Below are 54,876 nucleotides of genomic sequence, written 5' to 3'. Positions count from 1 at the left end.
GGCGGCCGCTCGGCGCAGGACCTGGCGCCGGCCATTCGCTGGTTCGGCATCCAGCGCCTCGCCGGCCTGCCGCTCACCGCCTGGATCGCCATCGCCTGTTTCGTCGTCTTCTCGCTGATCATGGCCAAGACGCCGTTCGGCCGACACCTGGTGATGATCGGCGGCAACGAGACGGCAACCTTCCGCGCCGGCATCCGGGTCAACCGCAACCTAGTCATCGCCTTCGTGCTCGCCGGCGCCATAGCCGGCCTAGCCGGCTGGCTGCTGGCGATCCGCACCTCGGGCGCCACCGCCAATCTCGGCGTCGGCCTGCTGTTCAACGCCTTTGCCGCGGTCGTCATCGGTGGCGTCAGCCTGAAGGGCGGCGTCGGCACCCTGCCCGGCGTCTATGCCGGCGTGCTTCTGCTCTCGGCCATCAACACGGCGATCAATTTGATGGGGCTGCCCGCCAACTTCACCCAGGTCATCCACGGCCTGCTGGTGCTGGCGGCCGTGCTGCTCGACGCCTTCAAGCAAACCATTCGCCAAAGACTCGCATGACAGGACGATTCGCATGACAGGAAGGCGGGCATGACCGGACGACTGAAAGACAAGGTGGCGCTGATCATCGGCAGCGCGCGCGGCATCGGCAAGGGCATCGCGCAGCGTTTCGCCGAGGAAGGCGCAAGGCTGGTGCTCGCCGATACCGAGGCGGCGGCCGGCCAAGCGACCGCCAGCGAACTCGGCGTGCCCTTCATCCGCACCGATATCTCGCGGATGAGCGACGCCGAGGCCGCGGTGGCTCTGGCGCTGAAGCAGCACGGCCGCCTCGACATCATCGTGCAGAATGCCGGCATCTATCCCTGGCAATTGATCGAGAACACGAGCGCCGACGACTGGGACCGCGTCATGGCCGTCAATCTGCGCGGCACCTTCAATGCCAGCCGCGCCGCACTGGTGCCGATGAAGGCGCAGCATTTTGGCCGCATGCTCTACACCTCCTCCATAACAGGTCCGCATGTGACCAGCCCCGGCCACGGCCACTATTCGGCCAGCAAGGCCGGCATCAACGGCTTCATCCGGGCGGCGGCGCTGGAATTCTCCGGCTATGGCATCACCGTCAACGGCGTCGAGCCCGGCAACATCCTGACCGAAGCCATCCAGCAGCATCGCGGCGCCGCCTACATCAAGAACATGGAGGATTCCATCCCGCTCGGCAGGCTCGGCAGCCCGCGCGACGTCGCCAACGCCTTCCTGTTCCTCGCCTCGGATGACGCCAGCTACATCACCGGCACGACCATCGTCGTCGATGGCGGGCAGTTGCTGCCCGAGGGTAATGATTTTCGGATGGTGCCGCCGTGACCCCTCAGGTGCGAAATCACGCCGACGAGGCGTCAAGAAGCTCGCACCGGTGGCCCGCAACCCCCTGATCGATGAAAAACCCGCCGGGGGCGACCCGTGGCGGGTTTTTGGAGTGGCTACATCCCGGAGGAATCGACCGCTTGTAGGTGTATTGTGAACTGCCTGATCGTATTAGCCTATGGTGCGATCGCGGAAGACAACGGTGCCGCACGCTGCTGTGTGTGAACAGGAGGCCGATATGAGAATTAGGACAACGACCCATAACCATCCCGGCGAAGCTGGCGTCATCCTGCTTGACCAGCCTGTCCAAAACCTGATCGTGGCGACTGATATTCGCGACGGCACCACGACGCTGTTCGGGACGGCGACTCTGCAAGTGAACTATGCCGGCTCGTACGATATCCGGGTCGAACTCACGCCAGCGGAACTCACGCAGGTCTACCAGATATTGGTCAAAAACCTGCTTGAGGAAATTCAGGACCTGAAGAGCGCTCAAAATCCTTGACGCTGGCGACCGACCCTCCAGCGGACATACATGCCGGTCAATCTCGTTGCAGTCCGTGCTGCTGACATCGACGCAGTGGTGAAGGGACTATGTGACCGGAATGGTGGGCGATGACGGGCTCGAACCGCCGACATCTTCGGTGTAAACGAAGCGCTCTACCAACTGAGCTAATCGCCCGCTCCGGGCCGGACCTTTAAGCGGTCGGGACCGGCTTCGCAAGGCCAAATGAAAAGGCGACGCCCTGTTCGCGGGCCGGATTTGCCAACAAAACGCCGGCTGTCAAAAAACCTTCTCCAGTTTGCTGTTATGATCGTTTGGTGCGCTTGACACCCGGTGGCGAACCCCTTATCCAGCGCCCCAATGACGAACACGGCTGACACGTGCTCGTCAATGCGCGGGTGTAGCTCAGTTGGTTAGAGTGCCGGCCTGTCACGCCGGAGGTCGCGGGTTCGAGCCCCGTCACTCGCGCCATTTCTCTCAAGGGTTTCAAACTCTTGGCACAAGGGAAATGCCGACATGAATTGTCAAGGTCCACTTTCAGAAATGAAGTGTCGAGGCGCGGTCAGTGATCGCCCCCGCGCCGATCGTACACCGCCGACGGTCTTCACAGCCGGCTTCAAAAAACCAAACATGCATACGCGACGGTGTGGCAAACGGGAGGCCACTCCAATATGCTGAAAAGCAGCTCTTGAAACCGTAGAGCCGTGTTTGGTCTTGCGGATCCCGCTTGCGGATTTGCACACAAAGCGCTCCATTCATTTCGCAGTCAGCGGAGCTGCACAGATATGCTGCCGAAACGGCATGGAGGACTTACAGTGTCAATCGCACGAAACATTCCTGTACGCACGATATTCACGCTCCTTTACCTGGGTGCCGTAACGATGGTCGCCACCGCCCTTTTCCCAGCGACCGCGTCGGCCGACCGGCTGCAGCAGTGCGCGCGCGAGGGCGGCATCTGCCGTCTGCCGTACCCCGCCGAGGTGGTGTACGGCGCCCGGGGCCGCACGACCTCGCGCTACATCGAGCGAAACGCAGTGCCCTGTTCAAATCGCGTTTTTGGCGACCCAGCACCGGGCAGGCCGAAGTCGTGTTTCATCGTCATGCGCGACCGGGACCAGTCGGATGACGATTACGACGCGCCGCGCCGCGAGAGCTGGGCAGTCTGTGCCGATGAAGGTGAGTTCTGCGACTTCGATGGCCGCAAAGTGGTCAGGTACGGAGCGCGCGGCCGATTCACGCAGGACGTGTTCCGCAACGGTGTCCAATGCGACAACGATGCATTCGGCGATCCCGCGCCTGATCGGAGAAAGCGCTGCTACATCAAGCAGTAACTGGTCAGACGATCGCTCACGGGACATCCAAGGCGCATCGCGTTGAAGCGGGTTCATGCGACGCGCTTTGGGTCCTTAGTTTCTATGCATGCCGTTCTACCAAAACCGAGGTCCCAAAACCGAGGTCATTGTTGGGCGGCATGCATCAGGGCTGGAACAGCCTGATGGTTCGGTTGGCTCGCGAATCTCAACTATCTCAACCCTTCGCCAGCAGCGCCTCGACCTCCTGCAGCGTCGGCATCGATGGCGCCGTGCCTGGACGCGTAACGGAAATGCCGGCGACGGCGCAGGCGAAGCGCACAGCCTCCAGTGGCTCCACGCCTCGCGACAGGGCCGCGGCGAAGCCGCCATTGAAGGCGTCCCCTGCTCCCGTGGTTTCGACCACCTGGCCTGCGCTGATGACGGGAACATGCTCCGAGCGATCTTTCGCGTGCAGCAGCGCGCCCTTGTCGCCGAGCGTGACGATGACCGTGCCGACGCCCTTTTCGAGCAGTCTGTCCGCGGCGGCCCGCGCTTCGTCGACCGAGGAGACCTTCATGCCGGTCAATTCCTCCGTCTCGGTCTCGTTGGGCGTGAGATAGTCGCAGAGCGTGTAGATGCGGTCGGGAAGCTTGGCCGCCGGAGCCGGGTTGAGGATGGTCGTCACCCCTGCCCCGCGCGCGATCTCCAATGCCCGCATCGCCGCATCGATCGGCTGTTCGAGCTGGGTGACGAAGACGCCGGCGGCGCGGATCAGGTCCGCGCTGGCCTCGATGTCCGCCGGCGAGATCAGCATGGCGGCGCCCGGGCTGACGATAATGGCGTTGTTGCCGCTTCCCTCCTCGACGAAGATGTAGGCGGCGCCCGTATAGCTGTCCGGCGTGTCGATGACGGCGCTTTTCACACCTGCCTGCGCCCAGGTCTGCTTCGCCATGTCAGCGAAAGGATCAACGCCAAGGCGGCTCAGAAACGTGACGTCGGCGCCGAGCTTACCGGCGGCCACCGCCTGGTTGGACCCCTTGCCACCAGGTCCGAGCTTGAACGAATTGCCGAGAATCGTCTCACCCATGCGCGGCTGGCGATCGGCGCGATAGGCGGTGTCGGCAACGAAGACCCCCAATATGACCACAGGCTTCATGACGACCGGCTTGCCCGAGGCCATGCCGCTACTCCGCGTCCGGCGGCACGACGCCCTTGCGGAAGGCAAAGCAGCCATAGAAGCGGCGCTCGCCCGTCTGGATGACGCAATAAGCCTGCTTGGCACGCTCATAGAAGGCATAGCGCTCGACGGAGATCATCGGCCAGGCCTTGCCCTCGGCTTTGTCGATCTCCTTTTGCACTTCCGTCTGCACCGGCGGGATCTCGTCGGGCTTGCCGACGATTTCCATGCGCGCGGCCGAGTCCTCGACGAACGTATCGAGCGGGTAAAGCGACAGCACCGCCTTGACCACCTCTGCGGCCGGCGCGTCGATGCGCAGGGGCTTGCCATGCACGGTCTGCTTCGCCACCGAAGCGGCCGGAAAATTGGTGTCGGCGATGATCAGGTCATCGCCATGTCCCATCGCCCGCAATGCCTGGAGCACGTCGGCATTGAGCAACGGATGGATCCCTTTGAGCATGATGGTCCTCGTGAAGTCCGTTTGAGATCAGAGACGCCGAGATTTAGAGACGCTTGCCTGTCTCGGCGTCGAACAGGTGGATATGGTCGAGCCTTGGCCGCAGCTTGAGCGTGTCGCCGGGTTTGAAGTCGTGGCGCTCGCGAAACAGCGCCACCATCTCGCCATCGCCGAAGCGCAGGAAAACCAGCGTCTCCGAGCCGGTCGGCTCGACCACCGAAATCTTCGCCGGCACGCCATCGGGATGGATTTCGAGATGTTCCGGTCGTACGCCGTAAACGACGGCCCGACCGTCCTGTACGGCATTGTTGGGGGCGATCGGGAACAGCGTTCCGGCTATGTCGACGCCGCCCTTGCGCACCACACCCTTGAGCAGGTTCATCGAAGGCGAGCCGATGAAGCCGGCAACGAAGAGGTTCGCCGGCCGGTCGAACAATTCCAGCGGCGCGCCGACCTGCTCGATGCGGCCGTCGCGCATGACGACGATCTTGTCGGCCATGGTCATGGCCTCGATCTGGTCGTGAGTGACGTAGATGGTGGTGGTCTTCAGCCGCTGGTGCAGTTCCTTGATCTCAGTGCGCATCTGCACGCGCAGCTTGGCGTCGAGGTTCGAGAGCGGCTCGTCGAACAGGAACACCTGCGGATTTCGCACGATGGCGCGGCCCATGGCCACGCGCTGGCGCTGCCCGCCCGAGAGCTGCCGTGGGTAGCGTTTCAGATAAGGGTTGAGGTCGAGGATGTCGGCGGCGCGCTTGACCCGCTCGGCGACCACGGCCGGGTCGGTCTTCCGCAGCTTCAAGGCAAAGGCCATGTTCTGCTCCACCGTCTTGTGCGGATAGAGCGCGTAGTTCTGGAACACCATGGCGATGTCGCGCTTGGCCGGCGGCAAATGATTAACGACGCGGTCGCCGATGGCGATCGTACCGCCCGAGACGGTCTCCAGCCCGGCCACCATCCTGAGCAGCGTCGACTTGCCGCAACCCGAAGGGCCGACCAGCACCACGAATTGGCCATCGGCGATATCGACGCTGACTTCGTGCAGAACCTTGACGGTTCCGAAGGCCTTGGCCACTTTGCTGATTGCGACTTGAGCCATATCTCCCCCATCGGCTCCACCGGCCGTAGGCGCAGAAGCTAACCAACGCGACCTGCCAGGGCAAGTCGGTCCCTTATAGATAAAAACCCGATCTCGTTGACACGCCATCGCGTTGCGAGAATAGTGATGGTCGCCAATTCCGAATGCCGGACCTTTGACCCGGAAGACGGAGCTCCAGGCGGACACTGGGTGGGGTCTCAGGTCCCTGTTTTATCGAGGAGAACCGTCGACGTTCCGGCGTCCGAGAGAAGTTGGCATTTCAATCACGGCTGTTGTTCTGGGAGGAATGGTACATGAGAGTCGATCTTTACGAAAAACTGACCCGTGCCGGCGCTACAAGGCGCGACATATTGAAGGGCGCGGCCAGCATGGCCGCGATCGCGGCGGCATCCGGCGTGGGGCTCGGCGCCCTGACACGCCCTGCTTCCGCGGCAAGCGAGCTGCGCAAGCAAATCCTGCAGATTCCCGGCGTTGGCAAAGGCCAGCCGACCGATGCCGACTTCCAGAAGGTCGGCGAGCTCTGCCTCGAAGCGACCAAGGCCAATGTCAAGGAAGGTGAGTTCGCCGGCGTCGAGCTGACCTTCATGGGCCTCAACAACCAGAACCTGCACAATGTGCTGTTCCGCGGCTTCCTGAAGCCGTGGGAGGCCTATACCGGCGCCAAGATCAGCTGGATCGACCTGGCGCAGGCCGACTACAATGCCCGCCTGCAGCAGTCGATCGCCACCGGCACCGTCGACTTCGACATCATCGAGATGGGCGCGCCGTTCGAAGGCGATGTCTGTGGCAAGGGCCTGACGTCCGAGATGCCCGATTGGGTCAAGACGCAGATCGATTTCGACGACCTCGTCAACTATCTGAAGCCGCCTGTCGGCACCTGGAGCGGCAAGCAGTACCGCGTGACCGTCGACGGCGACGCCCACAACTTCAACTACCGCACCGACGTGTTCGCCGATGCCGATCTGGCCAAGGCCTGGAAGGATGGCGGCGGCGAAAGCGAATGGGGCGTGCCGAAGACCTGGCAGCAGGTGCAGGCCGTGACCAAGTTCCTCAAGGGCAAGAAGCTCAAGGACCAGGACGTCTACGGCTATCTCGACGCGCCAAAGCCGTGGGGCGGCTTCGGCTTCTACTTCCTCGGCAGCCGCGCCACCGCCTATGCCAAGCACCCCGACGACAAGGCCTGGCTGTTCGACGCCGACACCATGAAGCCGCGCGTCAACAACCCGGCCTGGGTGCGCGCCATCCAGGACGTCATCGACGCGCTGCCGTCCGAACCCGCCGACCAGATCAACGCCGATCCCAACACCACCGCCTTCCAGCAGTTCCTGGCGGGTACCGGGTCGATGGTCACCTGGTGGGGCGACGTCGGCTCCAACGTCAAGACCAACGATTCCTCGGTCATCGGCGACGTCACCGGCTTCTCGATCCTGCCGGGCTCGGACGACGTCTACAATTCGAAGACCGGCAAGTGGGACAAGCTCGCCAGCGGGCCGAACTACGCGCCGAACTGCGCCTATCTCGGCTGGGGCGTCTATGTCATGGCCCGGGTCGATGCCGACGAGAAGAAGAAGAAGGCGGCATGGTCCGCGGCCGCCCATCTCGGCGGCAAGGACCTGTCGATCTGGACGGCCATGTACCCGTCGGGCTTCCAGCCTTACCGCAACTCGCATTTCGACATTCCCGAGTGGGTGGCGGCCGGCTATGACGAGGCCTTCATCACCTCGTATCTCAAGTCGGAGGGCGACAGCTACAACCACCCGAATGCGGCGATCGAGCCGCGTATCCCCGGCATCTTCCAGTACTATTCCGCCGCCGAGGATATTTTGGCCAACACCTTCGCCGGCAAGATGAAGGCGCAGGAAGGCGCGGACGCCATTGCAGCAGCCTGGGAGAAGCTGACCGACCAGATCGGCCGCGACAACCAGATCAAGCTCTACAAGGCCTCGCTCGGCATGTAGGCTAGCCTATGAACCGTGGTCCGGCGGCAACGCCGGATCACTTTAGACCGGGCTCCGGCTCATCCAGGGGCCTTCCAAACGGGCGAGATTTGTGACTGACCAGACTTCGACCGCAAACCAGTGGCCGGCAGATGCCGGCGCTTACGATCTGATTTCCCCGGCCCGCAAACGGCTTGGCTGGGCGCTGATGGCTGCGGCGACGCTCGGCCTGCTGGCGATCATCGTGATCGAGATCCTGTACAAGACCGAGGCCGACACCGTCGGTTTCGAGACCTGGCGCCCGGTCGTCTATGCCTATGTGCTGTGGGGCGTGGCGCTCGGCGTCGGCCAGGTGCTGACGCGCGGCGAGGACGGCCAACGCGCGCTGTTCCTGCTGCCGGCGCTGCTGTTCACCATCGCCATGGTGATCTTCCCGACGCTGTTCGGTTTCTACATCGCGCTGACGGACTGGAACCTGAGTTCGTTCTCGGGCCGCAAGTTCAACGGGCTCGACAATTTCTGGCAGATGCTGGGCGATCCCTACTACCGCAACGCGCTGTTCAACATGGTGCTCTACGTGTTGGCGGTGCTGGTCGAATATGTCATCGCGTTTGGGCTGGCCCTTCTGCTCAACGCACAGATCCGGGCGCGAAAATTCTTCCGCGTCGTCTTCCTGATGCCGCTGATGCTGTCGCCGGTCGCCGTGTCCTGGATGATCGGCAAATCGCTGATGGAGTACCGGTTCGGCCCGGCGGCGACGCTGGCGCGCCATCTCGGTTGGGAAAATCCCGCCTTCTTTTCCGACCCGATCATTGCGCGCATCTCGATCATGCTGCTCGATGCCTGGACTTTCATTCCGTTCATGATGATCATGCTGCTGGCCGGCCTGCAGGCCATGTCGCGCGAGGTGCTGGAGGCGGCCCGCGTCGATGGCGCCAATGCCTGGCAGACCTTCTGGCAGGTCACCTTCCCGCTGATGCTGCCGGTTTCGGTGACCGCGGTCATCCTGCGCATCATCTTCAAGCTGAAGCTTGCCGACATCATCATCACCGTGACGTCCGGAGGCCCGGGCGGCGCGACCGATTCCGTCTCCAGCTTCATCTACCGCGAATACCGCGACCGCTCGAATGTCGGCTACGGCACCATGCTGGCGATGGCCTATCTCGTCATCATCGTCGTATTCGTGACCTGGCTGTTGAAGATCGCCAACCGCTTCGTGCGCAACGTGAACTAGAGCGGCCGGATCATGAGCGTTCAGACAACCGAATACACCGTTTCCGAAATCCGCTCTCCGGCGAGCTTCATCACCAGCCGTGTCTTCATCTACGGCGCGCTTGTCTTCTGGGCCTTCATCTGCCTGTTCCCGATCTACTGGACGATAACGACCTCGTTCAAATCGGCGGTCGACGTCACGCAAGGGCATCTGATCCCCTTCGTCGATTTCTGGCCGGACTGGAAGGGCTGGCGATCGCTCGGCCTGTCGCCGGATTCGATCTTCCAGACCTCCACCGTGCGCGACGAGTTCTTCAAGCGCTTCATGAACTCGGTCATCACCTCGGTCGGCGCGTCCAGCCTCGCCATCGTCATCGGCAGCCTCGCCGCCTACGGCCTGACGCGCTACCGCTACAAATTCGCCTGGTTCAAGAACGAGGACATCTCCTTCTTTTTCCTGTCGCAGCTGATCCTGCCGCCGGTGGTGCTCGCCCTGCCCTTCCTGGTGCTCTACCGGGAAGTCGGCATGCTCGACACCCGCATCGGGCTGATCCTGCTCTACACGCTGATGGTGCTGCCGATCGTCATCTGGATCATGCGCGACCAGTTCAATTCCATCCCCGTCGAGCTCGAGGAAGCAGCGCTCGTCGACGGGCTGTCGATCTGGGGCGCTTTTTTCCGTATCGTCATGCCGATCGCGCTGCCGGGCATGGTCGCCGCCTTCATCCTGGCGATGGTGCTGTGCTGGAACGAGTATTTCTTCGCCGCGCTTTTGACCTCGACCGATGCCAAGACCATTCCCGTCATGGTAGCGAGCCAGACCGGCTCGCAAGGCATCAACTGGTGGTCGATGGCAGCGCTTGCCACCGCGGCGATTGCGCCGCTGGCGGTCATCGGGATTGCGCTCGAACGCTATCTGATCATGGGCATGACCGCGGGGGCCGTGAAGTAGCGGTCGCCGCTTCCCTTCTCCCCTTGCGGGAGAAGGTGGATCGGCGCGCAGCGCCGAGACGGTTGAGGGGTGTTCCAGCGGAGTGAGACGTTGGTGTTCCCTGGAGCACCCCTCATCCGACCGAGCTTCGCTCGGCCACCTTCTCCCGCAAGGGGAGAAGGAAAGAGCCGCCTAAGCCGACAATATTGCCCGCAGATGGTCCATAATCATCGCGACGCCCTTTTGCCCAAGTTCAGCCGAGGCCTCCGGCGCGCTTGCCGTGTACCAGCCGGTGTTGTCGGCGAAATGGGCGGCATCGACAGCTTCCGGGCATAAGGCCAGCATCAGCGATGTCTCGCCGATGCCGGCGTGGTCGAACGGGTACTTGCCGTTCATGGCCGCCGGCATCAGCGGATGCACCTGCACCCAGTTGAAGAAGTTTTCACCCTCGGCGTGTCCAGCATAGTAGTCAGCCATCGCTGGAGAGCCCCACCAGCCCTCGCCGCGCTGCTTTTCGAGGAAACGGAAGATCGCCTGACGGCCGGCGGTCTTGAAGGCGAGGTCGGTCGGCATGCCGGCGGCGAAATTTTCGGTTTGGTGGTGGATGATAGCGTGGATGTTGCGAAAGCCGATGCGCAGCAGGCTGTAGAACAGCTCTTCCGCGAACGGCGCCAGTTGATTGCCGCCGACCTGTACCGAGCCCGTGCCTTCCGGCGGCGCCACTGCATAGCTCGCGGCGCCGTAATAGAAGGGCGGCAGGATGACGACCTCCCTCTCCTTCTCGAACAGTTCCAGTGTCTTGACGACGGCCAGCGTGTCCATGCCGACAGCCATGTGCTCGCCATGGTATTCGAGCACGCCGAGCGGCAGCGCGACCGGCCAATTCTCGGCGATCGCCGTGCGGATCTGGTGCGGCAGCATCAGTTCATAGCGCATGATCTATTCCATGTTGGTGTGGCGGGCGCGCATGGCTTCAGGCGACGCGCCGGTCAGGGATTTGAGCCTCAGCACCATCACTTCGAACAGCAGGAACAGCGCTCCTTCGAACACCGAGCCCATCGGCAGCACCGATGTCTTCTGCGCGCCCTGATCGTTGGCCATGGTCTGTGCGGGAATGAGCAGCGTGAAATCGGCGCGCTTTGCAGCGCTGCTTTCGGCCTGGGCAGTCAGCAGAAGGTTGGTCGCGCCGGCGGCGTGCGCAACCTGCATCAAACTCAGCACGGTCGTGGTTTCTCCCGGCCCGGAGCTGGCCAGGAAGACGTCGCCCGGCCCCAGAGGCGGCGTGTTCATGTCACCGACCACGGAAACCGGCAGGCCGAGATGATAGAGCCGCATGGCAAAGCCCTTGACCTGCAAGGCCTCGCGGCCGCAGCCATAGACGACGACCCGTCCAGCATCAGCCAGCATCTTGCAGGCGGCATCGATCCGGCTCTCGTCGACGCGCGCCAGCACGCCGCCGAGTTCGGCAAGCGCGGTCTTGAACAGGTTTTCGCTCCGGTCGCTCACGGCAAACCCGCCCTCGAAATCATCCTGCGATTTTCCCACGAACAGCTTGATTTCGTTCATGCTAGCAACCGTGAAAATGCGTGTCCAACGCCGCGCGGCGCTTTTGCCTGATCACAGGCATGATAATGTCATGTCAGACAAATCAACGCACAGATCAATCCGGGACACTGCAGGACATGAAGACACGGCATTTCGACCGCATCGGCAATGGCGGCATCACTTTTACCGAGCTCGGCTTCGGCACCGCGCCGCTCGGCAATCTCTACCGCGCCGTTTCGGACGAGGACGCCAATGCCACGCTCGAGGCCGCCTGGGGGACCGGCTGCCGCTACTACGACACCGCGCCGCTCTACGGGCTTGGCTTGTCTGAAACACGCCTCAACCCGTTCCTGCGCGGCAGGAAGCGCGACGACTATGTGCTGTCGAGCAAGGTCGGCCGCATCATGCGCGCCTGCCCGCCGGAACAACGCACGGGCATCGGCAAGTTCTTCGACACGCCGTCGCGGCGCGAGGTGTACGATTACAGCTATGATGGCGTCATGCGCTCGTTCGAGGCCTCGTTGGAGCGCCTCGGCGTCGACCGCATCGATATTCTCTTCGTGCACGATGTCGACATCTTCACCCATGGCAGCAAGGAAGCGTCCGACCAGCGCATCGAGGAGTTCATGCGCTCGGGCTATTACGGGCTGCTGTCATTGCGTGACCAGGGCGTGATCAAGGCGTTCGGCGGCGGCATCAATGAATGGCAGGTTGCCCAGACGCTGGCCGAGCGCGGCGATTTCGACCTGTTCCTGCTTGCCGGGCGCTACACGCTGCTGGAACAGGAGGCGCTGACGTCCTTCCTGCCGCTCTGCCAGAAGCGCGGCATCGGCATCGTTCTCGGCGGCCCCTACAATTCCGGCATCCTGGCAACCGGGCCGAAGCCGGGCGCCTACTACAATTACTCCGAGGCCCCCAAGGACATCCTTGAGCGGGTCGCGGGCATCGAGAGCGTCTGCAAGCGCCATGGCGTCAGGCTGATCGAGGCGGCGCTGCAGTTCCCGCTGCTGCATCCGTCGGTCGTCTCGGTGATCCCCGGCGGCCAGCGGCCGAGCGAAGTGGAGAGCAACCGGTCGCTGCTCGACGCCAAGCTGCCCGCGGCCCTGTGGGCCGACCTCAAGAAGGAAGGCCTGATGCGCACCGAGGCGCCGACCGCATAGGCCGGGGCGGCCCTCACGGTCGACCGCACAAAAACGAAAAGCCGGGCGGGCCCGGCTTTTCTGGTCTCTGAAAAAGAAAAAACGCTTAGTTGACTGCGTCCTTGAGGCCCTTGCCGGCCGAGAACTTCGGCACGGTGCGTGCCGGGATCTTCACTTCGGCGCCGGTCTGAGGGTTGCGGCCGGTCGAAGCCGCACGCTTTGACACGGTGAAATTGCCAAAGCCGACAAGCCGGACATCGCCGCCCTTCTTCAGTTCGCCGGTGATCACGGAAAATACCGCATCGACCGCCGACTGCGCGTCACCCTTCGAAATGCTCGCGGCGTCGGCGACAGCGGACACCAGTTCGTTCTTGTTCATAAAAATTCCCTTCCATGAGAACACCGGAACTAACGACTCATCCGGCAGGAAACGGACTTTAGAAAGAAGCGCTTCCGCAACCAAGTCGAAAAGGCAGGAAAAAACCGGGAAAAGCCCGGAATTCCGGGGTTTTTCACATGAAAAAGCCGGGCGCGAGGCCCGGCTCTTCTGTTTGTGCGCTGCAACTTTAGCAATTACTAATGTGCAAGCGACTTTCCGGCATCGTCGGTGGTGTCCGTCGTTGCCGGCGGATTGACCGGTTCGACCCACTCGATCGGCTCCGGCATACGCACCAGCGCATGGCGTAACACCTCGCCGACCCGCGAGACCGGAATGATTTCCATGCCGTTCTTCACGTTGTCCGGTATATCCGCCAGATCCTTGGCGTTGTCTTCCGGGATCAGCACCTTCTTGATGCCGCCGCGCAGTGCGGCGAGCAGCTTCTCCTTGAGGCCGCCGATCGGCAAGATGCGGCCGCGAAGCGTTATCTCGCCAGTCATCGCCACATCAGCCCGGACCGGAATACCCGTCAGCACCGACACGATGGCAGTCGCCATGGCAGCACCCGCGGACGGGCCGTCCTTCGGCGTGGCGCCTTCCGGCAAGTGGACGTGGATGTCGCGCTTGTCGAACAGCGGCGGCTCGACGCCGAAATCGAGCGCGCGCGAGCGGACATAGGAGGCCGCCGCCGAGATCGATTCCTTCATCACGTCGCGCAGATTGCCGGTCACCGTCATGCGGCCCTTGCCGGGCATCATGACGCCTTCGACCGTCAGCAGCTCGCCGCCGACTTCCGTCCAGGCAAGCCCGGTAACGACACCGACCTGATCGTCAGCCTCGACCTGGCCGAAGCGGAAGCGCTGGACACCAAGGTAATCGGCGAGGTTCGCCGCCGTAATGGTCACCGTCTTCTTCTTCGTCTTCAGGATCTCGGTCACCGCCTTACGCCCGAGCTTCATCAGCTCGCGCTCCAGGCTCCTGACGCCCGCTTCGCGGGTGTAGGTCTGGATGATGGCGCGGATCGCGTCCTCGCCGACGGAGAACTCCTTCGGCTGCAGCGCGTGATCGCGCACCACCTTCGGCATCAGGTGCCGCTTGGCGATCTCGATCTTCTCGTCCTCGGTATAGCCGGCGATACGGATGATCTCCATGCGGTCCATCAAGGGCGCAGGGATGTTCAGCGTATTGGCCGTCGTCACGAACATCACACTCGACAGGTCGTACTCGACCTCGAGGTAATGGTCCATGAACGTCGAGTTCTGCTCGGGATCGAGCACCTCGAGCAGCGCCGACGACGGATCGCCACGGAAGTCCTGGCCCATCTTGTCGATCTCGTCGAGCAGGAAGAGCGGGTTGGACTTCTTCGCCTTCTTCATCGACTGGATGACCTTGCCGGGCATCGAGCCGATATAGGTGCGCCGGTGGCCACGGATCTCGGCTTCGTCACGCACGCCGCCCAGCGCCATGCGGATGAATTCGCGGCCGGTCGCCTTGGCGATCGACTTGCCGAGCGAGGTCTTGCCGACGCCGGGAGGGCCGACGAGGCACAGGATCGGCCCCTTCAGCTTCTTCTGGCGGCTTTGCACGGCAAGGTACTCGACGATGCGGTCCTTGACCTTGTCGAGGCCGAAGTGATCGGTATCAAGCACGTTCTGCGCGTAAGCCAGATCCTGCTTGACCTTGGAGTTCTTGCCCCACGGAATCGACAGCAGCCAATCGAGGTAGTTGCGCACGACGGTCGATTCCGCCGACATCGGCGACATCGTCCGCAGCTTCTTCAATTCGGCTTCCGCCTTCTCGCGGGCCTCCTTGGAGAGCTTGGTCTTCTTGATGCGCGCCTCGATTTCGGCGGCCTCGTCGCGGCCGTCCTCGCCTTCGCCGAGCTCCTTCTGGATCGCCTTCATCTGCTCGTTGAGGTAGTATTCGCGCTGCGTCTTCTCCATCTGGCGCTTGACGCGCGAGCGGATGCGCTTCTCCACCTGCAGGACGGAGATTTCGGCTTCCATGAAGCCCATCGCCTTTTCCAGCCGCTCCTTGACCGAGAGCGTGGCCAGCATTTCCTGCTTCTCGGGGATCTTGATGGCGAGATGCGAGGCAACGGTGTCGGCGAGCTTGGAATAGTCGTCGATCTGGCTGGCAGCGCCCACCACTTCAGGCGAGATCTTCTTGTTCAGCTTGACGTAGTTCTCGAAGTCGGTGACGACCGAACGCGCCAACGCCTCGACCTCGACCTCTTCCTCTTCCGGCTCGACCAGCGCCGTGGCGCGGGCCTCGTGGAAGTCGGGACGGTCAGTGAAGGAGACGATTTTCGCGCGCGAGGCGCCCTCGACCAGAACCTTGACGGTGCCGTCGGGCAGCTTCAGCAATTGCAGCACATTGGCGAGCGTGCCGATATCGAAGATGGCATCGGGCTCGGGATCGTCATCGGCGGCATTCATCTGGGTGGCAAGCAGGATCTGCTTTTCCTGCCCCATCACCTCTTCCAGCGCCTTGATCGATTTCTCACGCCCGACAAAGAGCGGAACGATCATGTGCGGGAACACCACGATGTCGCGCAGTGGCAGGACTGCGAAGACGCCGTCGCTGGGAGCCTTGGATATTTTGGCCATTGTCCAACCTTTCATGTCGCGGCCGCTAATTGAGCCAACCGCGAATCTTATATTAACGACCGGGGATCGTTCCGCCTACCACCGTTTGTGACGGGAGTTTTACAGCACAGAAATCGGGCACCTCGGCCTTCTCGTGTTAGGTGGATGCAAGCGGGGCAAAGATCAAGAGTTAACATCGTCCGCAATCCATTCCATTGCAACGGTCGTAGGCCCGTCATAGCAAAACGGCGCCGCAAGGGCGCCGTTCCACAAAAATATGGGCTGAAGTGCCATATCAGGCACTGACGTTGCCCTTCTTTTCCTTCTGCTCGGAGTAGATGTAGAGCGGCCGGGCGCTGCCGGTCACCACTTCCTCCGAAATCACCACTTCGCGCACGCCTTCGAGCGCGGGCAGTTCGAACATCGTGTCGAGCAGGATCGCTTCCATGATCGAGCGCAGGCCGCGCGCACCGGTCTTGCGCTCGATGGCGCGCTTGGCGATCGCCGACAAGGCGTTCTCGTGGAAGGTCAGGTCGACATTCTCCATCTCGAACAGCCGCTGATACTGCTTGACCAGCGCGTTCTTCGGCTCGGTCAGGATCTGGATCAGCGCCGGCTCGTCGAGGTCCTCCAGCGTCGCCAGGACCGGCAGGCGGCCGACGAATTCCGGGATCAGACCGAACTTCAACAGATCCTCCGGCTCGACCAGGCGGAAGACATCGCCGGTGCGCCGATCTTCCGGCGAAGCGACGACGGCGCCGAAGCCGATCGAGGTCTTGCGGCCGCGATCCGAGATGATCTTGTCCAGTCCGGCGAAGGCGCCGCCGCAGATGAACAGGATGTTGGCGGTGTCGACCTGCAGGAATTCCTGCTGCGGGTGCTTCCTGCCGCCCTGCGGCGGCACGGAGGCGACCGTGCCTTCCATGATCTTCAGAAGTGCCTGCTGCACGCCCTCGCCCGACACGTCGCGGGTGATCGAGGGATTGTCGGACTTGCGCGAAATCTTGTCGATCTCGTCGATGTAGACGATACCGCGCTGGGCGCGTTCGACATTGTAGTCGGCCGACTGCAGCAGCTTCAGGATGATGTTCTCGACGTCCTCGCCGACGTAGCCGGCTTCGGTCAGCGTCGTGGCGTCCGCCATTGTGAACGGCACGTCGATGATGCGGGCCAGCGTCTGCGCGAGCAGCGTCTTGCCGCAACCGGTCGGGCCGATCAGCAGGATGTTGGACTTCGCCAGTTCGACATCGTTGTTCTTGCCGGCATGCGCGAGGCGCTTGTAGTGGTTGTGGACCGCCACCGACAGCACGCGCTTGGCGTAGGGCTGGCCGATGACATAATCGTCGAGAACCTTGAGGATCTCCTGCGGTGTCGGCACGCCCTCGCGCGACTTCACCATCGAGGTCTTGTTCTCCTCGCGGATGATGTCCATGCAGAGCTCGACGCATTCATCGCAGATGAAGACCGTCGGGCCAGCAATCAGCTTGCGCACCTCGTGCTGGCTCTTGCCGCAAAACGAGCAATAGAGCGTGTTCTTGGAATCACCGCTGTTGTTGCCGACCTTGCTCATTTTCATGTCCTTTCATGGCCGCCCGCCGATGGTCTGGCTGAAAGGGCGCAACTTCAATCTATCGCGGGAATCCGCCGCCGCCAGTGTCCCGGCTCCCGCAACGTATTCCGTACGAAACACAAATCAGAAAACGTGGCAATGATTCGCAGCTCCCCACGCAAAGCTAAGCCGTCGAAAATCAACATAGCCTTAACGTAGGCAATCCTGACCGTCGAGGGAACAGCCAATTGTGGCCGAAATGACGCAAGACGCGCCAAAAGCGCGTAATGGTGCCATCCAACTGCCAACAAGCCCTTATGCCAGCGCTCCCTCGGCCGCCTCGCGCGACGAAATGACCTTGTCGATGAGGCCGAAGTCCCTGGCCTCGTCGGCGGTCATGAAATGGTCGCGGTCGAGCGTCTTCTCGATCTCTTCGTAGCTCTTGCCGGTGTGCTTGACGTAAACCTCGTTGAGGCGGCGCTTCAGCTTGATGATGTCCTGGGCATGACGCTCGATGTCGGACGCCTGGCCCTGGAAACCGCCGGAGGGCTGGTGAACCATGATGCGGGCGTTCGGCGTGGCGAAGCGCATGTCCTTGTGGCCGGCGGTCAGGAGCAGCGAGCCCATCGAGGCCGCCTGGCCGATGCAGAGCGTCGACACCGCCGGCTTGATGAACTGCATGGTGTCGTAGATCGCCATGCCCGAGGTGACGACACCGCCCGGCGAATTGATATAGAGGTTGATTTCCTTCTTCGGGTTCTCGGCTTCGAGGAACAGGAGCTGCGCGCAGACCAGCGTCGCCATGCCGTCCTCAACCGGACCGGTGATGAAAATGATACGCTCCTTGAGGAGGCGCGAGAAAATGTCGTAGGCGCGCTCGCCGCGATTGGTCTGCTCGACCACCATCGGAACGAGGTTCATGTAGGTTTCGACGGGGTTCTTCATTCGTTGTCTCTTATCTCGCGGTGGGATTCCGGCTCCGGGGAAGGCTGGCAAGTGGGCTGGCAAGTCGGGCAGAATCGGTTCTGGATCGTTGTTCTGTAAATAGGATGCCGGCTCATCCTTGTGCAAGGCCGACCCGTCCTAGCCATCTGGGTAAGTCGAATCAAGGTTTCCAGCCAAGGATTCGCAGCGGCCGACGCTTCTGCCGCTCTATAACGCACACCCCCGGGTCAGCCGGGTAGCAATTTCTTAACCGCGTCACTTAACGAAATGCGCCGAAACCGCTTTCCTCCGAAGCCGCTTCCCCTACAATCCAACGTTGAACTGTCATTGAGCCGTTCAGCAGGGGGAGTGCCATGCCTGGGAAAATCGCGTGCTTCACCATTGCCGGGCTGACCGTGCTCGGCACGATTTCGCCGACGGCGGCCGGCGGCCGCGCCGTCGAATGCTATGAGCCGGTCCGTTCGCCTGCCGTCTACGACACGGTCTACGAGGACGTGATGGTCAGCCCGCCAGGCCAGCATGTAGACTACGACCCGCCCATCTACGGCACGCGCGAACGCGTGGTGATGACCGTTCCGGCCCAGGTGAGCTACGAGGTCGTGCCCGCCGTCACCCGCACCGTCTACCATACGGTCCAGGTCGCTGATGGCGGATATTCCTGGGAATGGCGCGTCATCCATGGCCGCAGGGTGCTGTGCAAGGTCTGGCACAAGGCGCGCTACGAACGCGTCGCCGAGACCGTGGTGGTCCAGCCGGAGCGCACACGGCGCATCGTCATTGCGGCGCAGTATGACCGGATCGCCGAGGAGGTGCTGGTTCGGCCCGAGCAAAGGCGCGTCATCGATATTCCCGCCTCTTACCAGACCGTCGCAAGGCGCGTTCTGGTGCGCGAAGGGTCGTCAGGCTGGCGGCGCGTACATATTCCAAGGCATTGCCAGGACTAGCGACATAGACGACCCCACGACGGTTGTTGGATTTCAACCGGAAGTGTAGCCTGCGCGCAACGGAAACCTGTTTTGGGCCGAGCAATGCGCGACCTGGAAATTTCCAACCAGGAACTGTCGGATATTGCGGAAGAAGCCTTGGGGCTGGCCAAAAGCTATTGGGCGTCTCTCGAAGGGCGTCGGGCATATCCCTCGACCACCGGCGAGGACACGACCGAGCTGTTCTCGCGGCCCTGGCTGGAGAACGGTCGTGGTCGGGAAATCCTGCAGGATTTCAAGTCGATAGCGGAGCATGCGCGCCCCGGCACCGGCAGGTTCTTCGGTTACGTCCTTGGCTCGGGCGAACCGATCGGCGCGCTGGGGGAATTGCTGGCCGCCGTGCTCAATCAAAATGTGACGTCATGGCGGTCGGCGCCGGCGGCGACATCCATCGAACGCGCCGTCGTCGGATGGTTGGCCGAGGCCGTCGGCTGCGCCGGATTTACAGGCAGCCTGTGCGGCGGCGGCTCGATGGCCAACCTCATGGCGCTGGCGATGGCGCGGGAAGCGAAGCTGCCCGCCAACGAAACGGGCGTACAGCCATGCGTGATCTATGCTTCCGAGCAAGTGCACATGTCGATACCGAAAGCCGTCGCATTGCTGGGCATCGGCAGAAAAAATCTGCGCCTGATCCCCGTCGACGACAAATTCAAGATGCGGACGGACGCCCTCCAGGCAGCCATAGCCGCCGACCGCGAGGCCGGAAACGTGCCTATCGCCATCGTGGCCACGGTCGGCACCATCGTTTCCGGCGCTATCGATCCCCTCCCCGAAATCGCGGACATTGCCCGCAGGGAGGCGCTGTGGATGCATGTCGATGGTGCCTATGGCGGGATGGCGGCTCTGGCAGTGCCGGAAAAGTTCCAGGGACTGTCCTTGGCGGATTCACTGTCGCTCGACGCGCACAAATGGCTGTATCAACCACTCGATTGCGGCTGCCTGCTCAATCGTCATCCAGACATCGCGCGCACGACTTTCTCGCACAGCGACGACTATGTCAGGATATTGAGCGAAGATCCCACCGAAGCATTTGCGTTCTTTGAGGAGTCGATCGAGCTGTCCCGACGCTTCCGCGCGCTGAAGCTCTGGATGTCGCTGCAGTTTCACGGACGCGGTGCCTATCGCGAAGCCATCAGGCGCGATCTCGACCATGCGCAGATATTGGCGCAAACAATCGCGCTGCATCCAGAGCTGGAACAGCTTGCGCCCGTGTCGCTGAGCGCGGTCTGTTTCCGTCACCGCTCGAAGGACAATGAAGCAATCCTCCGACGCGTGATCGCGCGCGGCCGGGTGTATCTGTCGAATGCGACGATCAATGGTCAGTTCGTGCTGCGGGCTTGTTTCGTCAATCACCGGACGACTCCGGATGACGTACGGGCCATTGTATCGGAAGTCATTGCCGCCGCCGAAGAGCTCAATCGCTGAGCCGCCGAGACCTTCCGCAGTCGCCCCGGCTGGCTCAACTCATAGGCTATCGGGCGCCAACATACGGTCTGGAATGAGGCTGGCAAGCCGCGCTATGGGTCTGGCATGACCAAATCGACGCTCCCCTATCTGGCCTTTGATCCAGCCACCCGCCACCTGCGGCTCGACCCGCACGAGCCAGCTTTCTTCCTCAACCCCTACGAGGCCTATGCACACCTGCACGGCCTATCGAATGCGTTTTTCTGGGAGGAGTTCGGTTTCTGGTGCTTTGGCGGCTTCGACGACGTCAACCGGCTGCTGCGCGACCGCCGCTTCGGCCGCCAGAGCCCGGCTGGCATTCCCGACAGCCGGGGCGTCGGCCAGGACAGAAGCCATCTCAAGGCTTTCGACGGCATCGAAGCGAACTCCATGCTGGAGCTGGAACCGCCGGTGCACACCCGGCTGCGAACACTGGTCAATCGCGCCTTCGTCTCGCGCCAGGTCGAACGGCTGCGGCCGCGTGTCGAAGCGCTCGCCAATGAGCTGATCGACCGTTTCGATCCGGCCGGCCCGGTCGACCTCTTGCCCGCCTTCGCAGCGCCTTTGCCGATCACCATCATCGCCGAAATGCTCGGCGTGCCTGTCGAGATGGGGCCGCAACTGCTCGACTGGTCACATCAAATGGTCGCCATGTACATCCATGGCCGCACCCGCGAGACCGAGGAAACGGCCAACCGCGCCGCGGGCGAATTTGCCGATTTCCTGCGCGGCTATATCACCGAACGGCGCAAGAACCCGGGTGACGACCTGCTGTCGCTGCTGATCTCGGCGCAGGAAGACGGCCAAAAACTGTCGGAGGACGAGATGGTGTCGTCGGCCATCCTGTTGCTCAACGCCGGCCATGAAGCGACCGTGCATCAGACCGGCAATGCGGTGCGCTCGATCCTGGCGCAACAGGGCGATCCGCGCCGCTTCTTCACCTCTCTGGAAGCAACTGCGGCAACAGTCGAGGAATGCCTGCGCTTCGACGCACCGCTGCACATGTTCACCCGATACGCCTATCAGGAGATCGAAGTGGCGCCAGGCATCGTCGTGCAGCCGGGCCAGACGATCGGGCTCTTGCTCGGCATGGCCAATCACGACCCGCGCGCCTTTGCCGACCCGCAGGACTTCCGGCCGGACCGGGCAGACCAGAAGAACGTGTCCTTCGGCGCCGGCATCCATTTCTGCATCGGCGCGCCGCTAGCCCGGCTCGAATTGCAGGTGTCGCTGAAGACGCTGTTCGAGCGCCAGCCAAAGCTCCGTCTTGCCGAAAGCCCGCGCTTCCGCGACACTTACCACTTCCATGGGCTGGAAACGCTCTCCGTCGGCTTCTGAACGATGGCGGGCCTGGGGCTGGGCGATGAGACTGTTTTCCAAACTGGCGACGGCGTTCGCATCGGCATTGCTATGCGCATGCCTGGCGCACGCCCAAGCGCAGCAGCCGGAAAACATCCCGCAGGAAAACAGCGATGCCGTCGCCAGGGCGATGGCGGCTGGCCTGCTGGAGCGCCAGACGGGCGCGGCCGTGCCCGCGGACAAGTTCTCGGCCTATGAAGTCGACTTCAATCTCGACGGTCTGTCCGAAATCTACGCCTACGTCGCGGATCCCGCTTGCGATGGCGCCAAATGCGGGCTTTTCCTGTTCGTGCTGGAAGGCGATGGCTACCGAGAGGTTCTCGGCGACATCCCCGGTGCGAGGCTGACGCCTCCAGACAGGGTCGCGCTCGGTGCTTTCAAGCGCAACGGCTTCATCGACCTGCAACTCGACCAGAAGCTGTTTGGCTGGACCGGCGACCGCTACGCTGAAGTCTCGACCTTCCCCGCCACGTCGCTCGACGGCGCCGTCTTCATCGCCGCCTGCCAAAAAAGCAAATCCAGCGAACAGCCGGAAGAAGGTGAGGCCGAGCGGGTTGCCGGTGAATGCCAATGCCAGTTCAATCGGCTCAAGGCGATCGGTTTCACCCAGGCCGACCTTGACCAATATGCCGCCTCGCTGGGCGAGAATTTCGAGTATCCCAGCGGCGACAAGGAGAAAGCCTGGCAAGCCGTCAGCACGCAGGCAAGCGACACCGCAACCGGCTGCGACGTCGTCAGCGGCAAGAGCCAGTGGCAGCCGGCCTACTTCAACCATGGCGACCAGCCGCAACAGAGGCTCGATTTCAACGACTTCATCGCCGCCTGCCCGGCCCAGGAGTTCATCCTGACCAACCGCAAGGTCGGCTCGCCGGACCGCGCACTCAGCCTTTGCGGCTGTCTGGCGCGGGAAATGCCGACCCAGGGTGTCGCCCAGGAAGGGCTGGATCTGTTGACGCAATATTATCGCGACGAGATTGCGGACGCCGATCTCGAAGCCCAGGACGCCAATTTGCTGACCGCCCACGACAAGGCCTCGGAAGCCTGCCTCGGCCAGTTTCCGGCGAAGTGATCACAGCTTGATCACATACTCCTTGCGTGTCGTTTCAAGCACTTCCCAGCTGCCCTTGAAGCCCGGCCTCAGCACGAAACTGTCGCCTGCCCTGACCGTGCGCGCCTCGCCGCTCTCTTCCGCGATAATCGAGACCCCGGACAGGATGTGGCAGAATTCCCATTCGTCATAGACGATGCGCCACTTGCCGGGGGTGGATTCCCAGACGCCGGCGTAGAGGCCGTCATCCCGCTCCTCGACATTCCAGGTGCGGAATTTTGGATCGCCCGAGATCAGCCGACCCGGCGCCGGTGCGCCGGATTCGGGTTCGACGCTGTCGGTCGATACTGTCAGGTAATGCGCGGACAAGACTTGCCTCCAACAGTGAGTCAGTAGTCAGTAGTCAGTAGTCAGTAGTGATTAGTGATTAGTGATTAGTGAGTGGTGAGTGGTGAGTGGAAGCGCTCCCGTCGACGCTCGGCTGGCTAATCACTACTGACTACTGACTACTACTACTACTGACTACTGACTACTGACTACTCACTCAAAATCAGACCTTGGCGAGCGCCTGTTCAAGGTCGGCGACGATGTCTGTGACGTCCTCGATGCCGATGGAAAGCCGCACGGTGTCCGGACCGGCACCGGCCTTGACCTTCTGCTCGTCGGAAAGCTGGCGGTGCGTGGTCGACGCCGGGTGGATGACCAGCGACTTGGTGTCGCCGACATTGGCCAGATGCGAGAACAGTTCGAGCGCCTCGACGAACTTGACGCCGGCCTCATAGCCGCCCTTGAGGCCGAAGGTGAACACGGCGCCGGCGCCAAGCGGCGAATATTTCTTCTGCAGCGCATTGTTCTTGTCGCTGGGAAGACCGGGATAGTTCACCCAGGCGACCTTGGGATGGTTGGACAGCCAGCCGGCGACGGTTATCGCGTTGTCGCAATGGCGCTGCATGCGCAGCGGCAAGGTTTCGAGGCCGGTCAGGATGAGGAAGGCGTTGAACGGCGAGATCGCCGGGCCGAGATCGCGCAGGCCGAGCACGCGCGCGGCAATGGCGAAAGCGAAATTGCCGAAGGTCTCGTGCAGCACGAGGCCGCCATATTCGGGGCGCGGTTCCGACAGCATCGGATATTTGCCCGACTTCGACCAGTCGAAGGTGCCGCCATCGACGATGACGCCGCCGATCGAATTGCCATGGCCGCCGATGAACTTGGTCAGCGAATGGACGACGATGTCGGCGCCGTGCTCGATCGGCCGGATCAAGTAGGGCGAGGCCAGCGTGTTGTCGACGATCAGCGGCAGGCCGTGCTTGCGGGCGATCTCGCCGATCTTCTCGATGTCGACGAAGGTGCCGCCAGGATTGGCCAGGCTCTCGATGAAGATCGCCTTGGTCCTGTCGTCGATCTGGCTTTCGAAGGTCGAGACGTCATTGGCTTCGGCCCAATGCACCTCCCAGCCAAAATTCTTGAAGGCATGGCCGAACTGGTTGATCGATCCGCCATAAAGCTTGTTGGCGGCGACAAAATTGTCGCCCGGCTGCATCAGATTGTGGAACACGATCACCTGCGCGGCGTGGCCGGATGCCACCGCAAGGGCAGCCGTGCCGCCTTCGAGTGCGGCGACGCGCTCTTCGAGTACGGCCTGCGTGGGGTTCATGATGCGGGTGTAGATGTTGCCGAAGGCCTTCAGGCCGAAGAGAGAGGCGGCATGGTCGGCGTCGTCGAAGACGAAGGACGTGGTCTGGTAGATCGGCGTGGCGCGCGCGCCGGTGGCCGGATCGGGCTTGGCGCCGGCATGGACGGCGAGCGTATTGAAACCGGGCGTACGGGTCACGGAAACCTCCCTAAAAAACCTTCTGAAAATCGCCGGGCATTCTTGGCGAAGCCCGGCACGGAATGCAAAGAAGAAAATACCCTTCGGCGTGGGACCTTCGACCAAGCCGCAGGAAAATGCAGCATTTTCCGGAATAATTTTGCGCCTTAGCCCATAGCCTATTTCTGGCGCACGCCAAAACTCTGGAAGCCCTGGCGCATCAGCGGCTTCTTCGACGACAGGACGCCGGAATTGACCCCGGTCCAGCCGATCTCGCCGGAGAGCTTGCCGTACTCGATCTTGGGGCAGCGGTTCATCACCACCTTGATGCCGGCGGCCTCGGCGCGCGCGGCTGCCTCGTCTTGGCGCACGCCAAGCTGCATCCAGATCACTTTCGGCAGGGGATCGAGCCGCAACGCCTCGTCGACGATGCCTGGCACCGCCGCCGGCGCGCGAAAGATGTCGACCATGTGGATCGGCTCCGGAATGTCGGCCAGCCTGGCATAGGTCATCCGGCCAAGGATTTCCTTGCCGGCCTGGCCAGGATTGATCGGAAACACCGAAAACCCCTTGGCCAGCAGGTATTTGAGCACGAAATAGCTTGGCCTGACGTCATTGGCCGACGCGCCGACCATGGCGATGGTCTTCACCGAATTGAGGATGCCGCCGATGTAGGTGTTGTCGTAGCTATCGTGATTCATGCCTCGTCCTCATACAACGCCTCGGTGAGAAAACCATCCGGGTCATTGCTGAAATCGCGCAGCATGCGGAAATGGTCCGTGTCGCGAAAGTCGGCGGGCTCGAGCCCGAACCGACTGATGCGGAACAGCCGCGCGCCGGGACAGGCCATCAGCAGCGGCGAGTGCGTCGCCATGATCACCTGCGCGGTGCCCGACTGGTCCATGCGCCGCAGCATCTTGAGCAGTTCGATCTGGCGCGACGGGGAGAGCGCGCTTTCGGGCTCGTCGAGGATATAGATACCTTGCCTGCGGCAGCGTTCCTCGAAAAAGCGGATGAACCCCTCGCCATGCGACCATGACAGGAAATCCGGCGGCGGCGGCTTGAATGGGTCTTCCAGCGCTGCCTGATCGAGGTAGCGGGCGACGGAATAGAAGGATTCGGCGCGGAAGAACCAGCCGGCGGTGACCTTCGGCAGCCAATGGCCACGGAACGTGTTCGCCAGCGCGGCGCCACTCTTGTCGATGGCGCCGGAATGGTCGACCGGCCTGTAGCCCTTGCCACCGCCGGCCTCGTCGTAACCGGCCAGCGCGCCGATCGCCTCGAGCAAGGTGGATTTACCGGTGCCGTTCTCGCCGACGATGATTGTGATCGGCGTGGTGAATTCGAGCTCGAAGGCGCGGCCGCGAAACAGCGGCAGGTTCCACGGGTATTTTTCCCAATCGTTCACGCGCTCGGGATCGAGCAGGACGCGTTTGAGATAGGGGGCCTTGAGCCGCGTCAGCTGCTTGCGGTGGGCCATCAATTGGTCAGCATCGCTGGGGCTGCATCATTCGGGCAGCGAAATCGTGCCGTCTTCCGCGATCGGAAAGGCCGGATTGTGCGCCACTTCCCAGACATGGCCGTCAGCGTCGGCAAAATAGCCGTACCAGCCGCCCCAGAAAGCACGTCCGGCCGGCTTGACGATGCGGCCGCCGGCTTTTTCCGCCATGGCGAGCACTTCGTCGACCTCGGCATCAGAGCGGGTGTTGTAGGCGAGATAGACGGCTGACGGCGCCCCGGTGAAGGAGACGCCGGAATCCTGCTCGGCGCTTTCGCGCGGGAACAGGCCGAGAATGACACCCCCCATCTGGAAGAAGGCGACGCCTTCGGTGATGCCGGCATGCCGTTTCAGGCCCATCGCCTCGTAGAAACGCACCGCGCGATCGAGATCGTCGGTGGCGATGGTGACGATGGAGATGCGCGGTTCCATGAATGCGTCTCCCTCACTCGTCCGTCCATTCCGGCTTGCGCTTGCCAATGAAGGCGCCGATGCCCTCCTGCGCGTCCCGCGCCAGCATGTTCTCGACCATCACGCGGCCGGTATAGGCATAGGCGTCCGCCAGTCCCATCTCGGCCTGTGCGTAAAAGGCTTCCTTACCCGTCTTCACCACCAAAGATGATTTGGAAGCAATGGTTTGCGCGTATTTGGTGACAATCTGATTCAGGTACTCGCGCGGCACGACGCGGTTGACCAGGCCGAAGTCCTTGGCGGTGGCAGCATCGATCGTCTCACCGGTCAAGAGCATTTCCATCGCCTGCTTGCGCGAGACATTGCGCGACAGCGCCACCATCGGCGTCGAGCAGAACAGGCCGATATTGACGCCCGGCGTGCAGAAGGTCGCTTCGTGCGAGGCGATTGCCAGATCGCAACTGGCGACCAGTTGCAGCCCGGCAGCCGTCGCCAGGCCGTCGACCTCGGCGATGACAGGCAGCGGATGCCGCACGATCGCCTGCATCAACGTAGCGCAAGCGGCAAACGTCTCTTCGAAGAAGGCCTTGCCGCGATCGGCGTCGGCACGCCGCGCCGTCATCTCCTTGAGGTCATGACCGGCGCAGAACACCTTGCCTGCCGCCGATAGAACGATGACGCGCACGGCCTTGTCGGCCTTGGCGCGTTCGAGTTCCGCCGTCAGCGCCGCCATCACGGCCAGCGACAGGGCGTTGGCGGGCGGGTTGGCCAGCATGAGGCGCAGCACGCCCTTGTCCAGCCGGGTCGCGACCGGCCCCTCGACAGCGGCAGGCTTGATGGCAAGGATTTCGGCCATGGTTGAGGTCTCCGCGATTCCGCTCGGGCTGCCTGAGTATCAGGTACCGGACTATCTAATATCGGATCGGGTTTCGTCCAACACCGATTGCTTGCGCCAGAGGGACGGAGGTGTTGCAAGAAATACCGTCCTGCGCTCATACAGGCTTGGCACAGAACGAGAGACCGACATGCCCGCCCAGACCAAACTCGAGCCGGTGCTGACCGCAGCACAAGTCAATACGCTGATGGAAACCGAGTTTCCGCAGCTTAACGAAAGAGTCGCGGCCTATGAGGCGATCGACGTTTTCCCGGGCGGCTGCATCGTGCGGCTCAATGCCGGCGAACAGCATTTGCGTCCCGGCGGCACCGTGTCCGGCCCTGCCCTGTTCACGCTGGCCGACATCGGCGGCTATGTCTGCGTGCTCAGCCACGCCGGGCCGGATGCGCTCTCCGTCACCACCAACCTCAACATCAACTTCGTCCGCAAGGCGGAAGCCGGACCGATCGACGGCCACTGCCGCATCCTGAAGCTGGGAAAGGGCCTGATGGTGTTCGACATCGACATCGTCGCCGGGCCGGAAGGACACACGATCGCGCACGCGACGGGGACCTATTCGATCCCGCCGAAGCGATCCTGACGATTGAATTCCATTCAATGTGTATATATATGCGCATAGGTGATTTTTGCTCGAGCGAGACAGTCGTAAAATTATGAAGCGCCTCAAGGAGGACGGGTTCGAGCTCATTTCCATACGCGGCTCGCACCACAAATTTCGGAAAGGCGAGATCGTGTTGATTGTTCCGCATCCTGAGAAGGATCTGCCGACAGGTACGGCTCGCGCCATCGCCAAGCAGGCTGGTCGGATCAGATAAGGAGATCGCAATGAAGAACTATTTCGCACTGGTCGACAAAGACCCGGACAGTGCCTTCGGCATCCGCTTCCCTGACATTCCCGGCTGTTTTTCTGCCGCGGATGCAGCGGAAGACATCGTACCCAACGCCGTCGAAGCCTTGCAGTTGTGGGCTGAGGACATGCCTGTTCCAGAACCGTCCAGCCACGAAGCGATTGTCGCCCTTCCCGATATCCGCAATGCGCTTGCCGAAGGCGGTTATCTGGTCTCGGTCCCGCTCATCGACAATGACAGTGCAGTCGTCAGGGCGAACGTGACTTTCGAGCGCGGCGTTTTGCGGGCGATCGACGCAGCGGCACGCGAGCGTGGCATTACGCGATCGGCGTTCCTTTCGAGCGCGGCTCGCAGAGAAATAGAAGCAAAGCATTGAGATTGTCCGAGAACCGACCGCAGTTCGATGTGGTAAAATAATACCTTTTATGCAAGCGCCTGTTTTTGTTTAATTTTTCTTGATATCTGCCTTTTCGATTGCCTTGACGCGCTCCCCGCCCTCGCCTATAAGCCCTCACGAAGCAGCGGCCCGCAAAGGCCGCCGTTTTGTTATTGGCGGCGGGCAAATGCTTTTCGCCAATCCAAGCAACAAGAAACGCCTTCTCTATTGTTTTGGGGAAGGTCCAAACCGAGAGCAGAAAACATGACAACCTTTTCGCAGAAGCCTGCGGATGTGGTGAAGAAGTGGATCCTGATCGACGCCGAGGGCCTCGTCGTCGGTCGTCTCGCCACTGTCATCGCCAATCATCTTCGCGGCAAGCACAAGCCGACCTTCACCCCGCATGTCGACGACGGCGACAACGTCATCGTCATCAATGCCGACAAGGTGGTGTTCACCGGCAAGAAGTTCACCGACAAGGTCTATTACTGGCACACCGGCCACCCCGGCGGCATCAAGGAGCGCACCGCGCGCCAGCTGCTCGAGGGCCGTTTCCCCGAGCGTGTCGTCGAGAAAGCCGTTGAGCGCATGGTGCCGCGTGGCCCGCTCGGCCGTCGCCAGATGAAGAACCTGCGCGTCTATGCAGGTGCCGAGCATCCGCACGTCGCCCAGCAGCCAGAAGTCCTCGACGTGGCCAAGCTGAATTCCAAGAACAAGAAGGTCGCATAAGATGGCTGAGCTTTCCTCGCTCGCAGAACTGGGCGCCGCCACCGGCAACACCAATACGCAGGCCGCGGCACCCGTCCACGTCCAGAAGCTCGACAAGTCGGGCCGCGCCTATGCCACCGGCAAGCGCAAGAACGCCATCGCGCGCGTCTGGGTGAAGCCGGGTTCCGGCAAGATCGTCATCAACGACAAGGAATTCGCGACCTATTTCGCGCGTCCGGTCCTGCAGATGATCCTCAACCAGCCGATCATCGCTTCGAACCGTGCGGGCCAGTACGACATCGTCGCCACTGTCGTCGGCGGCGGCCTCTCCGGCCAGGCCGGTGCTGTGCGTCACGGCATCTCCAAGGCGCTGACCTACTATGAGCCTGCGCTGCGCGCCGTGCTCAAGAAGGGCGGCTTCCTGACCCGCGACAGCCGCGTCGTCGAGCGCAAGAAGTACGGCAAGGCGAAGGCCCGCCGCTCCTTCCAGTTCTCGAAGCGCTAAGCGCTCCGCAGTTTGGACAATCGAAAAGGCCGCCTCCGGGTGGCCTTTTTGTTTGCGGCTCGGCAGTCACCCCACCCGCGCCTGCGGCGCGACCTCCCCATCAAGGGGAGGTAGAAGAGCGCGTGTTTTTTTGCGCCGGCCAGTGGAGTGTCGGAACGGTCGGGATTGGTAACCGACAAAAACCTGGCGCGCCCTACCCCTCGATGGGGCGGTCGGCGCAGGGCGCCGGGTGGGGTGATGGCGCCAGCGTTGGATTTCCTGGTTTTTCCTAGTTGATGCTGGCGGTGCTGGCAGCCTCAACCGGCCGTACCTCATCGGCATAGGGCACGCGGTAGCCGTTCGCCGCCAGCCAGCCGATTGCCGCCTTCGGTTCGTCGGTCTGGATGATGGTGGCGCCGCGATCGGCCCAAAAACCCCAAGCTTCACGCGGCAGGCTGGCCTGCACCGCCAGTTCGTCGCCACGGCCGCCGGCCAGGAAGCCGCCCGGCTTGCCAACGATGGCATAGGTGTCGGCCCAGATGTGCCAGTTGCCCCGCACCGCGGCGGCCCGCATGCGCGTGCTGAACAGCGGTCCGCCGGTTTCGGTCAGGGTCTGCGCGCCTGCCCGCCAGTTGATCAGCTCGATCGCGCGCGGCGCAAAAGCCTGGTCGACCGTCTCGGCGAAACCGGCATCATGCACCGCGTCATCGGCGATGATCGGCATGAACTGGACGCCGCCGATCGCAGCCATGGCGGCCTTTACCGCGGTGATCCTGCCCTGGTTCCACAGGTTCTCCTTGACGATGACCTGATCCGCCATGCCGAGATCGCGGGCCACCGCGATCATGCCCGGCAGGTCGCCGATTTCGAGCTTGTTGTCGAGATTGATGAGGACCCTGTCCCTGGTCGCCATCAGCATCTCGCGCAGCGTCGAGACCGTCTCGTTGGTGACGGCGCGGGTACCTTCGATCACCAGCCTGCAGCTCTTCAGTTCGGCCAGCGTGTACTTGACCACCTCGCCCTTGCAGGTCGTGGTGCGGTCGAGCCAGCTGTCGTGCATGACAACGAACTCACCGTCCTTCGAGCGCCTGATGTCGACTTCGACGATCTCGGCGCCCATGGCGATCGAGCCTTCGACAGCCGCGAGCGAATTTTCCGCATAGAGCGTCTTGCCGGCCTGCATGCTGCCGGCGCGATGCGCGGCCACCATGACGTGGTCCCGCCACTGATTGGCATGTTCGAAGCGGTCGAGGATCTGCCTGGCGCGGGTCTCGCCGGCCAAGGCCTGGCCGCAGGCGGCCGCGATTGCCGTGGAAAACAGAACGCTCAGCCAGATGGTCCGCATCGAGAATCGCTCCTTGCCGGATCGAGATCCGGATAAGCAATGCCCGTGACATCCAGGTGAACGAAGCCGGCTAGCGGAATGCGTGCTGGCCGGTGCGTCAGAGGCGTTTCGCTCGCCGGCCAAACCATGCCATCGCCGGTATCTCGACGAAGCGCCAGGTGATCCAAGATAGCGCGACGGTGGCAGCGAGCATGAGAACGATCGCGGCTATCCCGACCCAACCGGCACCGAAACCGGTCGCAGGTTGGCCGCGCAGCACGATGTCGCCGACAAGGCCGAGGCCGAGCTTGCGCTCGACGAGCCCGGCGACATTGATCAGCCGCGCCTGGACGAAGATATGGACCATGTAGATCGAGTAGGACAGCGCGCCGAGCGTCAGCATGAACGGCGCCCTCAGCAGAGCTGAAATCCAGCCGCCTTCGTGGGCGAACAGGAACAGCGCCAGAGTGAACACCAGCGGTGCCGCGATGCCAAAATCATTGCTGCCCGCCAGCGAGACAAAAAGAACGATGACCGCCACCATGACGATTTCGGCAAGGGTCCAGCTCATCCGTGGGCCGCTGCTGACGAGGACCTGTCGCGCCCCTGCAATGGAATCATGCTGAAACCAGGCCAGCAGGGCGCCGAGGGAGAAGCCGTAGAGGCAGCGGATGAAGCCGAAATCATAGGACACATCCATATGATGCGTGGAGAAGCCGAGCAGGAACAGGGGCGCGGTGACGGCGGCGGCGACGAACCATATCCAGGCACGCGCGCCGGCGACGAAGACGACGCCAGCGAACAGGAGATAGGCGAAGAACTCCGCCGAAATGCTCCAGCTTGGTGCATTCCAAGTCAGTCGGTCCTCGAAGCCGACACCTTGCAGCAGGAGAAGATTGGCAAGCAGGCTTTTCAGGTCGAACCCGGCGGTGAACGGAGCAGCGCCGGCGCCATGCAGTTGCGGCAGCATCAGCCGCAGCAGTTCGAACCCGGCAAAGGCCGCGAGCATGATGAAATGCAGGGGATAGATGCGGCCGAAACGCACCAGCGCGAAGCGAGCGACCTCATCCGGCTGGCTCAGGCGGTCGGCGTAGCTGCTGGCGATGACGAAGCCGGAAAGGACGAAGAAGAAGTCGACGAAAAGATAGGACGAACCGATGAAACGGCTCTGCGAGATCACCGAAGCGGTCGGGAAGTGAAACAGCGCCACCAGCAGGGCGCAGATGCCACGCCACGAATCGAGAACCAGGAAGCGTTCGCCGGCGATCGTGCCGGCGTGGGTCGACACCACGGCACGGGACGGATTAAGAAACGCCGTTTGCGTCATGATGGTACAAATCCTGTCTTGCCGTGGCACCCGGGCGGCGCGGTTTCGTCTCCCCAAGCTGTGACTGGCATCTTCCGTGCCGGTTCTGTAGTTGTTGCACCCCGATGAAAACCGAGGACCAGTAATGGCGACCAAGACCATCGACCATGCCTTCACAGCCCGCTCCAAAACGGGCGCTGCGTTCGAGCCGACCTATGCCGGCGCGCTGTCGTTCATGCGGCGCAAATACACGAAGGACGTGAAGGGTGCGGACGCGGTCGTGTGGGGCATTCCGTTCGACGCCGCCGTCACCAACCGGCCAGGCGCGCGCTTCGGGCCGCAGGCTATACGCCGTGCCTCGGCGATCCTCGACAACGACCCGCAATACCCGTTTTCGCGCGACCTGTTCGAGCACCTCGCGGTGGTCGATTATGGCGATTGCCTGCTCGATTCAGGCAACCACCAGAAGACGCCGGGCACGATCGAGCGCGAAGCGGCCAAGATCCTGAAGTCCGGCGCCTTCCTGCTGACGCTTGGCGGCGACCATTTCGTCACCTGGCCGCTGCTCAAGGCGCATGCCGCAATCCACGGACCGCTCGCCCTGGTGCAGTTCGACGCGCATCAGGACACGTGGGAGGACGACGGCAAGCGCATCGACCACGGCTCCTTCGTCGGCCGCGCAGTCAAGGAAGGCATTATCGATCCCGACCGGTCGATCCAGATCGGCATCCGCACCCATGCCCCCGACACGTTCGGCATCAAGATTCTCCATGGCCATGAAATCGAGGAGATGCGTGCATCCGACATCGCCTACGCCATCGTCGACCGCACCGGCGGCAAGAAGACGTACCTGACCTTCGACATCGACTGCCTCGATCCGGCCTATGCGCCCGGCACGGGCACGCCGGTTGCCGGCGGGCCGTCCTCGGCGAAGATCCTGTCGACGCTGCGACAGCTCAACCAGGTCGATATTGTCGGCGCCGATGTCGTGGAGGTTGCGCCGGCCTATGATCACGCCGATATAACGGCGATTGCCGGCTCGATGGTGGCCATGCAGTATCTCGGCCTGCTGGCGGAGCGAAAGGCCCGGCTCGAAGAGCTGAACAACGGCAACCACAACGGTGCCGCGGTGAATCATGGTAACGGCATATAGTCTTGAGATTTCAGGGAATTTGATCAGGCAATGAAACCGAAAATCTTTATCGACGGCGAGCACGGCACCACCGGCCTGCAGATCCGGGCGCTGCTTGCCGAGCGCGGCGACCTGGAGATCATTTCCATTCCCGCCGAGCGCCGCAAGGAAACAGCGGCGCGCGCCGAATTCCTCAATGCCGCCGATATCGCGATCCTGTGCCTGCCGGACGACGCGGCGAAGGAAAGTGTCTCGCTGATCACCAATGACACCACCAAGGTCATCGATGCGTCGACCGCGCATCGCGTGGCCGAGGGCTGGGCGTATGGCTTCGCTGAAATGGACAGGGATCAGGCGAAGACGATCGCTTCGGCCAAGCGCATCGCCAACCCCGGCTGCTGGCCGCAGGGACCGATCGCGACACTGCGGCCGCTGGTCACCGCCGGCCTGCGGCCGGCGGATTTCCCGATCACCGTCAACGGCATTTCGGGCTATTCGGGCGGCGGACGTCCGATGATCGAGGATTATGTCGCCAAGGGCGAGGATGCTTCGGAGTTCCTGCCCTACGGCCTCACCCTGCAGCACAAGCACGTGCCGGAATTGCGGGCCTATGCGAAGCTGTCGCATGACCCGATCATGCAGCCGGCCGTGGGCAATTTCGCCCAAGGCATGATCACCGTGGTGCCGCTGCAGCTCGGCGGCCTCGATCATGTGCCGAGCGGTGCCGATCTGCATGCCGCGATTGCCGACCATTTCGCCGCGATCAAGGGCGGCGTGGTCGAGGTGGCGCCTTATGCGCATCTGGAACGCATGCCGGAAATCGACCCCGAGGTCTACAACGGCACCAACCGCATGAAGGTCTATGTCTTTGCCAACGACAAACGCGCGCAGGCACTGCTGCTGGCGGTCTACGACAATCTCGGCAAGGGCGCGTCGGGTGCCGCCGTGCAGAACATGGACCTGATGCTCGGGACCTAAAGCGCGTCGTCTTTCGGGGCACTTTTGAGCGACATGCATTAATGGACGCACCAGCCATCCCGGCGCGCTGGAAGGTCAGCGCGCCAGAACTCATTGCCGAAACCTTTTCGAGCCGCATCTGGAAGGTTGTTCGCGAGGACGGCTCGCCGGCCGTCGTCAAGGCCCTCAAGCCGTTCGACGATGTCGCCGACGAGTTGCGCGGCGAGCACTTCCTTGCCTGGCGGCGCGGCGAAGGCGCGGTGCGCCTGCTTGGCCGCGACGGTCACAGCATGCTGCTCGAATATGCCGGCGAAACCCTGCTTTCCAAGGTTCTCGATGAGCAAGGCGACAAAATCGCCACCGAAATCGCCGCCGAGGTGATGGCAAGGCTGCTCTCGCCATCGAAGCACTCCTTCCCGTCCGAGCTTCAGCCGCTCAGGGAGCGGTTCGCCAGCCTTTTCAAGAAAGCCGCAACCGATCGCGCCAACGGCCACGGCAGCCTGTATGTCGAGGCTGGCGAAATTGCCGAACGGCTGTTGTCCAACCCTCACGATGTCAGGCCGCTCCACGGCGACCTGCACCACGAGAACATGCTGCATGGCCCGCGCGGCTGGCTGGCTATCGATCCGAAGGGCGTGCTCGGCGACCCCGGCTTCGACGCCGCCAACATGTTCTACAATCCGCTCGATCGTGATGCACTCTGCCTCGATCCGGAGCGGATCGCGAATATGGCCGAAGTCTTTGCCACGACGCTGAAGCAGACACCCGCAGCGATGCTGGACCACGCCATCGCCTATGGCTGCCTGTCCGCGGCCTGGCATCACGAGGACGACAACGCGGTCGAGGAGAACCGCGAACTGTCGATAGCCGCGGCGATCCGGACGGTGCGAGCCACCTTCTAAGTCCGCGGACGGTAGCAACGAATTCTGGATGTGATCGACCGATCGGCTCGAGATCAGGTCCGGAGCGCAACCTGGTGCGGCAGGGGGTAGGCACCCTTGGTGCCGCGCCAATGCGCGGCGGCAAAGCCCAGAACGATCAGCGCAAAACCCTGGTGCGTCAGCGCCATATGCAGCGGCACCTGCATCAGCAGCGTACCGATGCCAATCGAGGCCTGGACTAGCACCAGCACAAACAACAGCGTCGCGCGGCGCGCATGGGTTGAGCCGGGCAGCCGCCGACGCGTCGCGATCATGTGCCAGAGAGCGACGGCGAACACCGTGTAGGCGCCGAGACGATGGACGAACTGCACCGTTTTCGGGCTCTCGAAGAAATTGCGCCATGCCGGCTCGAGAATCAGCAGATCGCCCGGGATGATCCTGCCGTCCATCAGCGGCCAGGTGTTGTAGCTCATGCCGGCATCGAGGCCGGCGACCAGGCCGCCGAGATAAATCTGGATCAGCGCCAACAGTACGATGAAGCCGGCCAGGCGCTGCGTCGAGCGATCGGCGGCGGGTTCGGAATGCGGCGCCAATCCACGCGCGACGAACATGGTGGCGGTGAAGATCAGTGCCGCCAGCGTCAGGTGCGTCGCCAGCCTGTACTGGCTCACCGACACGCGGTCGACCAGGCCCGAGGCCACCATCCACCAGCCGATGGCGCCCTGCAAACCGCCGAGGAGCAGAATCCCGACCAGTTTGGGCCCAAGGCCGCGCTCGATGCGGCGCGTCGCCCAGAAGGCCAGCAGCGGCACCGCAAAGACCAGGCCGACGCTGCGTGCCAGCAGGCGATGTGCCCATTCCCACCAGAAGATCGACTTGAACGCCTCGATGCTCATGCCCTTGTTGAGCTCGGTGTATTGCGGGATCTGCTGGTAGCGCTGGAATTCCTCTTGCCACTCGGCGTCGTTGAGCGGCGGAATGACGCCATGGATCGGCTGCCATTGCGTGATCGACAGGCCGGACTCGGTAAGCCGGGTGGCACCGCCGACCAGCACCAGCGCGAACAGAACCAGAAGCACGACATAGAGCCAGCCGCGCAGCAGTGCGCGGTTGTGCAGGTCGCGGTCGCGGGCCACGTACGGCGCGGCGGCTGAAATGGCAGCCATGATCTAATCCCGGCAGGTTGAGGTCGCGGATTGGTGGACCATCGAACCCGTGCTGGCAAGGCCGTCCGGCGCGGCACGCCGTCGCGCCGTCCGCCGCGGGTTGCGCGTGCCCCGCGTTCGGCTTAAGCGAGTGCGATCAACGAGGCCAAGCCATGCCCATTCGCCTGAAAAAGCTGATCGGAATGTTCCTGCTGGTGGCACTGGTCATCATCTATGCGCTGGTCGCCTCGATCTTCGCGGTCGCCCGGCTGTCGGAGTCCGGTGCGCTGGTGCAGTTCCTGTTCTTCCTGCTCAGCGGCCTGCTCTGGGTGCTGCCAGCGATGGGCATCATCAAATGGCTGATGCTGGAGCCGCGGGCCAAGCGCTGAGCTTTGCACTGGCCCCAGCCAGGCAAACCGTCAGATCGTCACAACCATCTTGCCGGCATTGGCGAGCGGCGTCGTCACGCCCGACAACATGGTGCGGATGTGGGCGAGGCTCTGGTAGCGGCCGTTGACCGAGAGGCGCGGCAAGGCATGCGGGAAGCCAGCGTGCTCGGCGCGCAGCACGCCGTGGCGGGTCGTCACCGCGGAGGCATAGCCGGCATCACGGGCAAAGCCCACTTCGCGGCAGCCGACGGCACTGGCATAGCCATAGGGATAGGCGAAATGACGGGGCTCGGCGCCAAGCTCAGCCCCCAACATGTCCTTCACAGCGCCGATCTCGTGCCGTGCGCCGGCCTCGGAAAGCCGCTTCAGATTGCTGTGATTGATGGTGTGGGCACCGATCGTCACCAGCGGGTGCGCCGCGATGGTGCGGATCTCATCCCAGTTCATCAACGTGCGCCGGCGCGACGCATCCACGTCGATGCCATTTGCACTGGCAAGTTCGCGCAGCACGGTCCGCAAGTCTTCCTCGCGGACTTCGGTGGTGAAGTAGGTGTGCAGCCGGGCGATGGCCTGGTGCTTCCTGGCGGGGGTCTTGCAATCGATCAGCACCGGGCCGTTCGAGGTCGCCAGGGTCAGGCGGTCGGACGCGTTGACGATGTCCTCGACCACGTCCCACCACAGATCGGCAGTGCCGTCGATCAACCCCGGCGCGACATAGATGGTGATCGGCGCGCCGTGCTTTTCCAGCACCGGCAGAGCCTCGGTCAAATTGTCCCGGTAGGCGTCGTCGGCGGTGATGGTGGCGAACCGGCCACCCTTGCCGCCTGCCTTGATGCGCTCGATCGCCTCGTCCATCGAGACGAAGGCATAGCCGCCCGCCCTCATGTCGGCGATCATGGCGTCGAGGAAGCTGGGCGAGATGTTGAGGTGCCGGTTGACGCTGTGGGGCTTTTCCGGCGTCGCCGTCACGCGGTGCAGCATCAGGATGGCGCCGATGCCGCCGACAAACGGCCTGGCCAGCGGTGCGAGGCCGGTATAGCGGGCGACGTTGAGCGCCAGTTTCCGGATTGCCTCCCCGCCGTCGATCATTCATTCACCTTTTGCGCCTAGGCTGATCCAAGCACGGAATACGCCTGAGCGAACCCCCAAATCGGGATCAATACGCCCTAAGGATTGAGGTATGGTTGACGCATCGGCGTCATTTGACGGCAATGGGCTCACGGCGACCGAAGCCTCGCCACGGGCCCTGCCGAAAGATGCCGCGGGGCTGTCGGTCTGGGTTGCCGGCGCCGAAGCGCTCGCGGCCTATGCGGGGTTCTGCCGCTCTGCGCTCTGCGCTCCGGCACAGGGTGCGATATGGATCCTGAACTGGGCCGCGCAAGTCAGGCCCGATCCGATCGTCGCGACGCTCGTTCTCGAAGGCAAACCGGTCCTGGCGCTGGCGCTGGAGGTGACCCGCCGCGGCCCGTTCCGAGTCGCCCGTTTCATGGGCGGCAGGCACGCCAACGGCAATTTTGCCGCCGCCGACCCGCAATGGCTGGCCAGGGCGGATGTCGCGGCTATCCGGTCGTTGCTTGCCGCCGTCGCCAGGGCGCGCCCCGACATCGATCTCATCGCGCTGGAACGACTGTTGCCCGACCTCGACGGCGTCGCCAATCCCTTCGCATCGTTCGATCATTTTGCCAGCCCCAACCTTGCGCTGGCCGTCGATCTCGACGGCGGCTTCGACGCGTTGCTGGCGCGTGCGAGCGGCAAGCGCAAACGCAAGAAGCATCGTTCGCAGACGCGCAAGTTCGAGGCCGTCGGCAGCCATCGGCGCATCACGGCCGCCACACCGGAAGAGGTGAACAGGCTGCTCGACGCCTTCTTCGAGATGAAGGAATCCCGCTTCCGCAAGATGGGCATTGCCAACGTCTTCGGCGACGACCACACGCGCGCTTTCTTCCGGGCATTGTTCGGCCAAGCCCTGGCCGAACAAAAACCCTCCTTCGTGCTGCACGGGCTGGAGGTTGCCGGCAGGCTGCGCGCCGTCACCGGATCGAGCTTTTCGGGCAAACGCGTGATCTGTGAGTTCGGAGCGATCTCGGAGGACGATCTCGCTCACACCAGTCCCGGCGACTTCCTGTTCTTCGACAACATCCAGGAAGCCTGCGAGACTGGCTTTGAGGTCTATGATTTCTCGGTCGGCGACGAGCCCTACAAGCGACTGTGGTGCGATATCGAAACCCGGCATTTCGAGGTGCTGGTCCCGCTGACGCTGAAGGGCCGCGCGCTGGCACAGGGGCTTCGCCAGGGTACGGGGCTGAAGGCTTTCGTCAAGAACAGCCCGATGGTCTGGAAGCTGACCAAGATGCTGCGCCGCAAGGCCGCTGGGCAGCCGGCGCCCGCCCCCGTCGAAGACGACAGCTAGGCTTGCCGCGGCTTGCTTCGGATGGCCTCGACCTCGAAGCATGACGCCGATGCAAGCTACTGGCCAAGACCGGTCATCTCTGCTGAAATCCTTCGACCACAACCTCGCTGCGAAACGATCATCATGAAGCCGACCATCCGCGCGCTGTCGCTTGAAGAACTGGCGGTCCTCGTCGACTGGGCGGCTGCCGAGGGCTGGAATCCCGGCCTTGAAGATGCCGCGACGTTCAAGGCAGCGGATCCGGAGGGCTTCATCGGTGCCTTTGTCGGAAACGAAATGGCCGCTGCGATCTCGGCTGTGGCCTATGGGCACGATTTCGGTTTCATCGGTCTCTACATCTGCCGTCCGGACATGCGCGGCAAGGGTTACGGCAAGATGGTGTGGACCGCGGGCATGGACCGGCTGGCCGGGCGCACCATCGGGCTCGATGGCGTCGAGGAGCAGCAGGCCAACTACCAGAGCAAGGGATTCACGCCGGTCTACGAAACCATCCGCTACAGCGGGCGCCCCGCAGCCGCGTCCATCGGCGCCGAGCGGCCTCGCATGGTGACGGCGCAACTGATGCCCGACATCATCGCCTATGACGCACTTTGCTTCCCCGCATCCCGGAGTTCCTTCCTGCGGCGATGGGTGCAGCCGCCGCACCATGCGCTGGCGGCGATCACACCGGGGGGAATGGCGGGCTACGCGGTGGCGCGATCCTGCCGCAGCGGCTTCAAGATCGGCCCGCTTTTCGCCGACGACATGCAGACCGCGGTCGGATTGCTCGAGGAACTGGCGAGCATATGCGAGGATGGCGACCTGAACATCGACGTACCGGCCACCCAGGTGCATTTCATCGCGGCACTCGGCGCGGCGGGTTTCTCACCGACCTTCACCACCGCCCGCATGTACAAGGGCCCGCCGCCGAAGCTCGACGCCAACAGGATATTCGGCGTGACGACGCTTGAACTGGGATAGTCCGAAGCCTGCCTCCGGACAGCGGTTCCTTCAGGCGGCGGAACGGCGTCCCGGGGTGCCCGGCGGTTCGTGGCCGATCGGCGTCACCAGCGTCAGGTCGGGATAACCGCTCTCGATCAGCTTGACCGCAGCCTGCGCCACCTCGTCGTCGGGCTCGAGCATGGACAGGAACACCTCGGTGGCATCGCCGCCCAGACGGCTGATGCCTTGTGCGTCGGCCGGTCCGCATTCGACCACCACCAGATCGTAGGCCGTGGTCAGCGACTGCATGATGATCGGCAGCCGGTCGGCGGCGCGCATGGCGCGGACCGGATCGGCGGTGCCGACTGGAATGACGTGGCAGTCGGAATAGAGATCGGCATGGATCACGTCGCCGAACTGCGCCTGCGACGCGAGCAGATCGGTGATGCCGGGAAAAAGCCCGCTGTCCAGCATCGGCCGCGAGGCGGCGCCCGAGGCGGTAAGATCGAGCAGCAGGACGCGCAGACCGGCGTCGGAAACCTCGCGCGCCACCAGGATCGCCGATGCGGCCGCCTCGTCGCCTTCGGGCGAAACGAATATGGCGCGCGCGGCTCCGCTCGCGATCAGCTTTTCAGCCGCCTTCTCGATGTCGATCTCGCCAAGCACCGAGCGCGGCCGCGCCGCCACAACAGGCTCGGGCTCTGGCACGGATTCATTCTCGGCGACAGGCTCGGCAGCAGGCCGCGCCTCCGGATCCGAGATCGTTTCGGGGGGCCATGGCGTCTCGGCGGCACGGCTGGCGGGCTCGCTGGGGATTAGCGGTTCCAGGCGGCCGGATGGCTCGGAGCGAGCCGTCGCCGGCATCGCCACCTCATCGATCGGCTCGAAACGGGCACCACTGGCCGGGCGCATGGCGCGGCCCGAAAAGAGTTCCTGCAACAGCGTGAGCACCGCCATCAGCAGCAGCGAGGCCGCAAAAGCCGCGCCGACGATCGGCCCGATCTTGGGGAAATAGGCTTCCGAAGGCACCGAGGCCTTCGAGACGATCCTGGCATCGACCGGCAGGTATTTGCGATCCTGGCGCGAAGCCGCTTCGCGGTAGTTGGTCAGGTAGAGTTCGAGCTGCTGGCGCTTGGCCGCCGCATCGCGCTGCAATGCGTCAAGATCGACCTGCTGTTCGCCGGCCTGGGCCGACGCCGCCTTCAACGTGTTGACGTCGGCGACAAGCTGGTTCTCGCGGGCCTTGGCGGTCTCGGCCTGCATCAACAGGCCCTTCATCACCTTCTGGGCCTCGCTGCGGATCTGTGCGTCGAGATCGGACAGCTGCGATTTCAGCGCGCGAATGCGCGGATGATTGTCGAGCAGCGTCGTCGACAGATCGGCGATGTTGGTGCGCAGTTCGACCTGACGCTCGCGCAGACGCTGGATCAGGTCGGATGACAGAACTTCCGGCACGGCGTCCAGCGAGCCGCCGTTCTGCAGTGCCTTGCGTACACCATCGGCTGTCGCTTCGGCCGCGGCGCGATTGGCGCGCACTTTCGACAGTTCGCTCGACAGTTCCGAAAGCTGCTGGGTGGCGAGCACCGAATTGTTGCCGCCCATCAAAAGATCGGACTGCGCGCGATAGGACGCGACCTTCGCCTCGGCATCCTTGACCTGCCGCTGCAGGGCGGCGATCTCCGGCGCCAGGAAGTCGGCGGCGGCGTTGTTCGATTCGAGCTTTGCCGCGCCCTGGCCGGCAATATAGGCGGCGGCAATGTCATCGGGTATGGCGGCCGCGAGCTTTGGATCCTCCGATGAGAACTCGATGGCGATGATGCGGGTCTTCTCGACGCCATAGACGTTGAGCTTTTCGTGCATCTTCTTGAGCACGCGCTCTTCCGTCGGAATCTCCATCGGATCGCTTTTCAGTCCGACCAGGACCAAAAGGCGGCTCAGCGGCGACATGTCGAGCGCATCGTTGAACTCTGGCAGTTTCTCCAGGCCAAGCTTCTGCGCGACCTGCTTGAGGATTTCGTTGGAGGAAATGATCTGGACCTGGGTGGCGACGCCCTGTTCATCGAGGATCGGCTTGTCGGGGTCGCTGTTGTTGCTGGCCGGCCGCGTGTACACGGATTCGCGCGGCACGATCTCCACCTGTGTCTCCGCCTTGTAGTGCCGGGTTGCCAGCGACGCCATGGCGAAGGCCAGCCCCGTCACCACCAGAACGACAAGGACTGTGCGCAGCCAGCGCCTCGCCAGGCTGGCGAAGAGCTGCTTGAGGTCAACATCGACATCTGCGGCCGCGGACTGAACGGACATGCATCCCTACTCCGAAACTAGGTCAGGATGCACCGTAAACAACTATGGTAACTCAGCCGTTAAGACCAAGGTAAGCTCTCGTTAGGAGTTGCTGGTGAGTGGCAAGAAAAAAACGATAAAATACCAAAATCCTTGCCGGCGCGGACGGGATCGGCCGGCTCCTTTACCGGCCATTAACCCTAACAGGATGATAACGAGCCTCGATATCAGATGTTTGCTGCGACGCCGCAGCGGCCAGTCGAAGGTACGTGTCCGGTCATGAAAAGCACTGCTTCCCTCTTTCGCGCGCTGCTTGCCGTATCGATGCTCGCCGGCTGCTCCAGCTACCGGCCGACGCCGGCGGCCTTCCATGAGGTCCTCGACCAACCCTATCGTCTCGGCGCCGGCGACCGCGTCCGCGTCACCGTGTTCGAACAGGACGGGCTGACCAACACCTACAGCGTCGACCAGTCCGGCTATCTCTCTTTCCCGCTTGTCGGCGCCATACCCGCGCGTGGCCACACCGCGCAGCAGATGGAAAAGGAGATCGCCGACAAGTTGCGGCAAGGCTATCTTCGCGATCCCGATGTTTCCGTCGAGATCGACCGCTACCGGCCGATCTTCGTCATGGGCGAAGTGGGCGCCGCCGGCCAGTATTCCTATGTACCCGGCCTGACGGTGCAGAAGGCCATCGCCATTGCCGGAGGCTTCACACCGCGCGCCAACCAGGAGAGCGTCGACATCACCCGCGACATCAACGGCAAGGTGATGACCGGCCGCGTGGTCACCTCGGATCCGCTGCTGCCCGGAGATACCGTCTACGTCCGCGAACGCCTGTTCTGACCGGCACCACGTGGCGGACAAGCTCAGGATCGTCCACTGCTTTCGTTCACCCGTTGGAGGAATTTTCCGGCATGTGCGCGACCTGACCGAAGCCCAGGTCGCCGCCGGCCATATGGTCGGCATCGTCTGCGATTCGACCACCGGCGGCGAATTCGAGGAGCGCCTGTTCGAGCAGATGAAGGACGTGCTGGCGCTCGGCATCCATCGCACGCCGATGCAGCGCCATGTCGGCCTGGGCGACCTCGCCTCGGCCCGGCGCACCTACAGGATCATCAAGGAATTGAAGCCGAACGTTCTGCACGGGCATGGCGCCAAGGGTGGTGCCTATGCCCGTCTGTTCGGCTCATTGTTGCGGGTATCAAGGTCTCGCGTAGCCCGCCTTTATTCGCCGCATGGCGGCTCTCTCCACTATGACGAGAGCACCGTCACCGGAAAGCTGTTCTTCGCGCTCGAGCGCATCATGGCGCGCTTCACCGATTGCCTGTTGTTCGTCTCCGACTACGAGCGGCTGACCTATCGCAGGAAGGTCGGCGAGCCGCCGATCCCGAACACGTTGGCCTACAATGGACTTCGCGCCACCGAATTCGAGCCGGTTGTCCCCAGCGCCGATGCGGCGGACCTGCTCTACATCGGCATGATGCGGGACCTCAAGGGACCCGACATCTTCATCGATGCCCTGGCCCTCGCCGGACCCCGGCTCGGCCGCGCGCTGAGCGCGGTGATGGTGGGCGACGGCGACGACCTGCCGCGCTACCACGCACAGGTGAAGCGCCTCGGACTCGAAGGCCATGTCCGCTTCCTGCCGCCGATGCCGGCCCGGGAGGCGTTTTTGCTGGCGGCGCTCGTCGTGGTTCCCTCGCGCGCCGAAGCCATGCCCTACATCGTGCTGGAAACGCTTGCCGCGGCAAGACCCATGATCGCGACCGCCGTCGGCGGCATACCGGAGATTTTCGGGTCAAGCTCCCCTGCCCTGATCCGACCCGACCCGACCGAACTCGCCGACAAGATGAGCCAGGCGCTGACCGATCTTGCCGTCTACAGCAAGCTGATGCCCGACGATGCCAGCCTCAGGGCGCGCTTCGGAGCCGACGTCATGGCCGCCGAAATCGAGAAGGCCTACTTCGCCGCGCTCGACAAGTAGGCTCAGGCCCTTCCAAAGCCATGCGTTGTTTCAAGGGTTTCTTAGCTCTCTTTTGCTAATCACCCTGGGGAAGCTTGCGGACTGTTCCATGAATGAGATCGACCCCGCGCGCCGCTTTTCACCAGAAGCGGTGCGTAAACTCGACATCCCGGCCGATGGCAATGTGCCCGGCGGCATGAACGACGTTGCCCGGCAGGTCGCCTCGCAATATCGACGGGACACGATGTCGCCGATCATGGTCAGCGGTGTCCTGCGCATGGTCGAATTCGGGGTGCTGCTGGTTTCGGGGCTCTGCGTCTATTTCCACTATGTCGGGTTCTTCAACTATCTCGCCTGGCAATATCCGCTGACGATCGCCGCCGCGTCATTCCTGGCCGTGGTGCTGCTCGACGTCACCGACTGCTACCAGGTCGTGTCCCTGATGCGGCCTATCGCCAATTTCGGCCGCATCCTGCTGGTCTGGGCCGGCGCCTTCGCACTGATGGCCTTGACGGCCTTCGCCATGAAGATGTCGCAGGACTATTCGCGCCTGCTGTTCGGCACGTGGTTCGTCGTCGGCTTCGTCTGCCTCTTCAGTCTCAGGCTGGTGATGTCGCGGCTGATCCGGCGCTGGGCACGCGATGGCCGCATGGAGCGGCGCGCCGTCATCGTCGGCGGCGGCAAGGCCGCGGAAGTCCTGATCCGCTCGGTCGAGAAGCAGCCCTACAACGACATCCGCATCTGCGGCATCTTCGATGACCGCAACGACAAGCGCTCGCCGCCGCTCGTAGCCGGCTATCCCAAGCTCGGCACCATCTCCGAGCTGATCGAATTCGCCCGCATCGCGCGCATCGACATGCTGATCGTGTCGCTGCCGCTGACCGCTGAATCGCGCGTGCTGCAGCTTTTGAAGAAACTGTGGGTGCTGCCGGTCGATATCCGCCTGTCCGCGCATTCCAACGCGCTGCAGTTTCGTCCGCGCGCCTACTCCTACATCGGCTCGGTGCCGATGCTCGACATCTTCGACAAGCCGATCAACGACTGGGATTCGGTCGCCAAGCGCGCCTTCGACATCATCTTCAGTCTGATCGGCATCGTCGTGTTCTCGCCCGTGATGCTGGCCACCGCCATCGCCATCAAGCTCGACAGCAAGGGGCCGGTGCTGTTTCGCCAGAAGCGGCATGGTTTCAACAACGAGATCATCGAGGTCTACAAGTTCCGCTCGATGTACACGGACCGGTCGGACCCGACCGCCAAGCAGACGGTGACCCGCAATGACCCGCGCGTCACCCGCGTCGGCCGCTTCATCCGCAAGACCTCGATCGACGAATTGCCGCAGTTCTTCAACTCGCTTTTGGGCTCGCTGTCGCTGGTCGGTCCGCGCCCGCATGCGATCGCCGCGCAGTCGCACAACCTTCTCTACAACGAAGTTGTCGACGGCTACTTCGCCCGCCACAAGGTCAAGCCCGGCGTCACCGGCTGGGCGCAGATCAATGGCTGGCGCGGCGAGATGGACACCAACGAGAAGATCCGCATGCGGACCGAATACGACCTTTACTACATCGAGAACTGGTCGCTGCTGTTCGATCTCAGAATCCTGTTCCTGACACCGATCCGCTTGCTCAACACGGAAAACGCCTATTGAGCGCGACCTCCTTTGAGCTGCCGCCGGGCGCGGTCAACGCCAAGCTGATCGCGATGATCTCTTCGGGGGCGGTCGTGCTGGGCATCCTGCTGTCCGGTTTCGTCATCAGCGAACCGGCGCCCTATGAACTCTACATGGCCGGGCTGATCGCCATCTGGGCTCTTTTCGGCCTGAGGATTTCCCGTGCGGCCCTGCCGCTGCTGGTGCTGCTGGTGACGATGAACATCGGCGGCATGATTTCGATGACGCAGATGGCGGATCTCGCCAACACGCCGCTTTACCTTGCCGTGTCCCTGTTCCTCGCCTTCAGCGCGGTGTTCTTCGCCTCGGTGACAGCCACGCAGCCAGGCCTCTACCGGCTGATCTTCATTGCCTATGTGATCTCCGCGGTGATGACCTCGCTGCTCGGCATAGCTGGCTATTTCCACGCCTTCCCCGGCGCCGAGATGTTCACCAAATACGACCGTGCCGCCGGCGCCTTCCAGGACCCGAACGTGTTCGGGCCGTTCCTGGTGCTGCCCGGCATCTACCTGCTCTATTTGATCCTGACCGGCACGGTTTCGCGCATGCCGCTGCTGGCGGTGCCGCTGCTGATCATCACAGCCGGCATCTTCTTCTCGTTCTCGCGCGGCGCCTGGGGCATGTTCGCGGTTTCGGCGGTGCTGCTCACCGGCTGCCTGTTCCTGCAGAGCGCCAGCGGCATGTTCCGGCTGCGCGTGGTGATCATGACCGTCGCCGCGCTGTCGCTGCTGACGATCGCCATCATCGTCATCCTGCAACTGCCCGGGGTGTCGGAAATGTTCTCCAACCGCGCGCATCTCGAACAGAGCTACGACACTGCCCGCCTCGGCCGCTTCGCCCGCTACACGATCGGTTTCCAGATGGCGATGGAGCATCCGTTCGGCATCGGGCCGCTGGTCTTCGGCACGATCTTCGGCGAGGACACGCACGACATCTGGCTGAAGATGCTGATGGACTATGGCTGGCTCGGCTTCGTGTCGTTCCTGACGCTCGTCCTGTGGACGATCGCAGCCGGGTTCCGCATCCTGCTGCGCGACCGGCCGTGGCAGCCCTATCTCTTGTGCGCCTATGTCGCCTTCATCGGCAATGTCGGACTTGGCACCTTCATCGATATCGACCACTGGCGCCATATGTACCTGCTGCTCGGGCTGATCTGGGGCGCCATCGCGCTCGAATACAGGCACCAGCGGCTGTTGCGGCCGGTATTGCGCGGCTCACCGACACCTGCGATCGCGGCAACATAATAAACGCCGAATTTCGGTTGACCCGAGCGGGGTTATCACGATACATCGCGACCGGTCCGGAGTGTAGCGCAGCCCGGTAGCGCACTTGACTGGGGGTCAAGGGGTCGTCGGTTCGAATCCGGCCACTCCGACCATTTTAGAACAAGGACTTGCCCCAAAAGTCCTACTCTCAGTTCCGGCGTACTGCGCAGGATGACTGATGGAGTAACAGAGCTGCTTTGGGCTCTTTCATTGATTTCCGAGCGTTTCCTGCGACTATCGACGGGTATGAAGGGGGAATTCGAGATGGTGATCTGTCGCGCTACTCTGGCGTGCATAGTTCTATGGTGCATCGAACTGCAGCCAGCCTCTGGCGAGGAACTCCGTGCGTTCGGACATGACATTTCGATACTGAAGAACAAGGTTGATCAAACTCAGGATCAGCTATCAGTCGATGGAAAAGTCATACACACAAACGAGTATGTCAGTTTCGACGAAATCGCCGTCGTAAACGGCACGCCGCTCATTGTCGGCGACTCGAGCCCGGGTGGCAATGCATGCGACGCAAGCCCCTTCGTCTTGTCTTTTCCGGCGGGAAAGGCGCCTCGGCTTGACGGGCCTTTGGAAAGCTGCGCGGTCGTATCTCGAAGAGTCGAAGCTAGTCGCATCGTGTTTGAAACCTCCGCGACGGCGGCCGCCAACGGTAAGACCTGGATTTGGACAACGAACGGCTTTGCCGAAGGCCCGCCTACCCTCTTCTCTTCAGATCAAACGAAGGGCTGGGATGATCTTCGGGCACGTGAAGTACGGCACCCAGCCGACCTTTTCAAATATGGCGAAGTTGCCAATCAAATTTATACATTGCTCGCTGAAAGCCGAGCAGACATCTTGCCGATAATGGAAGGGGTTGGGTCAGCCGCGTACGACGGGGACTATATAGTCGCAACATCGTGCCTGCCGCACATGTGCATGTCTATTGAACAGATCACTGTTGCCGCTTTGCGAGATCGGAAAATTTATATGGCTTGGAAGCTGGACAACCAGAAAATAGTTGTACGGCCACCTGTAGGTAAGTGGCCGCAGAAAGCCCGAAGTGCCCTTTCGCTATGGGCTCAAAAGTGGAAGTGAATCATTCCTCGAATCAGTCTTGTCGCCGACGCAGCCTCCATACCAAAGCCCGCCAAGTGCGGGCTTTTTCATCCCCGAATGAAAACCGAACACCTAACGTCTTCCTCAAGGAATCGCTCTACTGGTGCAGATCTGGTCCGTTGACTGATATACGGATTTCGGGGCCGAGCGCTCTACAAGCCCTTTACTGGGCTCGATTTGCGCCTGGAAGTGTCAGGTCAGTGTAGGCACAGTGATCGGTGGAAGATTGGACCAAGGCAAAATACAGCTAGTTGCAAAAAGGTCACACACTTTTAACGCGACCCCGGCTATTGTCCTGGACGAGGGGTTTACTTGGTTTGGGAGAAATACGTGAATAGGTTCTTAGCAATTCTGGCTGTTGCCGCTCTGTCGGCAAGCACTGCCTCAGCAGCCGACATGGTGACCCCGGTTGCGGGGTCGGCCTATGACTGGAGCGGTTTCTATGTCGGTGGCCATATCGGCGTTGCCAATGGTGACATCACGGCGACGGACATGACCGAGCCAAACGGCGGCTTTTTCACTGAGCTCGTTCCGGCCGGAACAGAGGGCTTTGACTTCAACAAAGCCGGCGTAGCCGGGGGTATCCATGCGGGCGCGCAATGGCAGTGGGGGCAATTCGTTCTGGGCGGTGAGGCGACCTGGACTGCAACGGGCATCCGCAAAACCATCACGAGCCCCTATTATTCGGACAGTGACACCGAGACCGCCAAAATCTCGAATTATGCCACGGTCGTTGGCCGTGTCGGCTACGCCTTCGATCGCGTGCTGATTTATGCGAAGGCGGGCTATGCCGGCGGCAAGGTGGATTTCCGCGCCCGAGACAATGACGCTCTCGTGTCCTACGAGAAGAATGAGTGGCAGAACGGCTATGCGCTCGGCGCCGGCATCGACTACGCCCTTACGAACAACCTCTCGCTGGGCGTGGACTACACCCACATTGACCTCGGTCACAAGACGAGCACGGGCGACAACGTTTACGATGACGGGCACCTCGGTGACAATCCTGAGACGTATCGCACCGAGGCAAAGGTCGATGCCGTGATGGCCAGGCTAACCTACAAGTTCGGAATGGGTCAGTAGTTAGCCGTTTGGGCTTCAGCATCTAAGCGTCACGGGGAGCCCGCGAGGAGCTCCCCTATTCGCATCTGGTTTTCATGACCCCATTGGTCGATTAGGGCGACGGCCCTGCCCGGTCGCGGCCTATCCCTGGCAGACATCCACCCATTCAGCGCCTGTAAGCTCAACCATCCTCCGCGGCGTAATCCGCACCGCCGCGTTGGTGGCGCCTGCTGCAGGCACGACCTCTTCGAATTCGCGCAGCGACACGTCGCAATAGACCGGCAGCGGCGCCGGCAGGCCGAACGGGCAGACACCGCCGACCGGATGGCTCGTGGCGGCGACGACTTCCTCCGCGTCCAGCATGCGCGGCTTGCCGGCGAACTGATCCTTGAATTTGCGGTTGTCCAGCCTTGCGATGCCGCTGGTCACAACCAGCATGGTGCGGTCGCTGACGCGAAGGCAGATCGTCTTGGCGATCTGCGCCGGCAACACGCCATGCGCCTGCGCCGCCAGCGTCACGGTCGCCGAACTCGCTTCGGTGACGATGACCTCGATATCAGGCGCATGAGCGGCGAAGAACGCACGAACGGATTCCAGGCTCATATCGAAAACCCCCAGGGTTCAAGGATGCCGCGCGTATAAACACGTGCGATTTGCAAGTCGGCAAGCCCGGTCGGCGGTAAAACCCCATGGCCTCAGCAAGAAACCCGCCAAGGGGCCTTGGCGGGTTTCTCGGGCATGCCTGGCACTGGTTTATGCCAGGGGTCGGCCTTGTGCGGCCGGAGTGGTGGCTGCCGAAGCAATGAGAGTGTCCTGAGGAAGCCGAAGCGCGGACGCAATACGACGCAGCTTCGCCGGATCGGCTGCCCTGCCGTTCTCGATGTCCTCGATTTCGTCGACCGACAGGCCGCACGTCAAGGAAAGCTCTTCCAAACTGTATCCGCGGGTTTCCCGCATGGCCTTGAGGGCACTGTAATCTTGCCCGATCTCACTGGCTAACGGTTCGGAGAGGGCATGGCTTTTTGCATTTTTGGGCATTGGCAACTCCGTTGGCTGAAAGAGTTTGATCAAAATGGGATGTTGCCTGAGACGATGGGAAGATGCCCGCTCAGCGGCGATTTGCCAAGTCCCAAAAAGACCGTCACGCTATCGTGAAGCAGGGGGTCCGCGCGGCGCCCCGGCCACCTCGTCCCGATCAAGTTGTTTTGAACGCCGAAGCGCCTTTTGCTCGGCATTTTGGCCACGCCCATTCGTTGTCCTGGCGTTGCTGGCATGAAAGCCGATCGGCTCAGCCAGCCTTTTCCTGGCCAGTCTTTTCCTGGCCAGCCTTTTTCCTAGAAGGACATACGCAAATGAAGCTCAAGACATCCCTCCTCGTGCTCGGCACGATTTCCATGCTTTCCGGCGCTGGCGTGGCTGCCGCCCAAGCAGCGGATGCGCTGCGCGTGCGCGGCACGGTCGTCGGTTTCGAGCCGTCGCTGCTCACGGTGAAAACCCGCCAGGGTGAAACCTCGGCGATCAAGCTCAATGCCGGCTGGAAGGTTTCAGGCGTCGCCAGCGCCTCCATGAAGGACATCAAGCAGGGCGACTTCCTCGGCATCGCCTCCGTCTCGAAGGCGGATGGCGGCAGCGGCGCGCTGGAAGTGGTGGTCTTTCCGGCAGCTCTGAAGGGCACCGGCGAAGGTGATCGGCCATGGGACCTGCAGCCGAACAGCCACATGACCAACGGCACCGTCGCCGACGTCACCGACATCAACGGACGATCCGTCACGCTGACCTACGACAACGGGCAGACCAAGAAGATCTCGATACCCTACAGCACGCCTGTCGTGACCTTCGCCCCGGCCACGCCGACCGATCTCAAGCCAGGCGCAACGGTCTTCGTCACCGCGCAGCGCGAGGCCAACGGCACACTGAGCTCCAGCCGCGTCGTGGTGGGAAACAAAGGCGTGGTACCGCCGATGTAGTGGAAACCCGCGGCAAAACGCGGCTTTTGGCCTGCGCGATGAAGACGGCGAAAGCCTGGATTTCCCGGAAATAGTCCAGAAACAAGATTCTACAATCGGGAAATACTGACGAAAAAATCAGGGAGCGTAATCGCCATCGCGGCGGTCGGGTTGTCGGCCCGTTTCATACCTGTCCGCGAAAAGAAGGAAACGATCCATGAAGAAGTCTCTCCTCTCCGCCCTCGGGCTTGCAGCCGCGCTTGCTTTCACGGTGCCGGTAATCGGTGCAACAAGCGCTGATGCGGCGCCGATGGCAAAGCATCATCGTCACCACCATCATCATCGCCACCACCATCGCTATCACCGTCACCACCACCATCATCACCACCACATGAAGAAGATGGGCAACAAGGCCTAAGGATTGCCAATGAGAAGACCGGCCTTGGCTTCCCTGTTCAAGGCTGGTCTTCTCCTGGTTCAAGAGGCGCGATTGCGGGCCGTATCGATCCGGCGTTCGCCGGCGAGATCGGGCGGCTCTGGCGGTTCGACCGATCCGCGTTCCTGCGGCGGCGCCACAAAGGTGCCGTGGCCCTCTATGCCGACGCACTTCGCGCTCGGCTCGCATGGACGGGCATCAGCGCCGGCTGAACAGCAGGCTGGCTACCAGGCCGAGCACCACAAGCCCGACCGCCGCGGCCGCCGCCGGATGGTCACGGGCCGATTTTTCGATCACCCTGCCCTGCTTGCGGATCGCCGGCATGGCATCGCGCAGGCGTCCGGCCAGATCTGAATAGGTGTCGAGCGCGGCGTCACGACCGTCTTCGTAGTAAGCGCCGCTCCGTTGGGAGACGGCCTTTTTCAACGCCGCCAATTCCCTGGAGAGGGCCGCGATCTGCCTGTCGAGGTCAATGTCCGAAAGGGTCGAGAACGATGCCATGACGTGCTTCCTTCATTTGCAGAAGGAAACGTAACGCCTCACCCGCAGGCGGGTTCCGGTTTGCCCACCGGAGCCTTCGTGCGCCGGTCAGCGCACCTGGTCGAGCAGGCGCTTGCATTCCAGGAGGTCGAACAGCGCCTCCTGCAGCAGCGCGCGGTTGTCGCGCGAGAGTTTCGACGCGTCCGGCTGGACCGGACCTTCCTCATCGCCCTTGCCGAGGCCGAAAAAGCGCCGGCTGGGCTTGACCCTTGGCTGGCCAACCAGTTCATCGTCCCCGCCGCGTGGCTGCGCCGCCGGCGTCAGCGGCACCTGGTCGGCCTGCTTGCGCTGCGAGATCGCCTCGACGGCGGCCATGTCGCCATTGCCGATGGCGACCAGGAAATGATTGCCGTTTTCGCGCAACAGCTTCTGCACGCCTTTGATCGTGTAGCCCTGGTCATAGAGCATGTGACGGATGCCCTTGATCAGTTCGACGTCCTGCGGGCGGTAGTAGCGGCGGCCGCCGCCACGCTTCATCGGCTTGATCTGGTTGAAGCGCGTCTCCCAGAAACGCAGCACATGCTGTGGCAGGTCGAGATCTTCGGCGACCTCGCTGATGGTACGGAAGGCGTCAGGGCTCTTGTCCATGGGCGAAATCCTCACGCTGGAGCGTGATCCGGAACGGTCTTCAGAGGGGATCACGCTCAACCAAGAGAAAGCTCATTCCGTTTGCGCGGAATGGATCTTACGCAGAACACCAATCCGGCCATGCTGCCGAATCGGGTCTTATTTCAGCGGTTTGTGAAACAATATTCAAGCCCGGTGTCATGGCGGGGCCGGTTTTCAACCGTACAATGGATGCACCTTGGGAGGCTACTTGCCGCCCTTGGCCTTGCTGTTCTGGTGAGAACGCAGGATGCGGTTCTTCAGCACGTTCGACGACTTGAAGGTCATCACCCGGCGCGGCAGGATCGGCACCTCTTCACCCGTCTTGGGATTGCGCCCGATACGCTCGTTCTTGGAGCGGACATGGAATGTCGCGAATGACGATAATTTCACCGTCTCGCCACGAACGATGGCTTCGCAGATTTCGTCCAGCACCGCTTCGACAAGCTCCGCGGATTCAGTCCGCGACAGACCGACCTTTCGGTAGACGGCCTCGGCAAGGTCGGCGCGCGTAAGTGTCTTTCCCCCCATGCGACCGTCCCATCAGTTCAAACATAAAATCGGCACAACAGCCGCAGAGCCTAAGTAATTGATCCGGCAAGGTCAAGGACCGAAACCGGACCGTTTGGCAACTTACCAACGAACCAGAACAGCGCCCCAGGTGAAGCCGCCGCCCATCGCTTCCAGGAGCACGAGGTCACCCTTCTTGATGCGGCCATCGGCAACGGCCACCGACAACGCCAGCGGTACGGAAGCAGCCGAGGTGTTACCGTGCAAATCGACGGTAACCACCACTTTTTGGTCATCTATCCCGAGCTTCCTGGCGGAAGCGTCAATAATTCGTTTATTGGCCTGATGCGGCACAAACCAATCCAGGTCGGCGGCCGTGATGCCGGCGTCCGCGAAGGTCGCCTCGATGACGTCGGTGATCATGCCGACCGCATGCTTGAATACTTCGCGGCCTTCCATGCGGAGGTGGCCGACCGTTCCCGTGGTCGATGGGCCGCCATCGACAAAAAGCTTGTCCTTGTGCGCCCCGTCGGAGCGCAGGCTGGCCGCCAGAACGCCACGGTCGGCGATCGTGCCGCTGCCCTCCCCGGCTTCCAGAACCAGCGCGCCGGCACCGTCGCCGAACAGCACGCAGGTCGAGCGATCGCTCCAGTCGAGAATGCGCGAAAAGGTCTCCGAGCCGATCACCAGCACGCGCTTGGCCAGGCCGCCACGAATGTAGAGATCGGCCGTCGTCACCGCATAGACAAAGCCGGAGCACACCGCCTGCATGTCGAAGGCAAAGCCGTGATGCATGCCAAGCCGGTTCTGGATGTCGACCGCGGTGGCAGGGAACGTGTTGTTGGGCGTCGAGGTCGCCAGCACGATCAGGTCGATGTCGTCCGGCGTCAGCCCTGCATCGGCTAGTGCCGCGCGCGCCGCGGCCTCACCCAGGGAAGCCGTCGTCTCGTCGTCGGCCGCGATGTAGCGTTGGCGGATGCCGGTGCGCTGGGCGATCCACTCGTCCGAGGTTTCGACCATGCCTTCGAAATCGGCATTCTTCATGATGCGGTGGGGCAGCGCGGGGCCGGGGCCGCG

Annotated in this window: 57 protein-coding genes and 3 tRNA genes (1 of these 60 only partly in view); 33 read left to right on the top strand and 27 right to left on the bottom strand. The window is 62.6% G+C overall.

The window, feature by feature from the left end:
- From LB577_RS10680 to LB577_RS10670, 3 genes are all read left to right on the top strand, one after another.
- A protein-coding gene (locus tag LB577_RS10680; protein WP_013895922.1) for an ABC transporter permease crosses the window boundary here: on the top strand, positions 1 to 540 show its 3' portion. 456 nt of this gene lie to the left of the window's left edge; 540 of the gene's 996 nt are visible here — the last part of the coding sequence; the start codon falls outside the window, past its left edge; it ends in the stop codon at positions 538 to 540.
- Between the two features lie 30 nt (positions 541 to 570).
- Positions 571 to 1,341, top strand: coding sequence for an SDR family NAD(P)-dependent oxidoreductase (locus LB577_RS10675; RefSeq protein ID WP_023776317.1), 771 nt, complete (start codon positions 571 to 573; stop codon positions 1,339 to 1,341).
- A gap of 238 nt (positions 1,342 to 1,579) precedes the next feature.
- Entirely contained in the window at positions 1,580 to 1,846 is a 267-nt protein-coding gene (locus LB577_RS10670; RefSeq protein WP_224686680.1) for a hypothetical protein, read from the top strand.
- A 101-nt stretch (positions 1,847 to 1,947) separates the two neighbouring features.
- Here LB577_RS10670 and LB577_RS10665 read toward each other — a convergent pair.
- Positions 1,948 to 2,023 (bottom strand) — tRNA-Val (locus tag LB577_RS10665).
- 217 nt (positions 2,024 to 2,240) lie between these two features.
- Here LB577_RS10665 and LB577_RS10660 point away from each other — a divergent pair.
- Positions 2,241 to 2,317: transfer RNA gene (locus LB577_RS10660), tRNA-Asp, on the top strand.
- Positions 2,318 to 2,631: 314 nt separating this feature from the next.
- Positions 2,632 to 3,177: a hypothetical protein gene (locus LB577_RS10655; protein WP_224686679.1), complete on the top strand. Its 546-nt coding sequence runs from the start codon at positions 2,632 to 2,634 to the stop codon at positions 3,175 to 3,177.
- Between the two features lie 196 nt (positions 3,178 to 3,373).
- Here the strand turns inward: LB577_RS10655 and rbsK are convergent, their stop codons facing one another.
- The 3 genes from rbsK to LB577_RS10640 are packed head-to-tail and all read right to left on the bottom strand — an operon-like array spanning position 3,374 to position 5,868.
- Positions 3,374 to 4,318 carry a ribokinase gene (gene rbsK, locus LB577_RS10650; RefSeq protein WP_224686678.1) on the bottom strand — a complete coding sequence of 315 codons (945 nt, stop codon included), beginning with the start codon at positions 4,316 to 4,318 and terminating at the stop codon, positions 3,374 to 3,376.
- Positions 4,319 to 4,322: 4 nt separating this feature from the next.
- Positions 4,323 to 4,775: an RbsD/FucU family protein gene (locus LB577_RS10645; protein ID WP_023764125.1), complete on the bottom strand. Its 453-nt coding sequence runs from the start codon at positions 4,773 to 4,775 to the stop codon at positions 4,323 to 4,325.
- Positions 4,776 to 4,818: 43 nt separating this feature from the next.
- On the bottom strand, positions 4,819 to 5,868 hold the full coding sequence (locus LB577_RS10640) for an ABC transporter ATP-binding protein (RefSeq protein ID WP_224686677.1): 1,050 nt from the start codon (positions 5,866 to 5,868) through the stop codon (positions 4,819 to 4,821).
- A gap of 293 nt (positions 5,869 to 6,161) precedes the next feature.
- Between LB577_RS10640 and LB577_RS10635 the strand changes: the two genes are divergently transcribed.
- The 3 genes from LB577_RS10635 (at position 6,162) to LB577_RS10625 (ending at position 9,969) form a co-directional block, all read left to right on the top strand.
- Complete coding sequence (locus LB577_RS10635; RefSeq protein ID WP_224686676.1) at positions 6,162 to 7,826, top strand: ABC transporter substrate-binding protein; 1,665 nt, start codon at positions 6,162 to 6,164, stop codon at positions 7,824 to 7,826.
- Positions 7,827 to 7,917: 91 nt separating this feature from the next.
- Positions 7,918 to 9,039, top strand: coding sequence for a carbohydrate ABC transporter permease (locus LB577_RS10630; RefSeq protein WP_224686675.1), 1,122 nt, complete (start codon positions 7,918 to 7,920; stop codon positions 9,037 to 9,039).
- A 12-nt stretch (positions 9,040 to 9,051) separates the two neighbouring features.
- Positions 9,052 to 9,969 carry a carbohydrate ABC transporter permease gene (locus tag LB577_RS10625; protein ID WP_023776324.1) on the top strand — a complete coding sequence of 306 codons (918 nt, stop codon included), beginning with the start codon at positions 9,052 to 9,054 and terminating at the stop codon, positions 9,967 to 9,969.
- A 171-nt stretch (positions 9,970 to 10,140) separates the two neighbouring features.
- Here LB577_RS10625 and LB577_RS10620 read toward each other — a convergent pair whose 3' ends face one another.
- Positions 10,141 to 10,884: a creatininase family protein gene (locus tag LB577_RS10620; RefSeq protein WP_224686674.1), complete on the bottom strand. Its 744-nt coding sequence runs from the start codon at positions 10,882 to 10,884 to the stop codon at positions 10,141 to 10,143.
- 3 nt (positions 10,885 to 10,887) lie between these two features.
- Positions 10,888 to 11,454: an SIS domain-containing protein gene (locus LB577_RS10615; RefSeq protein WP_411969237.1), complete on the bottom strand. Its 567-nt coding sequence runs from the start codon at positions 11,452 to 11,454 to the stop codon at positions 10,888 to 10,890.
- A 176-nt stretch (positions 11,455 to 11,630) separates the two neighbouring features.
- Between LB577_RS10615 and LB577_RS10610 the strand changes: the two genes are divergently transcribed.
- Complete coding sequence (locus LB577_RS10610) at positions 11,631 to 12,653, top strand: aldo/keto reductase (protein WP_023764120.1); 1,023 nt, start codon at positions 11,631 to 11,633, stop codon at positions 12,651 to 12,653.
- Between the two features lie 85 nt (positions 12,654 to 12,738).
- Here LB577_RS10610 and LB577_RS10605 read toward each other — a convergent pair whose 3' ends face one another.
- The 4 genes from LB577_RS10605 to clpP all read right to left on the bottom strand — a co-directional run bounded on the left by LB577_RS10605 (position 12,739) and on the right by clpP (position 18,093).
- Positions 12,739 to 13,011, bottom strand: a complete 273-nt coding sequence (locus tag LB577_RS10605; protein ID WP_006201846.1) for an HU family DNA-binding protein — start codon at positions 13,009 to 13,011, stop codon at positions 12,739 to 12,741.
- 197 nt (positions 13,012 to 13,208) lie between these two features.
- Positions 13,209 to 15,620: an endopeptidase La gene (lon, locus tag LB577_RS10600; protein ID WP_224686672.1), complete on the bottom strand. Its 2,412-nt coding sequence runs from the start codon at positions 15,618 to 15,620 to the stop codon at positions 13,209 to 13,211.
- A gap of 274 nt (positions 15,621 to 15,894) precedes the next feature.
- Positions 15,895 to 17,169 carry an ATP-dependent Clp protease ATP-binding subunit ClpX gene (gene clpX, locus LB577_RS10595; RefSeq protein ID WP_013532190.1) on the bottom strand — a complete coding sequence of 425 codons (1,275 nt, stop codon included), beginning with the start codon at positions 17,167 to 17,169 and terminating at the stop codon, positions 15,895 to 15,897.
- A gap of 294 nt (positions 17,170 to 17,463) precedes the next feature.
- On the bottom strand, positions 17,464 to 18,093 hold the full coding sequence (gene clpP, locus LB577_RS10590; protein ID WP_013895939.1) for an ATP-dependent Clp endopeptidase proteolytic subunit ClpP: 630 nt from the start codon (positions 18,091 to 18,093) through the stop codon (positions 17,464 to 17,466).
- A 353-nt stretch (positions 18,094 to 18,446) separates the two neighbouring features.
- On the opposite strand from clpP, the gene LB577_RS10585 reads away from it, so the two are divergent.
- The 4 genes from LB577_RS10585 (at position 18,447) to LB577_RS10570 (ending at position 22,947) form a co-directional block, all read left to right on the top strand.
- The gene (locus LB577_RS10585) at positions 18,447 to 19,037 is read left to right on the top strand and encodes a hypothetical protein (protein WP_224686671.1); all 591 of its coding nucleotides are present in this window, start codon (positions 18,447 to 18,449) and stop codon (positions 19,035 to 19,037) included.
- 84 nt (positions 19,038 to 19,121) lie between these two features.
- Positions 19,122 to 20,501 carry a pyridoxal phosphate-dependent decarboxylase family protein gene (locus tag LB577_RS10580; protein ID WP_224686670.1) on the top strand — a complete coding sequence of 460 codons (1,380 nt, stop codon included), beginning with the start codon at positions 19,122 to 19,124 and terminating at the stop codon, positions 20,499 to 20,501.
- A gap of 105 nt (positions 20,502 to 20,606) precedes the next feature.
- Positions 20,607 to 21,857, top strand: coding sequence for a cytochrome P450 (locus LB577_RS10575; protein ID WP_224686669.1), 1,251 nt, complete (start codon positions 20,607 to 20,609; stop codon positions 21,855 to 21,857).
- 25 nt (positions 21,858 to 21,882) lie between these two features.
- Entirely contained in the window at positions 21,883 to 22,947 is a 1,065-nt protein-coding gene (locus tag LB577_RS10570) for a hypothetical protein (RefSeq protein WP_224686668.1), read from the top strand.
- Here LB577_RS10570 and LB577_RS10565 read toward each other — a convergent pair whose 3' ends face one another.
- From LB577_RS10565 to LB577_RS10540, 6 genes are all read right to left on the bottom strand, one after another.
- Positions 22,948 to 23,295, bottom strand: a complete 348-nt coding sequence (locus LB577_RS10565) for a cupin domain-containing protein (RefSeq protein WP_224686667.1) — start codon at positions 23,293 to 23,295, stop codon at positions 22,948 to 22,950. It abuts the gene before it with no gap.
- A gap of 181 nt (positions 23,296 to 23,476) precedes the next feature.
- Positions 23,477 to 24,757: an O-acetylhomoserine aminocarboxypropyltransferase gene (locus LB577_RS10560; RefSeq protein ID WP_023764113.1), complete on the bottom strand. Its 1,281-nt coding sequence runs from the start codon at positions 24,755 to 24,757 to the stop codon at positions 23,477 to 23,479.
- A 158-nt stretch (positions 24,758 to 24,915) separates the two neighbouring features.
- Complete coding sequence (locus LB577_RS10555; RefSeq protein WP_224686666.1) at positions 24,916 to 25,437, bottom strand: CoA-binding protein; 522 nt, start codon at positions 25,435 to 25,437, stop codon at positions 24,916 to 24,918.
- Positions 25,434 to 26,216, bottom strand: a complete 783-nt coding sequence (locus LB577_RS10550) for an AAA family ATPase (protein ID WP_224686665.1) — start codon at positions 26,214 to 26,216, stop codon at positions 25,434 to 25,436. The genes LB577_RS10555 and LB577_RS10550 overlap by 4 nt, the downstream gene beginning before the upstream one ends.
- Positions 26,217 to 26,243: 27 nt before the next feature.
- A complete protein-coding gene (locus LB577_RS10545) occupies positions 26,244 to 26,666 on the bottom strand; it encodes a VOC family protein (RefSeq protein ID WP_224686664.1) in 423 nt (140 codons plus the stop codon).
- A 13-nt stretch (positions 26,667 to 26,679) separates the two neighbouring features.
- Entirely contained in the window at positions 26,680 to 27,501 is an 822-nt protein-coding gene (locus tag LB577_RS10540) for an enoyl-CoA hydratase (RefSeq protein ID WP_224686663.1), read from the bottom strand.
- 169 nt (positions 27,502 to 27,670) lie between these two features.
- Here LB577_RS10540 and LB577_RS10535 point away from each other — a divergent pair, with 169 nt between their 5' ends.
- The 5 genes from LB577_RS10535 (at position 27,671) to rpsI (ending at position 29,977) form a co-directional block, all read left to right on the top strand.
- A complete protein-coding gene (locus tag LB577_RS10535; RefSeq protein ID WP_224686662.1) occupies positions 27,671 to 28,120 on the top strand; it encodes a PaaI family thioesterase in 450 nt (149 codons plus the stop codon).
- Positions 28,121 to 28,193: 73 nt separating this feature from the next.
- Positions 28,194 to 28,355: a type II toxin-antitoxin system HicA family toxin gene (locus tag LB577_RS10530; RefSeq protein WP_224686661.1), complete on the top strand. Its 162-nt coding sequence runs from the start codon at positions 28,194 to 28,196 to the stop codon at positions 28,353 to 28,355.
- A 10-nt stretch (positions 28,356 to 28,365) separates the two neighbouring features.
- Positions 28,366 to 28,764 (top strand): type II toxin-antitoxin system HicB family antitoxin, encoded by a 399-nt coding sequence (locus LB577_RS10525; protein WP_224686660.1) that lies wholly within the window; start codon positions 28,366 to 28,368, stop codon positions 28,762 to 28,764.
- Positions 28,765 to 29,028: 264 nt separating this feature from the next.
- Positions 29,029 to 29,493, top strand: a complete 465-nt coding sequence (gene rplM, locus LB577_RS10520) for a 50S ribosomal protein L13 (RefSeq protein ID WP_010915638.1) — start codon at positions 29,029 to 29,031, stop codon at positions 29,491 to 29,493.
- Position 29,494: 1 nt separating this feature from the next.
- Complete coding sequence (gene rpsI, locus LB577_RS10515) at positions 29,495 to 29,977, top strand: 30S ribosomal protein S9 (RefSeq protein WP_023764104.1); 483 nt, start codon at positions 29,495 to 29,497, stop codon at positions 29,975 to 29,977.
- Between the two features lie 268 nt (positions 29,978 to 30,245).
- Here the strand turns inward: rpsI and LB577_RS10510 are convergent, their stop codons facing one another.
- Both LB577_RS10510 and LB577_RS10505 read right to left on the bottom strand, forming a co-directional pair.
- Positions 30,246 to 31,301 (bottom strand): glycerophosphodiester phosphodiesterase family protein, encoded by a 1,056-nt coding sequence (locus tag LB577_RS10510; RefSeq protein ID WP_224686659.1) that lies wholly within the window; start codon positions 31,299 to 31,301, stop codon positions 30,246 to 30,248.
- Between the two features lie 97 nt (positions 31,302 to 31,398).
- Positions 31,399 to 32,607: an acyltransferase family protein gene (locus LB577_RS10505; RefSeq protein ID WP_224686658.1), complete on the bottom strand. Its 1,209-nt coding sequence runs from the start codon at positions 32,605 to 32,607 to the stop codon at positions 31,399 to 31,401.
- A 124-nt stretch (positions 32,608 to 32,731) separates the two neighbouring features.
- On the opposite strand from LB577_RS10505, the gene speB reads away from it, so the two are divergent.
- The 3 genes from speB to LB577_RS10490 are packed head-to-tail and all read left to right on the top strand — an operon-like array spanning position 32,732 to position 35,577.
- Positions 32,732 to 33,739: an agmatinase gene (gene speB, locus LB577_RS10500; protein ID WP_224686657.1), complete on the top strand. Its 1,008-nt coding sequence runs from the start codon at positions 32,732 to 32,734 to the stop codon at positions 33,737 to 33,739.
- Positions 33,740 to 33,769: 30 nt separating this feature from the next.
- On the top strand, positions 33,770 to 34,696 hold the full coding sequence (gene argC, locus LB577_RS10495; RefSeq protein WP_224686656.1) for an N-acetyl-gamma-glutamyl-phosphate reductase: 927 nt from the start codon (positions 33,770 to 33,772) through the stop codon (positions 34,694 to 34,696).
- A gap of 41 nt (positions 34,697 to 34,737) precedes the next feature.
- Entirely contained in the window at positions 34,738 to 35,577 is an 840-nt protein-coding gene (locus LB577_RS10490; RefSeq protein ID WP_224686655.1) for an aminoglycoside phosphotransferase family protein, read from the top strand.
- 53 nt (positions 35,578 to 35,630) lie between these two features.
- Here LB577_RS10490 and LB577_RS10485 read toward each other — a convergent pair whose 3' ends face one another.
- Complete coding sequence (locus tag LB577_RS10485; protein WP_224686654.1) at positions 35,631 to 36,722, bottom strand: COX15/CtaA family protein; 1,092 nt, start codon at positions 36,720 to 36,722, stop codon at positions 35,631 to 35,633.
- Between the two features lie 152 nt (positions 36,723 to 36,874).
- Here LB577_RS10485 and LB577_RS10480 point away from each other — a divergent pair, with 152 nt between their 5' ends.
- Positions 36,875 to 37,090, top strand: coding sequence for a DUF2842 domain-containing protein (locus LB577_RS10480; protein WP_013895959.1), 216 nt, complete (start codon positions 36,875 to 36,877; stop codon positions 37,088 to 37,090).
- Positions 37,091 to 37,120: 30 nt separating this feature from the next.
- Here the strand turns inward: LB577_RS10480 and LB577_RS10475 are convergent, their stop codons facing one another.
- Entirely contained in the window at positions 37,121 to 38,179 is a 1,059-nt protein-coding gene (locus LB577_RS10475) for a polysaccharide deacetylase family protein (RefSeq protein WP_224686653.1), read from the bottom strand.
- Positions 38,180 to 38,270: 91 nt separating this feature from the next.
- Between LB577_RS10475 and LB577_RS10470 the strand changes: the two genes are divergently transcribed.
- A complete protein-coding gene (locus LB577_RS10470) occupies positions 38,271 to 39,500 on the top strand; it encodes a GNAT family N-acetyltransferase (RefSeq protein WP_224686652.1) in 1,230 nt (409 codons plus the stop codon).
- Positions 39,501 to 39,623: 123 nt separating this feature from the next.
- Positions 39,624 to 40,460 carry a GNAT family N-acetyltransferase gene (locus LB577_RS10465; protein ID WP_224686651.1) on the top strand — a complete coding sequence of 279 codons (837 nt, stop codon included), beginning with the start codon at positions 39,624 to 39,626 and terminating at the stop codon, positions 40,458 to 40,460.
- Positions 40,461 to 40,490: 30 nt separating this feature from the next.
- Here LB577_RS10465 and LB577_RS10460 read toward each other — a convergent pair whose 3' ends face one another.
- Positions 40,491 to 42,722 (bottom strand): GumC family protein, encoded by a 2,232-nt coding sequence (locus tag LB577_RS10460; RefSeq protein ID WP_224686650.1) that lies wholly within the window; start codon positions 42,720 to 42,722, stop codon positions 40,491 to 40,493.
- A gap of 258 nt (positions 42,723 to 42,980) precedes the next feature.
- Here LB577_RS10460 and LB577_RS10455 point away from each other — a divergent pair, with 258 nt between their 5' ends.
- From LB577_RS10455 to LB577_RS10425, 7 genes are all read left to right on the top strand, one after another.
- Positions 42,981 to 43,544: a polysaccharide biosynthesis/export family protein gene (locus LB577_RS10455; RefSeq protein ID WP_013532220.1), complete on the top strand. Its 564-nt coding sequence runs from the start codon at positions 42,981 to 42,983 to the stop codon at positions 43,542 to 43,544.
- 10 nt (positions 43,545 to 43,554) lie between these two features.
- Positions 43,555 to 44,685 carry a glycosyltransferase gene (locus tag LB577_RS10450; RefSeq protein ID WP_224686649.1) on the top strand — a complete coding sequence of 377 codons (1,131 nt, stop codon included), beginning with the start codon at positions 43,555 to 43,557 and terminating at the stop codon, positions 44,683 to 44,685.
- 88 nt (positions 44,686 to 44,773) lie between these two features.
- Positions 44,774 to 46,309, top strand: coding sequence for an undecaprenyl-phosphate glucose phosphotransferase (locus tag LB577_RS10445; RefSeq protein WP_023764091.1), 1,536 nt, complete (start codon positions 44,774 to 44,776; stop codon positions 46,307 to 46,309).
- The gene (locus LB577_RS10440; RefSeq protein ID WP_224686648.1) at positions 46,306 to 47,574 is read left to right on the top strand and encodes an O-antigen ligase family protein; all 1,269 of its coding nucleotides are present in this window, start codon (positions 46,306 to 46,308) and stop codon (positions 47,572 to 47,574) included. Before LB577_RS10445 ends, LB577_RS10440 begins: the two co-directional genes overlap by 4 nt.
- Before the next feature lie 57 nt (positions 47,575 to 47,631).
- Positions 47,632 to 47,708: transfer RNA gene (locus tag LB577_RS10435), tRNA-Pro, on the top strand.
- Positions 47,709 to 47,766: 58 nt separating this feature from the next.
- A complete protein-coding gene (locus tag LB577_RS10430; RefSeq protein WP_224686647.1) occupies positions 47,767 to 48,681 on the top strand; it encodes a hypothetical protein in 915 nt (304 codons plus the stop codon).
- A gap of 351 nt (positions 48,682 to 49,032) precedes the next feature.
- Entirely contained in the window at positions 49,033 to 49,782 is a 750-nt protein-coding gene (locus tag LB577_RS10425; RefSeq protein WP_224686646.1) for an outer membrane protein, read from the top strand.
- Between the two features lie 120 nt (positions 49,783 to 49,902).
- Here LB577_RS10425 and LB577_RS10420 read toward each other — a convergent pair whose 3' ends face one another.
- Both LB577_RS10420 and LB577_RS10415 read right to left on the bottom strand, forming a co-directional pair.
- Positions 49,903 to 50,364 (bottom strand): YbaK/EbsC family protein, encoded by a 462-nt coding sequence (locus LB577_RS10420; RefSeq protein ID WP_224686645.1) that lies wholly within the window; start codon positions 50,362 to 50,364, stop codon positions 49,903 to 49,905.
- Between the two features lie 150 nt (positions 50,365 to 50,514).
- Complete coding sequence (locus LB577_RS10415; protein WP_023764088.1) at positions 50,515 to 50,799, bottom strand: helix-turn-helix domain-containing protein; 285 nt, start codon at positions 50,797 to 50,799, stop codon at positions 50,515 to 50,517.
- A gap of 314 nt (positions 50,800 to 51,113) precedes the next feature.
- Between LB577_RS10415 and LB577_RS10410 the strand changes: the two genes are divergently transcribed.
- Together LB577_RS10410 and LB577_RS10405 are read left to right on the top strand one after the other, a co-directional pair.
- The gene (locus tag LB577_RS10410) at positions 51,114 to 51,728 is read left to right on the top strand and encodes a hypothetical protein (protein WP_224686644.1); all 615 of its coding nucleotides are present in this window, start codon (positions 51,114 to 51,116) and stop codon (positions 51,726 to 51,728) included.
- 196 nt (positions 51,729 to 51,924) lie between these two features.
- Positions 51,925 to 52,125 (top strand): hypothetical protein, encoded by a 201-nt coding sequence (locus tag LB577_RS10405; protein ID WP_224686643.1) that lies wholly within the window; start codon positions 51,925 to 51,927, stop codon positions 52,123 to 52,125.
- 216 nt (positions 52,126 to 52,341) lie between these two features.
- On the opposite strand, the gene LB577_RS10400 is transcribed toward LB577_RS10405, so the two are convergent.
- The 4 genes from LB577_RS10400 to LB577_RS10385 form a co-directional block, all read right to left on the bottom strand.
- Positions 52,342 to 52,644 (bottom strand): hypothetical protein, encoded by a 303-nt coding sequence (locus LB577_RS10400; RefSeq protein ID WP_224686642.1) that lies wholly within the window; start codon positions 52,642 to 52,644, stop codon positions 52,342 to 52,344.
- A gap of 87 nt (positions 52,645 to 52,731) precedes the next feature.
- Positions 52,732 to 53,271, bottom strand: coding sequence for a MerR family transcriptional regulator (locus tag LB577_RS10395; RefSeq protein WP_013895974.1), 540 nt, complete (start codon positions 53,269 to 53,271; stop codon positions 52,732 to 52,734).
- Between the two features lie 225 nt (positions 53,272 to 53,496).
- Positions 53,497 to 53,820, bottom strand: coding sequence for an integration host factor subunit alpha (locus tag LB577_RS10390; RefSeq protein WP_010915609.1), 324 nt, complete (start codon positions 53,818 to 53,820; stop codon positions 53,497 to 53,499).
- Between the two features lie 102 nt (positions 53,821 to 53,922).
- Positions 53,923 to 54,876: beta-ketoacyl-ACP synthase III (locus tag LB577_RS10385; protein ID WP_224686641.1), on the bottom strand; the 954-nt coding region annotated here is incomplete at its 5' end.

It is taken from the genome of Mesorhizobium sp. B283B1A, from assembly GCF_020165735.1.
In the GTDB taxonomy this organism is placed as follows: domain Bacteria; phylum Pseudomonadota; class Alphaproteobacteria; order Rhizobiales; family Rhizobiaceae; genus Mesorhizobium; species Mesorhizobium opportunistum.
The sequence above is the reverse complement of the archived record's forward strand: the minus strand, read 5'-3'. Positions and strand labels throughout refer to the sequence as shown.

Excerpts from the sequence above, each read along its gene's own strand:
- LB577_RS10410 (WP_224686644.1), top strand. The coding sequence starts at position 51,114 with ATGAAGCTCAAGACATCCCTCCTCGTGCTCGGCACGATTTCCATGCTT.
- clpP (WP_013895939.1), bottom strand. The coding sequence starts at position 18,093 with ATGAAGAACCCCGTCGAAACCTACATGAACCTCGTTCCGATGGTGGTC.
- LB577_RS10465 (WP_224686651.1), top strand. The coding sequence starts at position 39,624 with ATGAAGCCGACCATCCGCGCGCTGTCGCTTGAAGAACTGGCGGTCCTC.
- LB577_RS10430 (WP_224686647.1), top strand. The coding sequence starts at position 47,767 with ATGACTGATGGAGTAACAGAGCTGCTTTGGGCTCTTTCATTGATTTCC.
- LB577_RS10620 (WP_224686674.1), bottom strand. The coding sequence starts at position 10,884 with ATGCGCTATGAACTGATGCTGCCGCACCAGATCCGCACGGCGATCGCC.
- LB577_RS10455 (WP_013532220.1), top strand. The coding sequence starts at position 42,981 with ATGAAAAGCACTGCTTCCCTCTTTCGCGCGCTGCTTGCCGTATCGATG.
- LB577_RS10670 (WP_224686680.1), top strand. The coding sequence starts at position 1,580 with ATGAGAATTAGGACAACGACCCATAACCATCCCGGCGAAGCTGGCGTC.
- LB577_RS10570 (WP_224686668.1), top strand. The coding sequence starts at position 21,883 with ATGAGACTGTTTTCCAAACTGGCGACGGCGTTCGCATCGGCATTGCTA.
- clpX (WP_013532190.1), bottom strand. The coding sequence starts at position 17,169 with ATGAGCAAGGTCGGCAACAACAGCGGTGATTCCAAGAACACGCTCTAT.
- argC (WP_224686656.1), top strand. The coding sequence starts at position 33,770 with ATGAAACCGAAAATCTTTATCGACGGCGAGCACGGCACCACCGGCCTG.
- LB577_RS10535 (WP_224686662.1), top strand. The coding sequence starts at position 27,671 with ATGCCCGCCCAGACCAAACTCGAGCCGGTGCTGACCGCAGCACAAGTC.
- LB577_RS10505 (WP_224686658.1), bottom strand. The coding sequence starts at position 32,607 with ATGACGCAAACGGCGTTTCTTAATCCGTCCCGTGCCGTGGTGTCGACC.
- LB577_RS10545 (WP_224686664.1), bottom strand. The coding sequence starts at position 26,666 with ATGGAACCGCGCATCTCCATCGTCACCATCGCCACCGACGATCTCGAT.
- LB577_RS10580 (WP_224686670.1), top strand. The coding sequence starts at position 19,122 with ATGCGCGACCTGGAAATTTCCAACCAGGAACTGTCGGATATTGCGGAA.
- LB577_RS10415 (WP_023764088.1), bottom strand. The coding sequence starts at position 50,799 with ATGCCCAAAAATGCAAAAAGCCATGCCCTCTCCGAACCGTTAGCCAGT.
- LB577_RS10485 (WP_224686654.1), bottom strand. The coding sequence starts at position 36,722 with ATGGCTGCCATTTCAGCCGCCGCGCCGTACGTGGCCCGCGACCGCGAC.
- LB577_RS10625 (WP_023776324.1), top strand. The coding sequence starts at position 9,052 with ATGAGCGTTCAGACAACCGAATACACCGTTTCCGAAATCCGCTCTCCG.
- rpsI (WP_023764104.1), top strand. The coding sequence starts at position 29,495 with ATGGCTGAGCTTTCCTCGCTCGCAGAACTGGGCGCCGCCACCGGCAAC.
- LB577_RS10400 (WP_224686642.1), bottom strand. The coding sequence starts at position 52,644 with ATGGCATCGTTCTCGACCCTTTCGGACATTGACCTCGACAGGCAGATC.
- LB577_RS10395 (WP_013895974.1), bottom strand. The coding sequence starts at position 53,271 with ATGGACAAGAGCCCTGACGCCTTCCGTACCATCAGCGAGGTCGCCGAA.
- LB577_RS10585 (WP_224686671.1), top strand. The coding sequence starts at position 18,447 with ATGCCTGGGAAAATCGCGTGCTTCACCATTGCCGGGCTGACCGTGCTC.
- lon (WP_224686672.1), bottom strand. The coding sequence starts at position 15,620 with ATGGCCAAAATATCCAAGGCTCCCAGCGACGGCGTCTTCGCAGTCCTG.
- LB577_RS10420 (WP_224686645.1), bottom strand. The coding sequence starts at position 50,364 with ATGAGCCTGGAATCCGTTCGTGCGTTCTTCGCCGCTCATGCGCCTGAT.
- LB577_RS10640 (WP_224686677.1), bottom strand. The coding sequence starts at position 5,868 with ATGGCTCAAGTCGCAATCAGCAAAGTGGCCAAGGCCTTCGGAACCGTC.
- LB577_RS10575 (WP_224686669.1), top strand. The coding sequence starts at position 20,607 with ATGACCAAATCGACGCTCCCCTATCTGGCCTTTGATCCAGCCACCCGC.
- LB577_RS10470 (WP_224686652.1), top strand. The coding sequence starts at position 38,271 with ATGGTTGACGCATCGGCGTCATTTGACGGCAATGGGCTCACGGCGACC.
- LB577_RS10475 (WP_224686653.1), bottom strand. The coding sequence starts at position 38,179 with ATGATCGACGGCGGGGAGGCAATCCGGAAACTGGCGCTCAACGTCGCC.
- LB577_RS10540 (WP_224686663.1), bottom strand. The coding sequence starts at position 27,501 with ATGGCCGAAATCCTTGCCATCAAGCCTGCCGCTGTCGAGGGGCCGGTC.
- LB577_RS10490 (WP_224686655.1), top strand. The coding sequence starts at position 34,738 with ATGGACGCACCAGCCATCCCGGCGCGCTGGAAGGTCAGCGCGCCAGAA.
- LB577_RS10480 (WP_013895959.1), top strand. The coding sequence starts at position 36,875 with ATGCCCATTCGCCTGAAAAAGCTGATCGGAATGTTCCTGCTGGTGGCA.
- rplM (WP_010915638.1), top strand. The coding sequence starts at position 29,029 with ATGACAACCTTTTCGCAGAAGCCTGCGGATGTGGTGAAGAAGTGGATC.
- rbsK (WP_224686678.1), bottom strand. The coding sequence starts at position 4,318 with ATGGCCTCGGGCAAGCCGGTCGTCATGAAGCCTGTGGTCATATTGGGG.
- LB577_RS10645 (WP_023764125.1), bottom strand. The coding sequence starts at position 4,775 with ATGCTCAAAGGGATCCATCCGTTGCTCAATGCCGACGTGCTCCAGGCA.
- LB577_RS10405 (WP_224686643.1), top strand. The coding sequence starts at position 51,925 with ATGAAGAAGTCTCTCCTCTCCGCCCTCGGGCTTGCAGCCGCGCTTGCT.
- LB577_RS10655 (WP_224686679.1), top strand. The coding sequence starts at position 2,632 with ATGCTGCCGAAACGGCATGGAGGACTTACAGTGTCAATCGCACGAAAC.
- LB577_RS10605 (WP_006201846.1), bottom strand. The coding sequence starts at position 13,011 with ATGAACAAGAACGAACTGGTGTCCGCTGTCGCCGACGCCGCGAGCATT.
- speB (WP_224686657.1), top strand. The coding sequence starts at position 32,732 with ATGGCGACCAAGACCATCGACCATGCCTTCACAGCCCGCTCCAAAACG.
- LB577_RS10525 (WP_224686660.1), top strand. The coding sequence starts at position 28,366 with ATGAAGAACTATTTCGCACTGGTCGACAAAGACCCGGACAGTGCCTTC.
- LB577_RS10555 (WP_224686666.1), bottom strand. The coding sequence starts at position 25,437 with ATGAATCACGATAGCTACGACAACACCTACATCGGCGGCATCCTCAAT.
- LB577_RS10675 (WP_023776317.1), top strand. The coding sequence starts at position 571 with ATGACCGGACGACTGAAAGACAAGGTGGCGCTGATCATCGGCAGCGCG.
- LB577_RS10460 (WP_224686650.1), bottom strand. The coding sequence starts at position 42,722 with ATGTCCGTTCAGTCCGCGGCCGCAGATGTCGATGTTGACCTCAAGCAG.
- LB577_RS10510 (WP_224686659.1), bottom strand. The coding sequence starts at position 31,301 with ATGCGGACCATCTGGCTGAGCGTTCTGTTTTCCACGGCAATCGCGGCC.
- LB577_RS10390 (WP_010915609.1), bottom strand. The coding sequence starts at position 53,820 with ATGGGGGGAAAGACACTTACGCGCGCCGACCTTGCCGAGGCCGTCTAC.
- LB577_RS10550 (WP_224686665.1), bottom strand. The coding sequence starts at position 26,216 with ATGGCCCACCGCAAGCAGCTGACGCGGCTCAAGGCCCCCTATCTCAAA.
- LB577_RS10610 (WP_023764120.1), top strand. The coding sequence starts at position 11,631 with ATGAAGACACGGCATTTCGACCGCATCGGCAATGGCGGCATCACTTTT.
- LB577_RS10635 (WP_224686676.1), top strand. The coding sequence starts at position 6,162 with ATGAGAGTCGATCTTTACGAAAAACTGACCCGTGCCGGCGCTACAAGG.
- LB577_RS10530 (WP_224686661.1), top strand. The coding sequence starts at position 28,194 with ATGAAGCGCCTCAAGGAGGACGGGTTCGAGCTCATTTCCATACGCGGC.
- LB577_RS10445 (WP_023764091.1), top strand. The coding sequence starts at position 44,774 with ATGAATGAGATCGACCCCGCGCGCCGCTTTTCACCAGAAGCGGTGCGT.